The 55,432-nt window shown below is 69.8% G+C and carries 50 protein-coding genes (1 of these 50 only partly in view); 28 read left to right on the top strand and 22 right to left on the bottom strand.

All coding sequences use genetic code 11. The features are described from left to right. Together HNQ05_RS12395 and HNQ05_RS09075 are read right to left on the bottom strand one after the other, a co-directional pair. Positions 1 to 428: helix-turn-helix domain-containing protein (locus HNQ05_RS12395; protein ID WP_183677755.1), on the bottom strand; the 428-nt coding region annotated here is incomplete at its 3' end. A gap of 175 nt (positions 429 to 603) precedes the next feature. Then, positions 604 to 1,296: a metallophosphoesterase gene (locus HNQ05_RS09075; RefSeq protein WP_147145893.1), complete on the bottom strand. Its 693-nt coding sequence runs from the start codon at positions 1,294 to 1,296 to the stop codon at positions 604 to 606. Positions 1,297 to 1,328: 32 nt separating this feature from the next. Between HNQ05_RS09075 and HNQ05_RS09070 the strand changes: the two genes are divergently transcribed. The 4 genes from HNQ05_RS09070 to HNQ05_RS09055 all read left to right on the top strand — a co-directional run bounded on the left by HNQ05_RS09070 (position 1,329) and on the right by HNQ05_RS09055 (position 4,059). Then, positions 1,329 to 1,805, top strand: coding sequence for a regulatory protein RecX (locus HNQ05_RS09070; protein WP_246104087.1), 477 nt, complete (start codon positions 1,329 to 1,331; stop codon positions 1,803 to 1,805). A 9-nt stretch (positions 1,806 to 1,814) separates the two neighbouring features. Further along, positions 1,815 to 2,258, top strand: coding sequence for a type II toxin-antitoxin system RatA family toxin (locus HNQ05_RS09065; RefSeq protein ID WP_147145896.1), 444 nt, complete (start codon positions 1,815 to 1,817; stop codon positions 2,256 to 2,258). Between the two features lie 103 nt (positions 2,259 to 2,361). Further along, positions 2,362 to 3,810: a cysteine--tRNA ligase gene (gene cysS, locus HNQ05_RS09060; protein WP_147145898.1), complete on the top strand. Its 1,449-nt coding sequence runs from the start codon at positions 2,362 to 2,364 to the stop codon at positions 3,808 to 3,810. Between the two features lie 45 nt (positions 3,811 to 3,855). Further along, entirely contained in the window at positions 3,856 to 4,059 is a 204-nt protein-coding gene (locus HNQ05_RS09055) for a hypothetical protein (RefSeq protein WP_147145902.1), read from the top strand. Here the strand turns inward: HNQ05_RS09055 and HNQ05_RS09050 are convergent. From HNQ05_RS09050 to HNQ05_RS09040, 3 genes are all read right to left on the bottom strand, one after another. Then, complete coding sequence (locus HNQ05_RS09050; protein WP_147145905.1) at positions 4,056 to 5,288, bottom strand: RsmB/NOP family class I SAM-dependent RNA methyltransferase; 1,233 nt, start codon at positions 5,286 to 5,288, stop codon at positions 4,056 to 4,058. The two genes, HNQ05_RS09055 and HNQ05_RS09050, sit on opposite strands and share 4 nt — an antisense overlap. A 10-nt stretch (positions 5,289 to 5,298) precedes the next feature. Then, positions 5,299 to 5,985: a zinc metallopeptidase gene (locus HNQ05_RS09045; protein WP_147145908.1), complete on the bottom strand. Its 687-nt coding sequence runs from the start codon at positions 5,983 to 5,985 to the stop codon at positions 5,299 to 5,301. 65 nt (positions 5,986 to 6,050) lie between these two features. Continuing rightward, positions 6,051 to 6,323, bottom strand: a complete 273-nt coding sequence (locus HNQ05_RS09040; protein ID WP_013457796.1) for a stage V sporulation protein S — start codon at positions 6,321 to 6,323, stop codon at positions 6,051 to 6,053. 211 nt (positions 6,324 to 6,534) lie between these two features. Here HNQ05_RS09040 and gltB point away from each other — a divergent pair, with 211 nt between their 5' ends. Together gltB and HNQ05_RS09030 are read left to right on the top strand one after the other, a co-directional pair. After that, positions 6,535 to 11,118, top strand: coding sequence for a glutamate synthase large subunit (gene gltB, locus HNQ05_RS09035; protein ID WP_147145911.1), 4,584 nt, complete (start codon positions 6,535 to 6,537; stop codon positions 11,116 to 11,118). A 1-nt stretch (position 11,119) separates the two neighbouring features. Beyond that, the gene (locus HNQ05_RS09030) at positions 11,120 to 11,695 is read left to right on the top strand and encodes a protoglobin domain-containing protein (RefSeq protein WP_147145914.1); all 576 of its coding nucleotides are present in this window, start codon (positions 11,120 to 11,122) and stop codon (positions 11,693 to 11,695) included. Here HNQ05_RS09030 and HNQ05_RS09025 read toward each other — a convergent pair. From HNQ05_RS09025 to mdh, 3 genes are all read right to left on the bottom strand, one after another. Continuing rightward, complete coding sequence (locus HNQ05_RS09025; protein ID WP_147145917.1) at positions 11,669 to 12,139, bottom strand: hypothetical protein; 471 nt, start codon at positions 12,137 to 12,139, stop codon at positions 11,669 to 11,671. The two genes, HNQ05_RS09030 and HNQ05_RS09025, sit on opposite strands and share 27 nt — an antisense overlap. A gap of 41 nt (positions 12,140 to 12,180) precedes the next feature. Further along, on the bottom strand, positions 12,181 to 12,948 hold the full coding sequence (locus HNQ05_RS09020; protein WP_147145919.1) for an enoyl-CoA hydratase-related protein: 768 nt from the start codon (positions 12,946 to 12,948) through the stop codon (positions 12,181 to 12,183). A gap of 179 nt (positions 12,949 to 13,127) precedes the next feature. Next, complete coding sequence (gene mdh / locus HNQ05_RS09015; RefSeq protein WP_147145922.1) at positions 13,128 to 14,081, bottom strand: malate dehydrogenase; 954 nt, start codon at positions 14,079 to 14,081, stop codon at positions 13,128 to 13,130. A gap of 86 nt (positions 14,082 to 14,167) precedes the next feature. Between mdh and HNQ05_RS09010 the strand changes: the two genes are divergently transcribed. The 5 genes from HNQ05_RS09010 (at position 14,168) to HNQ05_RS08990 (ending at position 20,033) form a co-directional block, all read left to right on the top strand. Beyond that, positions 14,168 to 15,910 (top strand): NAD-dependent malic enzyme, encoded by a 1,743-nt coding sequence (locus HNQ05_RS09010; protein WP_147145925.1) that lies wholly within the window; start codon positions 14,168 to 14,170, stop codon positions 15,908 to 15,910. Positions 15,911 to 16,044: 134 nt separating this feature from the next. After that, entirely contained in the window at positions 16,045 to 16,773 is a 729-nt protein-coding gene (gene hspR / locus HNQ05_RS09005) for a heat shock protein transcriptional repressor HspR, fused homodimer type (protein WP_147145928.1), read from the top strand. A gap of 9 nt (positions 16,774 to 16,782) precedes the next feature. After that, positions 16,783 to 18,123 (top strand): dipeptidase, encoded by a 1,341-nt coding sequence (locus tag HNQ05_RS09000; protein WP_147145930.1) that lies wholly within the window; start codon positions 16,783 to 16,785, stop codon positions 18,121 to 18,123. Next, positions 18,120 to 18,431: a YbjQ family protein gene (locus HNQ05_RS08995; RefSeq protein WP_147145932.1), complete on the top strand. Its 312-nt coding sequence runs from the start codon at positions 18,120 to 18,122 to the stop codon at positions 18,429 to 18,431. Before HNQ05_RS09000 ends, HNQ05_RS08995 begins: the two co-directional genes overlap by 4 nt. A 9-nt stretch (positions 18,432 to 18,440) precedes the next feature. Beyond that, a complete protein-coding gene (locus HNQ05_RS08990) occupies positions 18,441 to 20,033 on the top strand; it encodes an aldehyde dehydrogenase family protein (protein ID WP_147145935.1) in 1,593 nt (530 codons plus the stop codon). Between the two features lie 50 nt (positions 20,034 to 20,083). Here the strand turns inward: HNQ05_RS08990 and HNQ05_RS08985 are convergent, their stop codons facing one another. Beyond that, the gene (locus HNQ05_RS08985; RefSeq protein WP_221266889.1) at positions 20,084 to 20,473 is read right to left on the bottom strand and encodes a hypothetical protein; all 390 of its coding nucleotides are present in this window, start codon (positions 20,471 to 20,473) and stop codon (positions 20,084 to 20,086) included. A gap of 23 nt (positions 20,474 to 20,496) precedes the next feature. On the opposite strand from HNQ05_RS08985, the gene HNQ05_RS08980 reads away from it, so the two are divergent. After that, entirely contained in the window at positions 20,497 to 21,639 is a 1,143-nt protein-coding gene (locus HNQ05_RS08980; protein WP_147145937.1) for an NAD(P)/FAD-dependent oxidoreductase, read from the top strand. A gap of 51 nt (positions 21,640 to 21,690) precedes the next feature. Here HNQ05_RS08980 and serS read toward each other — a convergent pair whose 3' ends face one another. The 3 genes from serS to HNQ05_RS08965 are packed head-to-tail and all read right to left on the bottom strand — an operon-like array spanning position 21,691 to position 23,988. Then, a complete protein-coding gene (gene serS / locus HNQ05_RS08975) occupies positions 21,691 to 22,944 on the bottom strand; it encodes a serine--tRNA ligase (RefSeq protein ID WP_147145939.1) in 1,254 nt (417 codons plus the stop codon). Then, positions 22,944 to 23,240 carry an Asp-tRNA(Asn)/Glu-tRNA(Gln) amidotransferase subunit GatC gene (gatC, locus tag HNQ05_RS08970; RefSeq protein WP_147145941.1) on the bottom strand — a complete coding sequence of 99 codons (297 nt, stop codon included), beginning with the start codon at positions 23,238 to 23,240 and terminating at the stop codon, positions 22,944 to 22,946. The genes serS and gatC overlap by 1 nt, the downstream gene beginning before the upstream one ends. Positions 23,241 to 23,244: 4 nt before the next feature. After that, the gene (locus tag HNQ05_RS08965) at positions 23,245 to 23,988 is read right to left on the bottom strand and encodes a DUF554 domain-containing protein (protein ID WP_147145943.1); all 744 of its coding nucleotides are present in this window, start codon (positions 23,986 to 23,988) and stop codon (positions 23,245 to 23,247) included. A gap of 34 nt (positions 23,989 to 24,022) precedes the next feature. On the opposite strand from HNQ05_RS08965, the gene mnmC2 reads away from it, so the two are divergent. Beyond that, a complete protein-coding gene (mnmC2, locus tag HNQ05_RS08960; protein WP_147145945.1) occupies positions 24,023 to 24,664 on the top strand; it encodes a tRNA (5-methylaminomethyl-2-thiouridine)(34)-methyltransferase MnmC2 in 642 nt (213 codons plus the stop codon). On the opposite strand, the gene HNQ05_RS08955 is transcribed toward mnmC2, so the two are convergent. Next, positions 24,641 to 25,813: an MFS transporter gene (locus HNQ05_RS08955; RefSeq protein WP_147145947.1), complete on the bottom strand. Its 1,173-nt coding sequence runs from the start codon at positions 25,811 to 25,813 to the stop codon at positions 24,641 to 24,643. The two genes, mnmC2 and HNQ05_RS08955, sit on opposite strands and share 24 nt — an antisense overlap. Positions 25,814 to 25,909: 96 nt before the next feature. Between HNQ05_RS08955 and mfd the strand changes: the two genes are divergently transcribed. From mfd to HNQ05_RS08935, 4 genes are read left to right on the top strand one after another with little or no spacing between them, the layout of a single operon-like run. Next, complete coding sequence (gene mfd, locus HNQ05_RS08950; RefSeq protein WP_147145949.1) at positions 25,910 to 28,870, top strand: transcription-repair coupling factor; 2,961 nt, start codon at positions 25,910 to 25,912, stop codon at positions 28,868 to 28,870. A gap of 24 nt (positions 28,871 to 28,894) precedes the next feature. Next, positions 28,895 to 31,357 (top strand): CBS domain-containing protein, encoded by a 2,463-nt coding sequence (locus HNQ05_RS08945; RefSeq protein WP_147145951.1) that lies wholly within the window; start codon positions 28,895 to 28,897, stop codon positions 31,355 to 31,357. Beyond that, positions 31,335 to 31,955 carry a site-2 protease family protein gene (locus HNQ05_RS08940; protein WP_147145953.1) on the top strand — a complete coding sequence of 207 codons (621 nt, stop codon included), beginning with the start codon at positions 31,335 to 31,337 and terminating at the stop codon, positions 31,953 to 31,955. The genes HNQ05_RS08945 and HNQ05_RS08940 overlap by 23 nt, the downstream gene beginning before the upstream one ends. 4 nt (positions 31,956 to 31,959) lie before the next feature. Further along, positions 31,960 to 32,628 (top strand): site-2 protease family protein, encoded by a 669-nt coding sequence (locus tag HNQ05_RS08935; protein WP_446430499.1) that lies wholly within the window; start codon positions 31,960 to 31,962, stop codon positions 32,626 to 32,628. Positions 32,629 to 32,674: 46 nt separating this feature from the next. Here the strand turns inward: HNQ05_RS08935 and ileS are convergent, their stop codons facing one another. After that, positions 32,675 to 35,815 (bottom strand): isoleucine--tRNA ligase, encoded by a 3,141-nt coding sequence (gene ileS, locus HNQ05_RS08930; RefSeq protein WP_147146223.1) that lies wholly within the window; start codon positions 35,813 to 35,815, stop codon positions 32,675 to 32,677. A 520-nt stretch (positions 35,816 to 36,335) separates the two neighbouring features. On the opposite strand from ileS, the gene fsa reads away from it, so the two are divergent. From fsa to pdxT, 5 genes are all read left to right on the top strand, one after another. Next, the gene (gene fsa / locus HNQ05_RS08925) at positions 36,336 to 37,028 is read left to right on the top strand and encodes a fructose-6-phosphate aldolase (protein WP_147145957.1); all 693 of its coding nucleotides are present in this window, start codon (positions 36,336 to 36,338) and stop codon (positions 37,026 to 37,028) included. Continuing rightward, entirely contained in the window at positions 37,025 to 38,305 is a 1,281-nt protein-coding gene (gene rho, locus HNQ05_RS08920; RefSeq protein ID WP_147145960.1) for a transcription termination factor Rho, read from the top strand. The genes fsa and rho overlap by 4 nt, the downstream gene beginning before the upstream one ends. A 32-nt stretch (positions 38,306 to 38,337) precedes the next feature. Further along, the gene (locus tag HNQ05_RS08915; protein ID WP_147145961.1) at positions 38,338 to 39,501 is read left to right on the top strand and encodes a M23 family metallopeptidase; all 1,164 of its coding nucleotides are present in this window, start codon (positions 38,338 to 38,340) and stop codon (positions 39,499 to 39,501) included. A gap of 13 nt (positions 39,502 to 39,514) precedes the next feature. Further along, positions 39,515 to 40,396, top strand: a complete 882-nt coding sequence (pdxS, locus tag HNQ05_RS08910) for a pyridoxal 5'-phosphate synthase lyase subunit PdxS (protein ID WP_147145964.1) — start codon at positions 39,515 to 39,517, stop codon at positions 40,394 to 40,396. Positions 40,397 to 40,469: 73 nt separating this feature from the next. Next, the gene (gene pdxT, locus HNQ05_RS08905) at positions 40,470 to 41,054 is read left to right on the top strand and encodes a pyridoxal 5'-phosphate synthase glutaminase subunit PdxT (protein WP_147145965.1); all 585 of its coding nucleotides are present in this window, start codon (positions 40,470 to 40,472) and stop codon (positions 41,052 to 41,054) included. Between the two features lie 51 nt (positions 41,055 to 41,105). Here the strand turns inward: pdxT and tpiA are convergent, their stop codons facing one another. From tpiA to HNQ05_RS08875, 6 genes are all read right to left on the bottom strand, one after another. Beyond that, on the bottom strand, positions 41,106 to 41,876 hold the full coding sequence (gene tpiA / locus HNQ05_RS08900; RefSeq protein WP_147145967.1) for a triose-phosphate isomerase: 771 nt from the start codon (positions 41,874 to 41,876) through the stop codon (positions 41,106 to 41,108). Then, complete coding sequence (locus HNQ05_RS08895; RefSeq protein ID WP_147145969.1) at positions 41,873 to 43,069, bottom strand: phosphoglycerate kinase; 1,197 nt, start codon at positions 43,067 to 43,069, stop codon at positions 41,873 to 41,875. Before HNQ05_RS08895 ends, tpiA begins: the two co-directional genes overlap by 4 nt. A gap of 18 nt (positions 43,070 to 43,087) precedes the next feature. Further along, positions 43,088 to 44,077 carry a type I glyceraldehyde-3-phosphate dehydrogenase gene (gene gap / locus HNQ05_RS08890; RefSeq protein ID WP_147145971.1) on the bottom strand — a complete coding sequence of 330 codons (990 nt, stop codon included), beginning with the start codon at positions 44,075 to 44,077 and terminating at the stop codon, positions 43,088 to 43,090. Positions 44,078 to 44,178: 101 nt separating this feature from the next. Then, positions 44,179 to 45,438 (bottom strand): ABC transporter substrate-binding protein, encoded by a 1,260-nt coding sequence (locus HNQ05_RS08885; RefSeq protein ID WP_147145973.1) that lies wholly within the window; start codon positions 45,436 to 45,438, stop codon positions 44,179 to 44,181. Between the two features lie 22 nt (positions 45,439 to 45,460). Further along, a complete protein-coding gene (locus HNQ05_RS08880; RefSeq protein ID WP_147145975.1) occupies positions 45,461 to 46,684 on the bottom strand; it encodes a carbohydrate ABC transporter permease in 1,224 nt (407 codons plus the stop codon). Continuing rightward, the gene (locus tag HNQ05_RS08875; RefSeq protein WP_246104089.1) at positions 46,674 to 47,912 is read right to left on the bottom strand and encodes a carbohydrate ABC transporter permease; all 1,239 of its coding nucleotides are present in this window, start codon (positions 47,910 to 47,912) and stop codon (positions 46,674 to 46,676) included. The genes HNQ05_RS08880 and HNQ05_RS08875 overlap by 11 nt, the downstream gene beginning before the upstream one ends. 88 nt (positions 47,913 to 48,000) lie before the next feature. Here HNQ05_RS08875 and smpB point away from each other — a divergent pair, with 88 nt between their 5' ends. From smpB to cax, 6 genes are read left to right on the top strand one after another with little or no spacing between them, the layout of a single operon-like run. Next, positions 48,001 to 48,429, top strand: a complete 429-nt coding sequence (gene smpB / locus HNQ05_RS08870; RefSeq protein WP_147145977.1) for an SsrA-binding protein SmpB — start codon at positions 48,001 to 48,003, stop codon at positions 48,427 to 48,429. Beyond that, positions 48,420 to 49,742: an N-acetylmuramoyl-L-alanine amidase family protein gene (locus HNQ05_RS08865; RefSeq protein ID WP_147145979.1), complete on the top strand. Its 1,323-nt coding sequence runs from the start codon at positions 48,420 to 48,422 to the stop codon at positions 49,740 to 49,742. The genes smpB and HNQ05_RS08865 overlap by 10 nt, the downstream gene beginning before the upstream one ends. Continuing rightward, positions 49,739 to 50,275: a GerMN domain-containing protein gene (locus tag HNQ05_RS08860; protein WP_147145982.1), complete on the top strand. Its 537-nt coding sequence runs from the start codon at positions 49,739 to 49,741 to the stop codon at positions 50,273 to 50,275. The genes HNQ05_RS08865 and HNQ05_RS08860 overlap by 4 nt, the downstream gene beginning before the upstream one ends. Further along, a complete protein-coding gene (locus HNQ05_RS08855) occupies positions 50,272 to 50,601 on the top strand; it encodes a MazG-like family protein (RefSeq protein ID WP_147145985.1) in 330 nt (109 codons plus the stop codon). Before HNQ05_RS08860 ends, HNQ05_RS08855 begins: the two co-directional genes overlap by 4 nt. Continuing rightward, the gene (locus HNQ05_RS08850) at positions 50,591 to 53,833 is read left to right on the top strand and encodes an SMC hinge domain-related protein (protein ID WP_147145987.1); all 3,243 of its coding nucleotides are present in this window, start codon (positions 50,591 to 50,593) and stop codon (positions 53,831 to 53,833) included. Before HNQ05_RS08855 ends, HNQ05_RS08850 begins: the two co-directional genes overlap by 11 nt. Beyond that, the gene (cax, locus tag HNQ05_RS08845; RefSeq protein ID WP_147145989.1) at positions 53,830 to 54,894 is read left to right on the top strand and encodes a calcium/proton exchanger; all 1,065 of its coding nucleotides are present in this window, start codon (positions 53,830 to 53,832) and stop codon (positions 54,892 to 54,894) included. Before HNQ05_RS08850 ends, cax begins: the two co-directional genes overlap by 4 nt. On the opposite strand, the gene HNQ05_RS08840 is transcribed toward cax, so the two are convergent. Together HNQ05_RS08840 and HNQ05_RS08835 are read right to left on the bottom strand one after the other, a co-directional pair. Further along, positions 54,859 to 55,242, bottom strand: coding sequence for an MmcQ/YjbR family DNA-binding protein (locus HNQ05_RS08840; protein WP_147145991.1), 384 nt, complete (start codon positions 55,240 to 55,242; stop codon positions 54,859 to 54,861). The genes cax and HNQ05_RS08840 overlap by 36 nt on opposite strands. Then, positions 55,239 to 55,432: the 3' portion of a tyrosine-type recombinase/integrase gene (locus tag HNQ05_RS08835; protein ID WP_147145993.1), read on the bottom strand. The gene runs 844 nt beyond the window's last position; only the last 194 of its 1,038 coding nucleotides appear in the window; its start codon lies beyond the right edge, outside the window; its stop codon occupies positions 55,239 to 55,241. Before HNQ05_RS08835 ends, HNQ05_RS08840 begins: the two co-directional genes overlap by 4 nt.

Genomic DNA, 55,432 nt, shown 5'->3' with positions numbered 1-55,432 from the left:
AGCTTCTTGGTGTCCAGGTGCAGGAGCACGCCGGGAGCCTTTACCTCGAAGCGCTTGGGCAGGGGCTTGGGTTCCAAAACAGAAAGGCGGTTCAGTCCCTCGTCCTTCAGGATCCTCCCCACCGTGCTCTTGGAGATTCCAAGCCACTCAGCGATGGCGTGGTAGGGCCAGCGTTGCCGACGAAGCCGAACAACCTGTTCCCGGACCTTCTCAGGGGTGCGCCTGGGGCTTCGCCGTGGCTTTGAACTGCGGTCGAAAAGGCCGGCTTCGCCCTCTTCCCGGTAGCGCCTGAGCCACTTGTAGGCGGTTCTGGGGCTGACGCCCTGGGCCTTGGCAACTTCCCTTACCGGCAAGCCTTCGTGGATAATGCGGGACACAAGGATGCGCCTTGCTTGGTAGGTGAGTCGCGCGTTCTTGTGATGAGTCACTGGAACCCCTCCTCCTCTCGTTCCAAAAGCCACTCTTGCACAGGCAGCAGGGTGAGGGGTTCCAGTGAACAACGTGTTGGGAGGTTACACCTAGCTCAATACCTGGTCGATATACTGACGTATCGCGAACCGGCGCGTGCGCGATGGCGCGAAGCGTGGAACAGCAGCGGTTTGGTTAGACTTGCAAAACGAGCTTGGGCTTGAAGTGCAGGTAGTCGGCCGCGACCAGGTGCAGGGGGATGCCCTTCCAGTTCGTGAGCAGCCAGGTGTTCTCGGCCCCGTGCAGGTGGCCGTAGACGACGGCGTCGGGTTCGTACTGCTCAATCAGGTCGGTAAAGCCGGTGGGGCTGCCGTCGGGGCCGGTGGGCGGGAAGTGGAGCGCTACGATCAGGTGGTCGAAGCTTTTCCCTTTCAGGCTCTCCAGACTGAGCCGCAGCCGTTCGACCTCGCGTTTGTAAATCTTCTCGTCCTGCTCCGTGTACTCCGGGCTGCCGGGCACCAGCCAGCCGCGGGTGCCGGCCACGGCCACCCCATCGATGACCAGGCTGTCGTTCTGAATCGCGTACATCCCGGCGGGCAGCGCGGCGCGCAGGCGGCTGATCGAGGGCCACCAGTAGTCGTGGTTGCCGCGAATCAACACCTTGCGCCCAGGCAACTCGGCGATGGCCCGGAGGTCGGGCAAGGCTTCGTCGAGCCGCATGGCCCAGGAGATGTCGCCGGCGACGATGACCAGGTCGTCCGGCCCTACCACCCGCCGCCAGCCCTCGAAGAAGGCTTCGGGGTGGCCTTCCCAGCCCGGACCGAAGACGTCCATGGGCTTGGGGTTTTGGCTGGAGAGGTGGGGATCGGCGATGGCGAAAACGCGCACGACACCCAGTATAGCCGTGTAGGCTGGAGGCGGTGAAGCCGAAGGAGCCGTACAGCGAGGAGCGGGCCATGCAGTACGCGCTGAGGTCCCTGGGGCGTCGCATGCAAAGCCGGGCCGAGCTCGAGCGCAAGCTGCTGGCGCGAACCACCCCCGAGGTGGCGCGGGCCGTGCTGGGTCGCCTGCTCGAGTGGGGCTACCTCGACGACCGGGCCTTTGCCGAGGCCTTCGTACGCTCGCGCCGGGAGCGCTGGGGTGAACTGCGCCTGCGCGCGGAGCTGGCCCGCCGAGGCGTAGACGAGCGGATCGTGCGCGAGGTGCTCGCGGCCAGCGGAGACGGTGAGGACGAGGTGGGGCGTGCACTCGCCCTTCTGGACAAGTCGGCCTGGCGTCACAAGGGTGAGCACGCGCGTATGGTCCGTTTCCTGCAGACGCGCGGCTTCGCGTTGAGCGCAGCCGTGGAGGCGGCGCAACGCTACGAAAAGTTGCGGGAAGATGGGGAAACGAAGTAAAACGGGCCTATGCCGACCGTAGAAGCCGAGATCGTGATTCCCAGGCCGGCGGCCGGGGTTTACGCCGCGGCCAAGGACCTGGAAGGGCTGGCCCCTTACCTGAAAGACGTCAAAGAACTCAAGGTGCTCGAGCAAACCCCCGAGCGCTCGGTGACCCACTACCTGGCCGTGGCCATGGGCAAGAAGGTGCAGTGGACCGAGGTGGAGGAGTGGGACGACGCCAACCTGAGGAACCGCTTCTACAGCGAAGAGGGTGACTTCGACAAGTACGAGGGCACCTGGGTCTTCACCCCCGAGGGCGAGGACGCGACCCGCGTCAAGCTGACCCTCGACTACGAGCTCAACCTGCCGATGTTCGGCGCGCTGCTGCAGAAGCTCGTCAAGAAGCTGATGCAAGAGAACATCGAGAGCTTCCTGCAGGGGCTAAAGGACCGTTGCCTGGCCGACGCGTGATAGAATCCGGGCATGATGAGGACCGGGCGCCGATGTCGGCGTTAGCCCCTCGTTTCTGGATTCCCCCACAGTCCAGCCCTCGAACCGTGCCTTAGGAGGTCCCATGCCGTTTTACCTGTACGACACCATGCAGCGCAAGAAAGTGGAGTTCGTGCCCGCGACGCCGGGCCACGTGGGGATCTACGTTTGCGGGCCCACGGTCTACTCCGACGCCCACCTGGGCCACGGGCGGGCCGCGGTCGTCTACGACGTGTTGCGCCGCTGGCTCATGCACGAGGGTTACCGGGTGCGCTTCGTCTCCAACGTTACCGACGTGGGGCACCTCACCGACGACGCCGACGAAGGCGAGGACAAGATCGCCAAGCGGGCCAAGCTGGAGAGGCTCGAGCCCATGGAGGTCGCCGACAAGTACTTCTGGCGCTACTTCGAAGACACCGACGCCCTCAACGTCGCCAAGCCCAGCATCACCCCCCGCGCCAGCGGCCACATCATCGAGCAGATCGAGCTCACCAAGGAACTCCTCGACCGCGGTTACGCCTACGAGGTGAACGGCTCGGTCTACTTCCGCGCCGCCAAGTGGCCCGACTACGGCAAGCTCTCGGGGCGGCGGCTCGAAGACCAGCAGGCTGGGGCCCGCGTCGAGGTGCGCGGCGAGAAGGAAGACCCGCGCGACTGGGCGCTTTGGAAGCGGGCCGAACCCGAGCACATCATGCGCTGGCCCAGCCCCTGGGGTGAGGGGTACCCGGGCTGGCACATCGAGTGCTCGGCCATGAGCCTCAAGTACCTGGGGGAGGGCTTCGACATCCACGCCGGAGGCATCGACCTGCAGTTCCCCCACCACGAGTGCGAGATCGCCCAGGCCGAAGCGGCGGGCCACGCCTTCGCCCGCTACTGGATGCACCACAACCACGTGCTGCTGAACGGTGAGAAGATGGCCAAGAGTACGGGCAACTTCATCACCCTGCGCGAACTGCTCGAGCGGCACGAGCCCATGGTGGTGCGCCTCTACCTGCTGCAAAGCCACTACCGCAGCGTCCTCGACCTTACCGAGGCCGGGCTCGAGGCGGCGGCCAGGGCCTACTTCCGCTTGCTCGAAGCCTACCGCAGCCTGCGCTCCGGTCTGGAGCGCGCCCGCGAGGGTACGCTAGCTGCCCTGGAGGAGGCGATCGACCGGCTCGAGGCCGCCTTCGCCGAGGCGATGAACGACGACCTGGGCACCCCCGAGGCGCTGGCGGCGCTCTTTTCGTTCCTCCCCGAACTCAACAAGGCGCTCGCCGCCGCGCAGGGGCGGGCGAGCCTGGAGCGCGCCCTGGAGACGCTGGAGCGGTTGGGCGAGGGGGTGCTCGGCCTTTTCCCCGCGCGGGTGCTGGAAGCGCGGCTCGAAGGGCCGTTGCTGGAAGGGCTGATCGAGCTGCTGCTCGAGCAGCGCGAGGCCGCCCGCAGCCGGCGCGACTTCCCCGCCGCCGACGCGATCCGCGCCCGCCTGGGCGAGCTGGGCGTCGTGGTGGAGGACACCCCCCACGGCGCCAAGTGGCGCCTCGCCCCCCGATGACCCTTGTCCCTACCGGCGCGGAGAAAAATCTTCTAGCATAGACGTATGGGTAAGTTCTTGACCTACTACCTGGTCTTCTTCGTCGCGCTCCTGATCGGCGTCGTGATCGTCAACAAGATTTTCCTGGGCAGCTGGATGCCGAGCCTCTACGGTTGGGTCCTGATCGTTCTCTTCCCGGCCTTCGGCGGCTACTGGATGGCCTTCGCCGACGGCCTCTTCTCCGAGGACGAAGCCAGCTCCCACGGCTAGCTCCGGCGCCGCAGCCGCGCGTAGTAGAACCCGTCCAGCCCGTTTTCGGGTCGGACGTAGACCCCGTGTCCCCGTGCCAGCAGGGGCACGGGGCTTTCGATTTCCACCGGCTCGAACTCCGGGTGGGCCTGTAGGAACCGGGCGACCTGCTCCTCGCCCTCGGCTTCGGTGAGCGAGCAAACGGCGTAGACGAGCAGACCGCCGGGTTCGGTGGCGCGGGCGGCGGTTTCGAGCAGCCGCGCCTGGAGCCGCACCGTGGGTTCGAGCGCTTCCGGCTCGAGCCGCATGCGCAGTTCGGGGTGGCCCCTTAGCGTGCCGGTGCCCAGGCAGGGCGCGTCGAGCAGCACCTTGGGCGCCGTAAGGTCGAGGGGGCGTGTGAGATCGCGGGTCAGGAACGCCACCTCCAGGCCCAGACGGGCCAGGTTGCGCCGGCCTGCCCGCTGGCGGCGTGCGTCCGCGTCCACGCTGGTCACCTGTGCTCCCCGGGCGGCCAGCCAGGCGGCCTTGAGGGCGGCGCCGCCGGCCAGGTCGAGGACGCGCTCGCCCGAACCGGCCTCGAGCAGCTGCGCCGCCAGCAGCGAAGCGGGGTTCTGGGGCTGCGCCAACCCCTTGCGGAAGGCCGCGATGCGGCGCACCGAGAAACCGTGGACGCGTACGTTGCCGGGCACGGGGCCGGCTTCGAACGGTACCCCCTGCGCCGCCAGCTCCGCTTCGCCCCCGGGGAAGAGCGTGAGCCAGAGCGGGGCCGGCTCGTTGAGGGCCTCCATCCAGCCGGGGTCGCCAAAGCGCGCGCGCCACTCCTCGTAGAGGAAGTCGGGGAGACCCAGCCGCACCGCCTCCGGGGCGGGCCGCGGCTCCAGCCGCCGCAGCACCGCGTTCACCAGGCCGCGCAGCCGGGGATGGCTCCGGGCCGCGACCTCCACCCAGGCGTTCACCGACGCGTACGGGGGGCGCGGCGTGAAGAGTTTTTCGTAGCCGCCCGCGCGCAGCGCCCAGCGCACCGCCTCGGGCAGCCGTTCGGGGCGCCGCAGCAACGGCTTCAGGCTCCAGTCGATCCAGCGCAGCCGGCGCAGTGTCCCGTAGACCAGGTCGGTGGCGAGCCCCGCCGCCTGGGGCTCCGGCCCGCTCCGCGAGAGCGCCAGGTCGAGGGTCGGGGCGGCGAACCTGCCCCGCCCGACCTTGACGAGAACCCCCAGGGCCAGCGCCCTGGGGTCTTCGCGTACGTTCATCGGGGTAGGGTCAGTCGTCGCGGCCCACGCCCAGGATGGCCGCGTACTGGATCAGGTAGGCCACGCTCATGGCCAGCGCCGCCACGTAGGTCATGGCCGCGGCCGTCAGCACCTTGCGCGCCGCCGGCAGCTCGTTGGGCGCGAGTAGCTCGAACTTTCGCAGGTTGGCCAGCGCGCGGCTGCTGGCGTTGAACTCCACCGGCAGCGTGACCAGCTGGAAGATCGCCGCCGCGGCGAAGAGGTAGAGGCCGAGCGTGGCCAGCGCCGTCATCTGCAGCATCAGCCCGATGATGAAGAGCCAGGGCCCCAGGTTACTGCCGATCTGCGCGGCCGGAACCAGCTGCGCGCGCACCCGCATGGGGACGTAGTCGTCGGCGTCCTGGAGCGCGTGGCCGACCTCGTGCGCCGCCACCGCCAGCGCCGCCAGCGAGGGCGAGGCGTAGTTGCCCTCGGAGAGGCGCACCGTCTTGGTGCGGGGGTCGTAGTGGTCGGTGAGCTGGCCGCGGACGGGCTCGACGCGGACCTGCGTCAGGCCGTAGCGGTCAAGGATGAGGCGCGCAGTCTCCGCGCCGGTCAGGCCCTTGGCGTTGGGAACACGGCTGAATCGCGCGTAGGTGCGCTGCAACCACCCCTGGATGACGAAGGTGGCGAGCAGCACCAGAAGGATCAACCAGGCAAAAGGTCCAAACAACATCATGCCATGAGTCTAGCAGAACCCATGTGAACTGGGTGATGGCCCATGGAGGCTCGGAAGGTTGTGCCTTAGGAGCTCAGCGGCTGCGATTTCACCGTGAAGCGCAAGGCCGTGCGCTCCTCGTTTTCCAGCTCCAGCTTGACGAAGGCGGGCTTGACGAACAAATCGAGGTTGTCGGGCGTGATGTACCCCCGCGCAATGGCGATGGCCTTCACCGCCTGGTTGACGGCGGCGGGCCCGATGGCCTGCACTTCCACCTCCCCCTGCGAGCGCAAGAGTGCAGCAATGGCCCCAGCTACGGAGTTAGGACGAGATTTACCAGACACGCGCAACGTTTCCACAGACGACCTCCGAATAGGGTTGTATCTAGTTTGTATCGTATCTATACGTATCCGCCGTGTCAAGTAAGTTCGACCCGGAAGGCGTCCGACATGTTGACGGAGACGCCCCCCGAAGATACAATGGGAGACCATATAGGCGCATGAATATGCGTCAGGCCCCAAAACAAGGAAACATTATAAACGAACACGCATCTGCGGGAAAAGGAGACGCATGAGCAGCGGTTACGACCCCACCCAGAATTCGGTCCACGACGCCTGCGGTATCGGCTTCATCGCCGACGCCCAGGGGCGGCGCAGCCACCGGGTGCTGCAGCTGGGCATCGAGGCCCTGGCGCGCATGGCGCACCGCGGGGCGGTGGCCGCCGACGGACTGACCAGCGACGGGGTCGGCCTGCTAACCCAGATCCCCTACCCGCTGTTCAAGCGCGTGCTGGTGCGGGAGGGCATTGCACCCGAGAACCCGCGCGACATCGCAGTGGGGATGTTCTTCATGCCCCGCGACCCCGGGACCCGTGAGCGGGCCATGAAGGTCGTTGCGGACGAGCTGGAGACGCTGGGTCTGGGGCACGAGGTCTGGCGCCGCGTGCCCACCAACCCCGAGGTGCTGGGCGAGGTGGCCCGCAGCGCCGAGCCCGAGGTCTGGCAGGCGGTTCTGATCAAGCCCCGTGCCTTCTCGGCCACCACCTACGAACGCGCCCTCTACCGGGCGCGGCGGCGGATCGAGCGGGCCTGGCGCGAAGCGGGGCTCGAGGCCTACGCGGTCTCGCTTTCCTCGCGCACCCTGGTCTACAAGGGGTTGATGCTGGCGCGCGACCTGGCCGCCTACTACCCCGACCTCGCCGACCCCTACTACCAGACGGCGCTGACCCTGTTCCACCAGCGTTATTCCACCAACACCTTTCCCGCCTGGCAGCTCGCCCAGCCGTTCCGCTACCTCGCCCAGAACGGCGAGATCAACACCCTGCAAGGCAACGTCAACTGGATGCTCGCCCGTGAGCCCGAGCTGATCAGCCAGCACTGGGGCGAGGCGCTCGAGGACCTGAAACCGGTCGTGGACACCGCGGGCAGCGACTCGGCGATCCTCGACAACGTCTTCGAACTGCTGGTCCAAAGCGGCCGCGATCCGCTGCACGCGATGATGATGCTCGTGCCCGAGGCCTACGAGAACGTGGCCGAGGTGGACCCCGAGGTGCGGGCCTTCTTCGAGTACCACGCCTCGCTTTCGGAGCCCTGGGACGGGCCGGCCGCACTCGTCTACTCCGACGGCCGCTACGCCGCCGCCTCGCTGGACCGCAACGGCCTGCGGCCGCTGCGCTACTGGCGCCTGGCCGACGGTCTGGTGGTGCTGGGGTCGGAGACGGGCATCGTCGACGCCGAGGCGGAGGCGATCGTCGAGAAGGGGCGGCTGGGCCCGGGCCAGATCTTCGCGGTGGACACCGAGAAGGGACGGGTGTACCACGACGCCGAGATCAAGAAGCGTTACGCCACCCGCCGGCCCTACGCCGTCTGGGTGCGGCGGCACCGCACCTATCCGCCGAAGACCAAGAACCTGCTCTTCGAGGGTCAGAACCTGCCGAAGGGCGAGGAGTTCGTGCGGCTGCAGAGGGCCTTCGGCTACAGCCGCGAAGACCTGACCCACCTGCTGGCGCCGATGAGCCGGCTGGCCAGCGAGCCGGTGGGCTCGATGGGCGACGATACCCCGCTGCCCTTCCTCTCGTCGCTGCCGCAGTGGCTCTACCGCTACTTCCGCCAGCGCTTCGCCCAGGTGACCAACCCGCCCATCGACCCCCTGCGCGAGGAGATGGTGATGTCGCTGCGCAGCCTGGTGGGGCCGCGGATGAGCTTCCTGGAGGCCCAGGAGGGGGCGGCGCACCAGATGGAGTTCGACTCGCCCATCATCCACGGGGACCAGCTCGAGTGGATCTACAACCACGACGACACCTGGTACCGCCCCTACCGCCTGCGCACCCGCTTCCCCTCCTACGGAGGCCCCGAAGCGATGAAACGCGCCCTCGACGCGCTCCTGCAGGAGGCCCAGGCGGCCGTGGAGCAGGGGTTCAACGTGCTGATCCTCAGCGACCGCGGGGTGGGGCCCGAGTGGGCGCCGATCCCCATGCCGCTCGTCGTGGGCGGCGTGCACCACCACCTGATCCGGCTCGGCCGGCGGATGCGCGTCTCGCTGGTCGTCGAGACGGGCGAGGCGCGGCAGGACCACCACTTCGCGGTCTTGCTGGGCTACGGCGCCGACCTCGTCTACCCCTACCTGGCGCTGGCCTCGGTGCGCGACCTGGTGGAGCGCGACCCCCGCGGCCGCGCGCCGATCTCGCTCGAGCAGGCGCTGGTGAACTACCAGAAGGCCGTCGAAAAGGGGCTGCGCAAAATCTTGGCGAAGATGGGCATCTCCACCCTGGCCAGCTACCGCGGAGCCCAGATCTTCGAGGTGCTGGGCCTCGAGCCCGCCGTGGTGGACACCTACTTCAAGGGGACGCCGGCCCGTTTCGGAGCGGTGGGGCTCGAGCGCATCGCCCGCGACGTGCTGGCCTTCCATGAGGAGGCCTACCAGGGGCCCGCCGAGCTCGCCGACCGCGGCGAGTTCCGCTTCCGCAAGCAAGGGGAGTACCACGCCTTCAACCCGCTGGTCTTCAAGTCGCTGCACAAGGCGGTGCGCGAGGAGCGGCGGGAAAGCTACGAGAACTACGCCCGTGCGGTGAACGAGCGCCCGCCCGCGGCGGTGCGCGACCTGCTCACCTGGAAGAAGGCCGAACGGCCGGTGCCGCTCGAGGAGGTCGAACCCATCGAGGCGATCCTCGAGCGGTTCCGCACCCAGGCCATGAGCTTTGGCGCCCTCTCGCGCGAGGCCCACGAGGTGCTCGCCGTGGCCATGAACCGCATCGGGGCGATGAGCAACTCCGGCGAGGGCGGGGAAGACCCGGTGCGCTACCACCCCTACAAAGAAGACCGCCCCGACCTGACCCAGTCGGACTGGCACCCCCGCGCCGGCGACTGGGGTAACAGCAAGGTGAAGCAGGTGGCCTCGGGCCGCTTCGGGGTGACCCCCGCCTACCTGGTGAGCGCCGAGGAGATCGAGATCAAGATGGCCCAGGGCTCCAAACCCGGCGAAGGGGGGCAGATCCCCGGCTTCAAGGTGAACCGCGAGATCGCCCGCGTGCGCGGGGCCACCCCCGGGGTGACGCTGATCTCGCCCCCGCCGCACCACGACATCTACTCCATCGAGGACCTCGCCCAGCTGATCTACGACCTCAAGCGCGTCAACAAGAAGGCGCGCGTGGGCGTCAAGCTCGTCAGCGAGGTGGGGGTGGGCACGATCGCCGCCGGGGTGGCCAAGGGCTACGCCGACCGGGTGCTCATCTCCGGCGCCGACGGCGGAACCGGCGCCTCGCCCCTGGGATCGATCAAGTACGCCGGCAGCCCCTGGGAGCTCGGCCTCGCCGAGGCCCACCGCGTCCTGCTCGAGAACGGGCTGCGCGACCGGGTACGACTGCAGGTGGACGGGGGGCTCAAGACCGGGCGCGACGTGGTGCTGGCGGCGCTCCTGGGGGCCGAGGAGTTCGGCTTCGGCACCGCCGCGCTGGTGGCCGTGGGCTGCGTGATGGCGCGCCAGTGCCACCTCAACACCTGCCCCGTCGGGGTGGCCACCCAGAACGAGGCCCTGCGCCGCCGCTTCCCCGGAACCCCGGAACACGCGGTCCGCTTCCTGATCTACGTGGCCCAGGAGGTGCGCGAGATCCTGGCGGAGATGGGGGTGCGCCGCCTCGACGAGATCGTGGGCCGTAACGACCTGCTCGAGCGCCGTGGGGTACCGCTGGAGCGCGCCTCCGACGTCGACCTCACGCCGCTCCTGGAGCCGTTTCCCGCCTGGCGGCCCAAACCCCTGGAGCGGCGCGCCGAGCGGCCGGAAGACGGCCCCTTGCTCGACGATCAGCTCTACGCCACCTTCGCCCCCGCCCTGCAGGACCGCAAGCCGCGCTTTGCCCGCTTCGCCGTGCGCAACCGCGAGCGCGCCGTGGGGGCGCGCCTGTCGGGCGAGATCGCCCGCTTCCACGGCGAGGAGGGGCTGCCCGCAGGCACCGTCCACGCCCGCATCGAGGGGGTGGCGGGGCAGAGCTTCGGTGCCTTCCTGGCCCCCGGGGTCTTCCTCGAGCTCGTCGGCGAGGCGCAGGACTACCTGGCGAAGGGCATGGCCGGGGGGCTGATCAGCGTGCGCCCGCCGCTCTTCCGTGAGGCGCCGGAGATCCTCGCGGGCAACACCGTACTCTACGGGGCGACCGGCGGCGCCCTCTACGTGGCCGGCCGCGTCGGTGAGCGCTTTGCGGTGCGCAACTCCGGGGCCCGGGCGGTGGTGGAGGGCGTGGGCGAGCACGCCTGCGAATACATGACCGGCGGCCTCGTCGTGGTCCTGGGTGAGACCGGGCAGAACTTCGCCGCGGGCATGACCGGGGGCGTCGCCTACGTCTACGACCCCGAGAGCCGTTTCCCCGAGCGCTACAACCCCACCCTGGTCGGCATCGCGCGCCTGGCCCCGGGCGTGGACGACGAGCTGCTGCGCGCGATGCTCGAGCGGCACCTGAAGCTCACGGGCAGCCCCCGCGCCCGAGCCATCCTGGGAGACTGGGAGGAGCGTCGCGGCGACTTCTGGAAGGTGGCCCCGCTGACCCTGCCCGAAGGAATGACGCCCGGAGATACCGAAGCCCTGCTGCTCGAGGCGGTCCGCGCCGAGTCGGTGCTGGAGCCCGCCCCCGAAGGGGTGGTTGCGGACGGTGGTTCCGGGGATTAGGATGGGCGCGGTGACGGGATCCGACGCGGTAGAACGGCGCTTGCGGCGCGTGGGTTTCGGCCCCGAGCACGCCGAACGCCTGCTCGAACTCAAGCCCATCATGCACCCGCTGGCGCACGAGATGGCGCTGGCCTTCTACGACCACCTGGGGCAGGACCCCGAGACCCGGCGGATCCTCTGGGGGGAGCCGGGGCGGGTCGAGCGGCTCTACGAAAGCTTCGAGGGCTGGTACCGCGAGCTCTTCGAGGGCGTCTACGACGCGGAGTACGCCGCGAAGCGGCTGCGGGTGGGGGTGGTGCACGCGCGCTACGGGGTCCCCCTCTCCTCGCTGATCCCGGCGATCGGTCAGGTGTACAGCCTGGCGCTGGAGCACCTGCTGGTGGCGCTGCGCCCCGTCGAGCTGCCCAGCGCCCTCGAAGCGCTGGGCAAGGTGCTGACCCTCGACACCACCCTGATGGCGGAAAGCTACGAGCGCGCCGTCGCCGCAGGGGTCGAAGACGGCGAAGGGGCCACGCAGCGCGGCGCGGCCCGGATCCTCACGCTGGCTCGCTCAGGAGCCGGTCTGGGCGGTCGTTAGGGGCACCTGCCCGACGAGCAGTTCGATGCGATCGTCCAGGAAGGTGAAGACGTAGACGAGCGCCGGCGCGTCCTTCTTCTCCCAGACCTGGACGAGGCGGCCGCCGGCGTCGCTCTGTTCGAAGGTGAGCGTGTAGCCCGCGCCCTGGCGGGTGTAGCCGGCGATGAAGTTCACCGTCGTCGCTTGTTTGTCGGCGCCACCGACCATCAGCCGGTAGCAGGCGTAGCGCTCGACCGTCTCGGGCACCCGTGGGTCCAGCTGCCGGGCCAGCTGGAAGCCGGTCTCCGAGGCGCGGTCGCAGTCGGGGCCGAAGATCTGCAGGGTGGGCGTGGGCCAGACGACGTTGAGGTCGAAGCCGAGCACGGTCACCGGGACCGCCCTGGTGGCTTCGGTCTGCGCGAACGCCAGCCCCGCGAAGAGCAAGATCCAAACGAACCGTTTCATGCCCCCAGCCTACCCCAGCCGTTTGAGCCGGCGCTGAGGAGCTAGCGCCCCTGGAAACGGGGGGGTCGCTTTTCCAGGAAGGCCCTGACGCCTTCCTCGTGGTCGGCCCCCTCGCCGGCCAGCTTTTGCAGCTGCGCCTCGAGCTCGAGCACCTCCTCCAGCCCGAGCCGGGCGCTCTCGTCGAGGGCGTGCTTGATGAGGCCGTAGACCCGCGTCGGCCCTGCGGCCAGCCGCGCCGCCAGCCCCCTCGCTTCTTCGAAGACCGCGTCCTCGGCGACGACGCGGTTGGCCAGGCCGAGCCGCAGCGCCGCCTCGGCGTCCAGGTCGGGCGACAGCGCCAGCAGCTCGAAGGCGCGCCCCCAGCCCACGGTGCGGGGGAGGGTGTAGGTCATTCCCGAGTCGGGCACCAGGGCGATGCGCGCAAACGCGGTGGTGAGCCGGGTCTCCCGTCCCAGCACCCGCAGGTCGGCGGCCAGCGCCAGCGCCATCCCCGCGCCCGCGGCCACCCCGTGCACGGCAGCGACCACCGGCTTGGCGAGCCGGCGGATCTGCAGCACGACCCGGTTGTAGCGCGTCAGGTGCGCCTGGTAGTCGAGCCCGCCCGCGGCGGCTTCGCGCAGGTCCTGCCCCGCGCAGAAGGCCCGGCCCTCGCCCCGCAGCAGCACGGCGCGCACGCCTTCGTCCTCGGCGAGTGCAAGCGCCCGGCTCAGGGCCTCGAGCGTCGACTCGTCGAGGGCGTTGAGCTGATCGGGGCGGTTCAGGGCGATTTCCAGCACGTGGCCGTCGGTACGGTGGATCACGGGGTCCATGCGGCTATCATAGCCAATAGCGAGCAGAGAACATCGTCACGAACGAGCTATATGTAAAAGAAATCACATATTTAACGACCACCCCGAGGGAGGCGTCAAATTATACGGATCGTTCCAGGGCCGACGCCCGAAGTAGGGAAGGGCGGCCGGAGCCGCCCTTCCGCCCCCCAGTCGAGGAACTAACCGAGGATGCCCAGCTCGTTGACCTTGTCCACCAGCGCCTTGACGTGGTCGGCGCTGTTCTTGAGGGCGGCCAGCTCTTCGTCGGAGAGCGGTAGCTGCCAGATCTTCTCGATGCCGTCCTTGCCCAGCACCGCGGGTACGCCCACGAAGAGGCCCGAGATGCCGTACTCGCCGTTCAGGTAGGCGGCCACCGGGAGGATGCGCTTTTCGTCCTTGATGATGGCCTTGGCCATCTCGAAGGCGCCCGCCGAGGGGGCGTAGTAGGCCGAACCGGTCTTGAGCAGACCCACGATCTCGGCGCCGCCCTTGCGGGTGCGCTCGACGATCGCTTCGATCTGGTCGGCGGGCATCACCTCGGGCAGCGGCGCGCCGCCCACCCAGGTGAAGCGGGGCAGCGGCACCATGGTGTCGCCGTGGCCGCCCAGCACGATGCCCTGCACGTCCTTCACGCTCACCCCCAGGGCCTCGGCGATGAAGTAGCGGTAGCGCGAAGAGTCGAGCACCCCGGCCATGCCCATGATCTTGTTCTTGGGCGTGCCGGTGATCTCGCTGATCACGTAGGTGATGGCGTCGAGCGGGTTGGCGACCTGGATGATGAAGGCGTCGGGGGCGTATTCCTTGATGTTCTCGGCCATGGTGACCGCGATCTTGCCGTTGATCTCGATCAGGTCGTCGCGGCTCATCCCCGGCTTGCGGGGGACGCCGGCGGTGGTGATCACCATGTCCGACCCGGCGATGTCGGCGTAGTCGTTGGTTCCGACGATACTAACGTCGTTGAGCACCACCGGTCTGGATTCGGAAAGGTCCAGCGCCTTGCCCTGGGGCATGCCCTCGACGATGTCGACGAGCACCACGTCCGCCAGGGCCGCCTCGGCGATGCGCATGGCGAGGGTGGAGCCGACATGTCCTGCACCGATAACGCTGACTTTGGGACGTCCAGTAATGGCCATTGGCTACCTCCAGACCCGATTTTACTCCCGGCGCGGGCGAAATGGAGCAGGACATCTGTGAGCAGGCAAAGTCCTATGATGGGGCCATGGCCAAGGTCAGCCGCTACTACGACGTAAAGAGGGACAAGAACGGCAACCGCTACCTCGAGGTCTACGTGACGGGCTTCCTGCTGCAGCGGATCCCGCTGCTCAACAAGAGCACCGCCTTCACCCGCGAGGAGCGGGAACTCCTGGAGCTCGAGGGGCTGCTGCCGGCGCACATCACCAGCATCGAAGAGCAGAAGGAACGGGTCTACCGAAGGTACCGGCTCCAGGACAACGATCTGGAAAAGCACATCTACCTGCGCAACCTGCAGGATCGCAACGAGGTCCTGTTTTACGCCCTGCTCGTCGAGCACCTGGAGGAGATGCTACCGATCATCTACACCCCCACGGTGGGCGACGCGGTGCGCGAGTTCTCCCACATCTACCGTCTGCCGCGGGGCCTGGCCCTCTCGACCGAGAACATCCACAAGGCCGATCAGTGCTTCGAAAACGTGCCCCTCGAAGACGTGCGGCTGGTCGTGGCCACCGACTCCTCGGCGATCCTCGGCATCGGCGACCAGGGCTTCGGCGGCATGGCCATCTCCATCGGCAAGCTTTCCCTCTACGCGGGCGCCGGCGGCGTGGCCCCCGACAAGACCCTGCCCATCGAGCTGGACGTGGGCACCGACCGCGAGGACCTGCTCCAGGACCCCCTCTACCTGGGCGTGCGGCACCACCGGCTCAAGGGCGAGGCCTACTACCAGTTCATGGACCGCTTCGTGAAGGCCTTCAAGAAGCGCTACCCCAAGGCGATCCTCCAGTGGGAGGACTTCTCCAAGGAGGCGGCCTTTACCCTGCTCGAGCGCTACCGCAAGGAGCTGCCCTCGTTCAACGACGACATCCAGGGCACCGGCGCCGTCACCTGGGCGGGCCTGCTGAACGCCATGAAGATCAAGAACGAGCCGGTGACCGACCAGGTCTTCGTCGTCTACGGCGCGGGAGCCGGCGGCGTCGGCGTCGCCTGGGCGATCGTCCAGGGTCTGATCCGCGAAGGTCTCAGCGAGGAGGAGGCCAGGAAGCGCGTCTACGTGCTCGACTCCAAGGGGCTGCTCCTCAGCGACCGGGCGATGGAGGCGTACAAGCGCCCCTACGCCCACGACCCCGCCGAGGTGGCCGACTGGAGCTACAGCGGCAAGGCCCCGCACCTGCTCGAGGTCATCCAGAACGCCCGCGCCACGGTGCTGCTGGGGCTCTCGGGGCGCCCCGGCGACTTCAACGAGCCGGTGGTCAAGGCGATGCTTGAGGCCACCGACCGCCCCGTGATCTTCCCCCTGTCCAACCCCACCAGCGCTTCCGAGGCGCTGCCCGAAGACATCCTCCACTGGACCGACGGCGCGGCCATCGTGGCGACCGGCAGCCCCTTCGACCCCGTGGAGTACAAGGGCAAGACCTACCCCATCGGCCAGGGCAACAACGCCTTCATCTTCCCGGGCCTGGGCTTCGGCGCGATCCTCGCGCACGCCCGCGAGATCACCGACGGTATGGTGCTCGCAGCCTCCTACGCGCTCGCCGACTTCGTCGACCGTTCCCACATCGAACAGGGGATGGTCTACCCCTTCGTCCGCGAGATGCGCGAGGCCAGCGTCCACGTGGCGGCCAAGGTGATCCTCCAGGCCGTCGCCGACGGCGTGGCCGCGACCAACCGTTTCGACGGACTGGCCGAGCACGACGTCCTCGACTACGTGCGGCGGCACTTCTGGCAGCCCCACTACCTCCCCTACGTCAAGGGCACCCCGGAAGGGTAGCGTCTTCCTCCCCGCGAATCGCCCGGCCCCAGCGCCGGGCGATTCTTCAACGACCGAGGCCTAGAAGGGTTTCGTCGCGGGCCGCAGGAAGTTTATAATGGAGATGTCAAGGTGATCTTCCTGGAGGCCGCACTGTGAGCAAGGATCGTCCGGTTTACATCATCTCCGTCGCCGCCGAGCTGGTGGACATGCACCCCCAGACCCTGCGCCTCTACGAGCGCAAGGGCCTGATCCGCCCCAAGCGCAGCTCGGGCAAGACCCGCCTCTACTCCGAACGCGACATCGAACACCTGCGCGAGATCCGCCGGCTCACCCAGGAACTGGGCGTCAACCTGGCCGGCGTCGAGGAGATCATGCGCCTGCGCCAGGAGCTCGAGGCGCTGCAGAAGCGTTTCGAGGCCGAGGCCGAGCGCCTGAAGCAGGCCCTCCAGGACGAGGCAGCCAAGATCGAGACCCCGCCCGCGCTGCCGGGCGAGGTCGAGGAAGCGTCCAAGGCCGCGCCCAGCGACCGACCCGTCTACGTCATCTCCGTCGCCGCCGAGCTGGTGGACATGCACCCCCAGACCCTGCGCCTCTACGAGCGCAAGGGCCTGATCCGCCCCAAGCGCAGCTCGGGCAAGACCCGCCTCTACTCCGAACGCGACATCGAACACCTGCGCGAGATCCGCCGGCTCACCCAGGAACTGGGCGTCAACCTGGCCGGCGTCGAGGAGATCATGCGCCTGCGCCAGGAGCTCGAGGCGCTGCAGGAGCGATTCGAGGCCGAAGTCGGCCGCTTGCGGCTCGAGCTATTGTCCAAGGTGGGCGAGGCGCAGGGCCCCGAGGGCAAGACGGCGGCCGAGGCGGAGGGCGAGGGCGCGTAAACTAGGGGTATGACCGATCCCCTGAACCAGCTCCTCGAATTCCTGGCCATCCCTTCGGTCTCGGCCGACCCCAGCCACAAGCAAGACGTCGAGCGCGCGGCGCGCTGGCTGGGCGACCGCCTGACGGGCGCCGGATTCGCGGTGGAGGTGGTGCCCACCGCGGGCCACCCCATCGTCTACGCCGAAAAGCTGGTGGACGCTGCGGCGCCCACGGTGCTCGTCTACGGCCACTACGACGTGCAGCCGCCCGATCCGCTCGAGCTCTGGACCACCCCGCCCTTCGAACCCACGATCAAGGACGGCAAGATCTACGCCCGCGGCGCCTCCGACGACAAGGGCCAGGTCTTCGCCCACGTGGCGGCGGCCCTGCAGCTCGCCGGCAACCTGCCCGTCAACCTCAAGTTCCTGATCGAGGGCGAGGAGGAGGTGGGCAGCCCCAACCTGGTCCCCTTCGTCAAGGAGAACCGCCGGCGCCTGGCTGCCGACGTGGTCCTGATCTCGGACTCACCGATGTTCGCGCCTGGTCTGCCCACGCTCACCTACGGCCTCCGGGGGCTCGCCTACCTGGAGGTGCGGCTGCGCGGCTTGGCCCGTGACGTTCACTCCGGGGCCTACGGCGGTGCGGTGCCCAACGCTGCCCACGCCGCCGCCTGGATGATCGCCCAGCTCAAGGATCCGATGGGGTGGATCCGTATCCCGGGCTTCTACGATGACGTCGTGCCCGTCGCCCCCGAGGAGCGGGCGATGTGGTCCCGCCTCCCCTTCGACGAAGAGGCCTTCAAGGCCGAAGTGGGTGCGCAGGCCACCCCCGGCGAGCCCGGTTACGGCATCCTCGAGCGGCGCTGGGCGCGCCCCACCCTCGACGTCAACGGCATGGGCTCCGGTTACCAGGGTGAGGGCTCCAAGACGGTCATTCCCGCGGAGGCCTTCTTCAAGTTCTCGATGCGTCTCGTTCCCGATCAAGACCCGGAAAAGATCGCCGACCTGGCCGAGGCCTACCTGCGCACGATCCTGCCCGAGGGCTACGCCATGGAGGTCATCCGTCACCACGGCGGCGACCCGGTGGTGGTACCGACGAGCTCACCGCCCATGCAGGCCGCGGCCCAGGCGCTGGAGGAGGCCTGGGGGCGCGAGACCGTCTTCACCCGCGAAGGCGGCTCGATTCCCATCGTGGCCGACTTCATGCGCGAGCTCGAGGCCCCGGTGGTGCTCATGGGGTTCGGGCTCGAGAGCGACAACCTGCACGCCCCCAACGAGAAGTTCGACGTCATCAACTTCGAAAAGGGCATCGAAGCCAGCAAGAACTTCCTGCGGCTGCTGCCCCTGTACCTGAAAGGAGGGCAGGCATGATCCTCACCACCACCAACGGCATCGAAGGCAAGCCCGCCCTGGAGTACAAGGGCATCGTCCACGGCGAGACCATCGTGGGCGCGAACATTCTGCGCGACCTGATGGCCTCGGTGCGCGACGTCTTCGGCGGCCGCTCCGGCGCTTACGAGGCCGAACTCAAGAGGGCCCGCGAGATCGCGCTCGCGGAGCTCGCCGAGGAGGCGAAGCGGCTGGGCGCCAACGCGGTGGTCGGGATCGACCTCGACTACGAGGTCATCGGTCAGAGCATGCTCATGGTCACGGCCACGGGTACGGCCGTGCGGGTTTAGGGGGTAGCTATGAAGATCGAAAAGGGCAAACTGGGCAACGTATTTTACGGCGGGCACCTGATCGGCGGCGAAGAGGTCGTGGAGGGCCCGCTCTTCGAAAGCCGCAACATGGCCGACCGCGACGATCTGGTGGGCGTCTTCCCGGAGGGCTCGCCCGAGCTGGTGCGGCGGGCGGCGGAGGCGGCCCGACAAGCCTACGCTGCGTGGTCGCGCACGCCCGCGCCCATCCGCGGTCAGGTGCTCTTCTCGCTCGCCAAGATTCTCGAGCGCGAAAAAGAGACCCTGAGCCGGCTGATGGTGCGCGAGGTGGGGAAGACGCTCAAGGAAGCGCGCGGCGACGTCCAGGAGGCCATCGACACCGCGGTCTTCTTTGCCAGCGAAGGCCGCCGCCTCTACGGGCAGACCGTGCCCAGCGAGCTGAAGAACAAGGACCTCTCCACCTACCGCCGCCCGCTGGGGGTGGTGGGGATGATCACCGCCGGCAACTTTCCCATCGCGGTGCCCAGCTGGAAGCTGATCCCCGCGGTGCTCACCGGCAACACCGTGGTCTGGAAGCCCTCGGACGACTCGCCGGTGCTTTCCTACGTCTTCGTCAAGCTCTTCGAGGAGGCGGGGCTGCCGCCGGGGGTGATCAACGTCGTCTTCGGCGGCGGCGCGGGCAGCACCGGCGAGCGGGTGGTGAACGGCATCGACGAGGGGCTCTTCGACAAGTTCGCCTTCACCGGCAGCACCAAGGTGGGGCGCATCATCGGCGAAAAGGCGGGCCGGGCGCTCATCAAGGCGACGCTCGAGCTCGGGGGCAAGAACCCGCTCGTGGTCATGCGCGACGCCGACCTGGACAACGCCGTTACCGGCGCCTGGTGGAGCGCCTTCGCCACCGGCGGCCAGCGCTGCACCAGCGCGGGCAACATCATCGTGGACGCGCCCATCTACGACGCGTTCAAAGAGCGGTTCCTGGCCAAGGTGGAGAGCACCGTCATAGGCGATCCCGTAGCCTACGAGGACGTTCACTACGGCCCCTTCTTCAACGACCGCCTCTTCCAGCGCTGGATGGAGCACTACGATTGGGGTGAGGCCGACGGCGCGAAGCTGCTGCTCGGCAAGGGCCGCATCACCCAGGACAACCCCTACCCCAACTTCAAGGGCGACCCCGACAAGGGCCTCTTCGGCCACCCCACGGTCTGGGAGGCCGAGCGCGGCATGAAGCAGACCCGCGAGGAGATCTTCGGCCCCACGATCAACCTCATCAAGGTGGACGGCATCGACGAGGCCATCGAAACGGCCAACGACCACCCCTACGGCCTCTCGAGCGCCATCTACACCAACCACCGCCTCTGGGCCTACCGCTTCAAAAACGAGATCCGCGCCGGCATGGTCAACATCAACAACACCACCGTAGGCGCCGAGGCGCACATGCCCTTCGGCGGCACCCGCGCCAGCGGCAACGGCGCGCGTGAAAGCGGCATCTGGGTCATCGAGGAGTACACCGAGTGGCAGGCGGTGAACGACGAGTTCTCGGGCAGGCTGCAGCTGGCCCAGATGGACACCGAGTACACCGCGCCCAAGAAGCCGGAGGACTGGGCAGGGTTGCTGGGGATCTGACGGGAAGTGCGCAAGGGGCGGCCGTTCGGCCGGCCCTTGCGTTTTCGTGTTCAGCGCTGTCTAGGGTCGCGCTTGCCGTCGTAGTAGAGGTAGTCGGCGTAAACGGGTACCTCGAAGTACACCTTGCCGGCCGCCGCCTCGTCCGTATCGAGCACGCCGTTGAGGTTGGCGTCGCGGTAGCCGTAGCCGAAGCGGTAGGGACGGGTCTGGTTCTCGTAGGTGCCGCTGGCGGTGGTGAGCTTCTCGACGTTGAAGAAGCGGGCCACCAGCCGCCCCATGCTGTAGTACTCGACGACGCCGTAGTCGAAGCCGAAGGTCGTGCCAACGGTGCGCCCGATCTGGTTGAGGCGCTCGGGGGAGAAGAAGTAGCGGAAGGCCAGGAACCCTCCGAGGATCAGGATCAGGATGAGGGCGAGAATCAACCCAAGGCGGCGCAGCATGGCCTTAGTATAGTGGTCCTGACATGGAACACAGCTACGACGCCCTGATCATCGGCGCCGGCATCGTTGGGGCCGCGGTAGCGTACCGCCTCGCGGAGCGGGGTCTGCGCGTGGCCGTGCTGGAGGCCGACTCCGTTCCGGCGGCGCAGGCGACGGCCAAGAGCGCCGCCGGGGTGCGGGTGCAGTTCAGCGAGGCGGTGAACGTGCGCCTCAGCTGGGCCAGCATCCAGGAATACCGAACCTTCGAGGAGGTCTTCGGGGTTTCCAGCGGCTACCGCCCCATCGGCTACCTCTTCCTGGTGCCCGAGGGCGCGGAGGCGGCTTACGAACGCGCGCTCGCGACCCAGAAGCGCCTGGGGGTCCCGGTCGAGCGCCTGGCGCCGGGCGAGGCGAAGAAGCTTGCGGACTTCGACCCCGACGGCGTCGCCTTCGCTACCTGGGGGCCGGCCGACGGCGTGATCGACCCGCACTTGGTCGCGCACGCCTACCTGAAGGCCGCGCGCGGCCGGGGGGCCGAACTCTTTACCGAAACGCCGCTGCTGCGGGCCGGCCGCCGCGGGCGGGCGTGGCGGGTGGAAACGCCCGCGGGCTCCTTCACGGCGCCGGTGGTCGTCAACGCGGCCGGGGCGTGGGCGGGCGAGGTGGCCCGGCGCGCGGGCTTCGAGCTGCCGGTGGAGCCGGTGCGGCGGATGGTCTTCATGACCGGACCGATGCCCGAAGCCCGGGGGTTGCCGCTCACCGTGGACGTGGCCACGGGCTTCTATCTGCGCGGCGAGGGGGAGCGGGTGCTCTTCGGCCGCTCGAACCCAGAAGAGCCGCCCGGCTTTCGCGAAGGGATGGACTGGGGCTGGCTCGAGCCCACCCTGGAAGCGGGCCTGGCCCGGTTTCCCTGGCTCGAGCGTGCTGGGCTGGACCAGCGCGCCAGCTGGTGGGGCTACTACGCCGTCACCCCCGACCACAACCCCATCCTCGGCTGGATGCCGGGGGTCGAGGGCTGGGTCAACGCCGCAGGCTTCAGCGGCCACGGGGTGCAGCAGGCGGCGGCCGTAGGGCGGGCGCTGGCCGAGGAGGTCGTGGACGGGCGCGCGCACAGCATAGAGATCGATCCACTGCGTTACGAGCGGTTCGAGCGGGGAAAAATAGTACAAGAGAAGAACATCGTGTAAAACATCACAAGAGCGGTCCAAAGGAAGCGTCACGGCCCCGCTTCGGACGCCTCACCCCAGGTAGGGCGCCAGGGCCTCGGGCAGGGTGAAGTCGCCCTCGGGGGTCTGGTAGTTTTCCATCAGCGCCGCGAGCACCCGCGGAAAGGCGAGGCCCGAGCCGTTGAGGGTATGGACCAGCCGGGGTTTGCCCCCGGGCTCGCGGAAACGGGTCTTCATGCGGCGGGCCTGGTAGTCCTCCATGTTGGAGATGCTGCTCACCTCGAGCCATTTCTGCTGACCCGCGCTCCAGACCTCCAGGTCGTACTTCTTGGCCTGGGTGAAGCCCATGTCGGCGGTGCACATCAGCAGGCGGCGGTAGGGGAGGCCCAGCGCCTCCAGCAGCTCCTCGGCCTGGCGGGTGAGCCGCTCCAGCCAGTCGTAGCTCTCGTCGGGGTGGCTGAAGACGACCATCTCGACCTTGTCGAACTGGTGCAGCCGGTTGAGGCCACGCACGTCCTTGCCGTAGCTGCCCGCCTCGACGCGGAAGTTGGGGGTGTAGGCGGTGTACTTGAGCGGCAGGACCGCGGCCTCCAGGATCTCGCCGGCATGCAGGTTGGTGACGGGCACCTCGGAGGTGGGAATCAGGTAGTAGCCGCCCGAGACCTGGTACATCATCCCTTCCTTGTCGGGGATCTGGCCGGTGCCGAAGGCGGCCTGCTCGCGCACCAAGAGCGGCGGGCGCACCTCCGTGAAGCCGCGGGCGGTGTGGAAGTCGAGGAAGAAGTTCTCCAGCGCCCGCACCAGCCGCGCTCCGCGGCCGAGGAAGAAGGGGAAGCCCGAACCCGAGATCTTGGCGCCGCGCTCGAAGTCGACGACGCCCAGGCGTTCGGCCAGCTCCCAGTGGGGCCGGGGCTCGAAGTCAAAGGCCGGCTTCTCGCCCCACTCCTTCACCACCACGTTGTCGGCCTCGCTCTCGCCTTCGGGAACCGAGGGGTGGGGGAGGTTGGGGATCTGGGGCAGGATCTCCTCGATGCGCGCGCTCAGCTGCTTTTCCTCGGCCTCGAGCCGCTTAAGGTACTCGGCCAGCTCGGACGACTTTTCGAGCAGCGCGCCGGCGTCCTCGCCGCCGGCCTTGGCGCGGCCAACGGCCTTGGCCAGCTTCTTCTGCTGGGCCCGTAAGGTCTCGATCTCGGCCAGCAGCTCGCGCCGCCGCCGGTCCAGCTCCAGCAGCTCGTCCACCAGCGGCAGCGCGTCGAGCTCGCGCTTCTTGCGGATGCCCTCCTTGACGCGTTCGGGGTGTTCGCGGATGAACCTCAGGTCGAGCATCAGCGGCCCTCCTCGACGACGCGGGGCAGCTTGAAGAAGCCGTCTTCGCGCTCGGGCGCGGTCGCCAGCGCCTCGTCCTGACCAAGGCCGGGCGCGGGCACGTCGGCGCGCAGCACGTTCTCGCTGTCGATGGGGCGCACCAGCTCCTCGAGGCCTTCGAGGTCCAGTTCGTCGAGGCTTTCGAAGTAGGCCAGGAGCGAGCGCAGCTCCGGGAGCATGCGCTCGACCTCCGCCTCGTCCAGCTCGAGCCGGCTCAGCTCGGCCAGGTGGCGCACCAGGTCGGGGGTCACGTCCATGACGCTAGCTTAGCACCTCGGCCAGCCACCAAAAGAGGGGGGCGAGCACCAGCGCGGGCAGGAACGAGGCCACGCGCACCCGGGTGAGCTCGAGGAGGTTGATGCCCAGACCGAGGATCATCAGCCCGCCCACCCCGGTGACCAGCAGCACCCGCGGGTCGCTCGCGGGGTCGGGCAGCGCCGCGGCCAGCCCCCCGGCGGCCAGGGCCAGCCCCCCCTGGTAGACGAGGACGACCAGCGCGCTCGCGGCCACCCCGGGGCCGAAGCTGGCGGCCAGGGCGATGCTCGAGAGGCCGTCGAGGGTCGACTTGATCAGCAGCAGGGTGGGGTCGCCCACCAGGCCGTTGTTGATCGAGCCGATCAGCGTCATCGGCCCCACGCAGAAGAGCAGGCTCGCGGCCACGAACCCCTCGGTGAAGCCGCCGCCGCCGCGGAAACGCGCCTTGAGCAGATCGCCGAGGCGCTCCAGGCGCTCCTCCAGCCCCAGCGCCTCGCCCAGCACCCCGCCCAGCACCAGCGCCAGCAAGCCCAGGATCACCCCGTCCACCGCGCCGCCCGCCGCCGAGCCCAGCGACCCCGCCATGGAGAAGCCGATGAAGAGGGTGACCAGGCCCACCCCCTGGACGATGACGCGCTGCATGCGCCCCGGCAGGCGGCCGCGGATCAGCACCCCCAGCCCCGAGCCCAGCAGCACGGTCAGCACGTTGACCAGGGTGCCGTTCGTCTTGGCCCAGAGGGTCAGTTCCATAGGCGCCATTCTACCGGGAAGCTAGAATCGGGTCGTGGAGGTCTGGCCCACCGGCGACGGCTCGCTCAGCCTGCGCCACCCCGTCCACGGCGAAGGCTACCATCCGGCCGCGGGCGCGGCCGCCCAGGCCGAACGGCTCTACCTGCGGGCGAGCGGGGTGCACGCCGACCCCCGTCCCCGCGTCTTCGAGCTCGGATTCGGTCTCGGCGTCAACTTCGCCGTGACCCTGCGCCACGCCCGCCGCCGGGGCGCCTTCCTCGATTACCGCGCCGTCGAGGCCGAGCCGGTGCCGCTGGAGGTGCTGGAGGCCGTGCTGCGGCCGCTCGACGGCGCGCTGTTCGAACGGCTCGCGCCGCGCTGGGGCGGGAGCTTCGAGCTCGCCGGCGCGTCGTTCCGCCTGCGGCTCGAGGTCGCGCGGATGCAGGACGCGGTCTTGGGGGCGGGGCCGGTGCGCGCGGTCTACTTCGACCCCTTCAGCCCGCGGGCGAACCCGGACGTCTGGACCCCGGCGGTCTACCGCAGGATGTTCGGGTTGCTCGAGCCCGGGGGCGCCCTCGTGACCTATTCCGTCGCCGGACGCGTGCGGCGCGGCCTTGCCGCCGCGGGGTTTGCGGTCGAGCGCATCCCCGGCTGGGGCGGCAAGCGCCACTGGCTACGCGCCCGCCGGCCGGCGTAGCCGCGCTGCGTAGAAGAGGGCGACGCCCAGGTAGGCGGCGGCCCCGATCCAGAAGGGGGCGCGCGGCCCCCAGAGCTCCCAGGCGAAGCCGCCGACGACCGGACCCAGGGCGAAGCCCAGCCCCTCCAGGCTCATCAGCGCCCCCCAGGCGCGGGCCTTGTGTTCGTCGGGCAGGGTGCGGGAGACCAGCCCGCCCCAAGAGGGGATCAGCAGCGCCTGGGCGAGGCCCGCCGCCAGCGCCGCGGCGATCAGGCCGCCCAAGCCGCGCACTTCCGAGAAGGCGATCAGGGCCAGTGCCGCCAGCAGCAGCGCAGGCACCAGGGTGCGCGCGGGGCCGAGCCGGTCGGCGAGCCGGCCCAGGGGGGAGAGGAGCAGGTACTCGAGCCCTCCGCCCAGGGCGAGGGCCAGCACCAGCTCGCGCGTGCCCAGCCCCAGGCGGTCGATGAAGGGAAAGAAGACCGGGGCCAGCAGGCCGAAGGCCAGCAGCTGCGAAAGCGCCCCCGGCGCCAGCGAGGCGAGCTTGCGCCAGGGGAAGGGGCTCGTCGGCCGGGGCTGGGGGGCGGTGCTGCGGAAGCGGAACAGGATCGCCGCTGCCAGCAGGAAGACGAGGAGCTGCACCGCCGCCAGCGCCGCGGCCGCGAGCCGCGGGTCGTGGTCGAAGAGGAAGCCGGTGAGCAGCACCCCCAGACCGATGAAGGGCGCGACCAGGGACTGGGTGAAGCCGACGGCGCGGCCGTCCTCGCCGTCGCGTGCGGCGCGGCTCGAGTAGGTCATCATCGCCGGCCAGAGCGGGGCGATGACGAGGCCGTTGGCCAGCGAAGCGGCGAGCAGCCAGCCGACGCCGGGGGCGTAGAGCACCCCCAGGGCGCTGACCGCCGAGAGCGCGGCGGCGGCGGGGAGGACCCGCCGCAGGCCGCGGCGCTCCCCCAGGTGGCCGCCCGCCGAGCGCCCCAGGGTGTCGGCCAGGTACTGCAGGCTGGCGGCCAACCCCACGACCCCCAGGCCCAGGACGGGCCCCAGGCTGCGGGGCAGGTAGACGGTGTAAAGGCCGGTTCGCGTCAGCTCCACCAGCCCGACGAGCGCGATCAGGGTCGCCAGCGGCGCGAGCCGGCCGGGAGGCCAGGGCGCGCGTTCCAGCCAGCGCCTCATTCGTGCGTCCTCGGTCGGGTAGCGTTGGCGACGTCGTCTGCGCGCACGAAGCCCATTCTAACGAAACGGGTGTAAAGTTTATGCTCGGATGTGGACGTGAAGGAGACCGCCCCCCCAGCGATCAGCGGACGGTACCTGCCGGGCCTGCCGCAGGTGGCGCGCGCCTACCTCTGGGCCCGCGCCGCCGAGCCGACGGTCCTCGTCGCCCCCGAAGACCGCGTGCGCCTCTACGCCGACCTCGAGGCCTTCGGGCGCGGGGTCTGGGTCAATCCTGGACTCGAGGCCTACGGCTTCGCCCGCCGCGTCCTCCTTGACCAGGCGGCCGCCCTGCGCCCGTTCCCCCGCGACCCCGAAGCCTGGCGGGTGGTCTTTCGCGAGGGCGAGCGCCTGCTGCGCGACCGCCTCCTCGACAAACTGGAAAAACTGGGCTACCGTCGCGACGAGCCGGGTGGCTACACCGTGCGCGGCGAGGTCCTGGAGGTGGCCGACCTGCGGCTCGAGTTCTTCGGCGATACGATCGAAGCGATCTTCGTCGGCGGTGAGCGGCGTTCCCGGGCGGTGCTGACGCCGGCTTCGGGGCGGGCTCCGGAGGCGACGGTGGCGGCACTGGCGGCCTACGAGGGGACGGTCTTCCTCGACCGCCCCGCGACCCTGTCCGAAGAGATCTGGGCTCTGCTTGCCCAGCGTGAGGTCGTGGCCTTCGGCCTCGGCGGACCCGAGCGGCCGGTGGAGCGCCCCCCCTTCGAGCCGCTGGCGCCGTACCGGGCGCGGCTCGACCGCTTCGCCGCCGACGTGCGCGGCTGGCTCGAGGCGGACTACCGGGTCGTCCTCTTCTACCGCCACGACAGGACGCGCGCCTACCTGAGCGAGCGCTACCTCGCGGACCTGCCGCAAGCCACTCTGCGTACGGTGGAGGAGCGTCCGGGAGTGCAGCTGGTACCCGCGCCCTTCGAGGGTGGCTTCGTCCACCGGGAGGAGCGCACGGTCTACCTGACCGAGCCGCTCCTCTTCGCTTTCGGCGGGGCGGCCCACGCGCGCAGCCGGCGCGTCCTGCAGGCGGCGCCGGAAGACCCGGGCGCCCTGACCGTAGGCGACTACCTGGTGCATCCCGAGCACGGCATCGGCCGCTTCGAAGGCCTCGAAAGCCGCGAGGTCCTGGGCGCGGTGCGCGACTACCTGGTCCTGCGCTACGCCGGCGAGGGGCAGCTCTACGTCCCCGTGGAGCAGCTGCCGCTGCTGCGCCGCCACCCCGGAACCTCGGACGAGCCGCCGCGGCTGTCCAGCCTAGGCAGGAAGGACTGGCAGCGGGCCAAGGCCCGCGCCGAGGCCGACGCCGAGGCGCTGGCCCAGCGCCTGCTCGTTCTCTACGCCAAGCGGCAGCAGGCGCCGGGTACGGCCTACCCCGCGCTGCCCGACTGGGATCCCCTCATCGAGGCGGGCTTCCCCCACGAACTCACCGAAGACCAGGCGCGTGCGCTCGAGGACGTGCTGCGCGACCTCGAAACCCCTCACCCCATGGACCGCCTCGTCAGCGGCGACGTGGGGTTCGGTAAGACCGAGATCGCCCTGCGCGCGGCCCACCGGGTGGTGGGGCACGGGCGTCAGGTCGCCTACCTGGCGCCCACCACCCTGCTCGCCGAGCAGCACTACCGCACCTTCGCAGAGCGCTACGCCGAGCTTCCCGTCAGCGTCGCCCTGCTCTCCCGCTTCACCCCCGAAGCCGAGGGCCGGCGCATCGAGGCCGGGCTGGCGGAGGGGCGGATCGACGTGGTGATCGGTACCCACCGCCTGCTCTCCGAACGCGTCCGCTTCAAGCAGCTGGGCCTGTTGATCGTGGACGAGGAGCACCGCTTCGGGGTCGCCCAGAAGGAGCGCATCAAGGAGATGGCCGAAGGTCTCGACGTCCTCAGCCTCTCGGCCACGCCCATCCCGCGCACCCTCTACCAGGCGCTGGTGGGGCTGAAGGACGTTTCCAGCATCCAGACGCCGCCCCCCGGGCGCAAGCCGATCCAGACCGTCGTCGCCCCCTTCGATCCGGCGCTGGTGCGGGAGGCCGTGCTCTTCGAGATGGAGCGCGGCGGCAAGGCCTTCTACGTGCACGACCGCATCGCCAGCATCGAGGCCCGCGCCCGCTACCTGGAGGCGCTGCTGCCGGAGGCCCGCATCGGGGTGGTGCACGGGCACATGGCGGACCGCGAGATCGAGGAGGTGATGCGCCACTTCGCCCGCGGCGCCTTCGACCTGCTCGTCGCCACCACGATCGTGGAGTCGGGCCTCGACATCCCCGAGGCCAACACCATCCTGATCGAGCGCGCCGACCGCCTCGGCCTCGCCAGCCTCTACCAGCTGCGCGGCCGCGTCGGCCGCCGCGAGCGGGAGGCCTACGCCTACCTCTTCCACCCGCCGCGGCTCACCGAGGCCGCCGAGCGGCGGCTCGCCGCCCTCGCCGACCTGACCGACCTGGGCAGCGGCCACCGTCTCGCGGAGAAGGACATGGAGATCCGCGGGGTGGGCAACCTGCTGGGGCCGGAGCAGCACGGCCACGTGCAGGCCGTCAGCTTCGAGGTGTACACCGAGCTGCTGGCGGAGGCGATCCGCAAGCTCAAGGGCGAGGAGGTCCAAAAGCCCGGGCACACCACCCTCGACCTCGCGGTCTCCGCGCGCATCCCCCCGGCGTACGTCCCCGACGCCGGCGAGCGCAGCCGCCTCTACGGCCGCCTCGCCGAGGCCCGCGGCCTCGCGGAGCTGGCCCGCATCGTGCGCGAGGTCAGGGCCCGCTACGGCGAACCACCGCAGGAAGCCGCGGCCTTCTTCGCGCTCGCCCGCCTGCGGATCCTGGCCGAGCAGAAGGGCGTGCGATCGATCACCGAAGACGGCGCCTATCTGCAGCTCGTCGTCGGCCGCTGGCCGCTCGACTACGACGCCCGGGCCCTGCGCGAGCTGCCCTTCGCCGTGGAGCCCACGCGTTACCCGCCGGGTTTCCGCGTGCGCAAACGCGGCCTCGCGCCCGCGGACTACCCCGAGGCGTTGCAGCGCGTGCTCTACGCCCTGGGCTAGCCCCTCGCGTAGACTGGGGTTGCCGTGGACGTCATCGTCGGGCACGAAAACCTCGACTTCGACGCGCTGGGTTCGATGGTGCTGGCGCGCTACCTGCACCCCGGCGCGCGGCTCGTGCGCCTGGGGGGGCTCGAGGGCAGGGTGCGCGAGGTCACCCGGCTCTTCGCCGACCACCTCGCCCTCCTCGACGAGGACGAGGTCGACCTGGACGAGGTGGGGCGGGTCATCGTCTGCGACACCGCCCGGCCCGAACGGATCGGCCCGTTCAAGGCCCTGGTGGGGAAGGTTCCCTTCGTCGTCTACGACCACCACCCGCGCGCCCCCGGCGACCTGCCGGCCAGCGGCGGCGCGGTGCGCCCCTTCGGGGCGACGGTCACCGTCATCGCCGAGATCATGCGGGCGCGGGGGATCGCCCCGCACCCCGGCGACGCCACCCTCGCCTACGCGGGGCTCTGGGAGGACACCGGCGGATTCACCTACCCCGGAACCACCGCGACCGATCTCGAGGTCGGCGCCTGGCTGCTCGAGCACGGCGCCGGCCTCACCGCGGTGCGCGACTGGGTGCGCAGCCACCCCGACCCCGTGGCGCGCGCGATGCTCGCGGCGCTGATGGAGCACCTGCGGGTCGTCGAGCGCGGCGGCCTGCGCATCGCCCTGACCTGGGCGGAGCACGAAGGCTACGTACCCGCGCTCGCCCCCCTGGCCCACACCCTGATCGACCTGTACGAGGTGGACGCCGTCTTCATGGCGCTGCGCCTCGACGGTCAGACCCTGGTGATCGCCCGCAGCAAGGGCCGCCTCGACGTAGGCCGGCTGCTTTCGGAACGCTTCGACGGGGGCGGGCACGCGCGCGCGGCCTTCGCGCGCGCGGAGGGCGCGCCCCGCGCGGTGCTGCAGCGGGTGGAGGAGGCGCTCGAGCCCTACCTCGCGCCCGAGCCGCGCCTGAGCGAGGTGATGACGCGGCTGGTGGAGACGGTGCCCGCCGAGCTCAGCGCCGAGGAGGCCCTGGTGCGGATGCGCCAGCGCGGCTTTGGGGGGCTGCCGGTGACCGACGAGGAGGGCCGCGTCGTCGGCGTCGTGCGCCGACGCGACCTCGAGCGGGCCGTGCGCTACGGCATGGGCTCGGGGGCGGTGCGCGGTTTCGCCACCGTCCCGCGCACGCTCCCCGAGGACGCGCCCCTTTCGGAGGCGCGGCGCGCCCTCAAGGAAGGGGCCGGCCGCGTGCTCGTCCTCGACGAAGAGGGCCGCGCGAAGGGCATCTTCACCCGCACCGACCTCTACCGCATGCCCCCCGCCGAGCAGGCGGCCTGGACCGAACGCGTGCGCGAAGGCCTTTCCGAAGGGGTGCGCGAGGTTCTCGACGCCCTGGCCGAGGCCTATCCCCGCGGCGCCCTCTACCTGGTGGGCGGCGCGGTGCGCGACGCTTTGCTAGGGGAGGCCAGCCCCGACGTCGACCTGGTCCTCGAGGGCCTGGACCCCGGAGAGGTGGCGCAGTTCCTGACCCGGCGCTTCGGCGGCAGCTACGGGGTCCACTTCGCCTTCGGCACCGCGCACGCGCGGCTGGGCACCGGGGTCGAGGTGGACCTGGCGACCGCGCGCGAGGAGGAGTACCCGAGCCCCGGCGCCCTGCCGCGGGTACGGCCCAGCACCCTCAACCGCGACCTGGCGCGCCGCGACTTTACGGTCAACGCGATGGCCTACCGGATCGCCCCGCGGCCCGAGGCGCTGATCGACCCCTTCGGGGGGCTGCACGACCTCGAAGCGCGCACGCTCCGCCCGCTGCACCCGCTCAGCTTCATCGAAGACCCCAGCCGCGTGCTGCGCGGCCTGCGGCTGGCGGCGCGGCTGGGCTTCCGCTTCCACCCCGAGGCCGAGCGTCAGATCGAGGAGCTGCGCAAGCGTCCGCCCGGCGCCGCGGCGACGAGCCGGCTGCGGCGCGAGCTGATGCTGGCCCTCGCCGAGCCGAGCCCGCTGCGGGTGCTGCGTCTGGCCGAGCGCTACGGCCTGCTCGAGGCGCTCTACGGATTCCGCCCCGACGCGGAGGTGTGGGCCGCCTTGGAGCGCCTCGAGGCCCAGAAGCCGGAGCGCTCGGTGCCTCCGGAAGCCTACCTCTACCTGCTGCTGCTCGCGAGCCCCGACCCCGAGGCGCTGGTCCGCCGCTTCGGCTGGCCGCAGCGGTTGCTGTCCCACCTTGGGCTGCTGCAGAAGCCGCCCGACCGGCCCGAGGCGCTGCGCGAGGGCGGCGAGGCCCTGGCCCTGGCCTTCGCTGCGCGCTTCCCCGACCGCGCCGAGTGGGTCTGGAAGCCCACGCGCCGGCTCCGCGGCCGCGACCTGATCGAGCTGGGCATGGAGCCGGGTCCGGCGGTCGGCCGCATCCTGCGTGAGGTCGAGGCCGCGCGCGCCCGCGGCGAGGTGAGCGGCTATGAGGAAGAGCTCACGTTGGCCCGTAAACTAATGGAAGACTATGGGACTTCTCGTTTACCTTAGCCAGCCGCTCGTCTTCCTCGTGGCCTTCGCCGCCGCCGCCTTCGGCCTGGTCGTGCACAACCTGGTGCAGGCCTGGCTGGCCGATCGCTACGGCGACGCGCTCCCGCGCCGCATGGGGTTCCTCACCCTCGACGCCAAGACCCACCTCGACCCCTTAGGCCTGCTCTTCCTGGCCCTCTTGGGTTTTGGCTGGCCGCGCAGCGTACCCTTCCGCCTGAACGGGTCCAAGGGGCTGATCGTGGCGCTCTCGGGGCCGGTGGGCTTCCTCCTCGCCGCCTTCGTCTACCTGCTGGTGGCGAGCCTGCTGCCCCGTTCCCTGGGCCTCGACCAGATCGCCTTCGGTCTGCAGGTCGCGGCGGGCGTGATGGTCATCGAGGCGGCCGTCTTCCTCTTCCCGGTGCCGCCGCTCGACGGGGCGCGCGCGATCTACGCGGCGGGAAGCTACGAGGCGCGGCGCTTCATGGACCAGCTGGCCTCCTACGGGCCGATCGGCTTCATCCTCATCTTCCTCGTCCTCAGCTACACCGGCGTGCTCGGCGCGGTTCAGGCGGGCCTGATGGGCCTGCTGCAGACCCTGCTGCGCCTGATCGGACTCTGAGATGCTGATCCAACTGCTCGCTCAAGACCCGCTGGCCTTCGTCGTCCTCGTCACCGTGCTCACCTTTTCGCTGGTGCTTCACGAGCTAGGCCACGGGGTGGCCGCCTACCTGTTCGGTGACGACACCGCGCGCCGGATGGGCCGCCTCACCCTCAACCCCCTCAAGCACCTCGACCCCATGGGGGTGTTGCTGCTCCTCTTCGTGGGCGTAGGCTGGGCCAAGCCGGTGCCCATCGACACCACGCGCCTGCGCCCCTACCGCGCGGGCCTCTTCGCGGTCTCCATCGCCGGAATCGTCATCAACCTCACCCTGGCGGCGTTGTTCGGCTTCCTGCTCTACGCCCTCAAGGAGGCCCAGCCCCAGGCCGTTTACCTCGCCCTGGTCGAGGGCCAGCCCGCAGGCTGGGCCGGGCTGCTCAGCCTGGTGGCCTTCTACGCGGGGCTCATCAACCTGATCCTGGCGCTGTTCAACCTGGTCCCGGTGCCGCCGCTCGACGGCTCGCGCATTCTCATGGCGCTGGTGCCGGTGCGTTACCACCCGCTCATCTGGCAGCTCGACCGCTACGCCCTCTACACCTTCGTGCTCATCATCGCCGACATGCAGCTCAACGGGCCCATCTCGCGCATGCTCGACTGGGCCCAGGGCCTGTACTTCCACGCCATCTTCGGATAGCCAAAGGCGCCCCGCAGGCCGGGGCGCCGTCGTTGGCCGTCCGCGTTCAGACCCGCTGGATCCAGAAGCGCACCTGGCCGTCCTCGGCGTCTTCGATGTGCGTTTCGAAGGCGCCGGGAAGCGCGCCCGCGGCGAGCTCGAGCGCCAGCGTCTCTTCGGCGATGCGGCTGCCGTAGGCCTCGAGCGCGCGGGCGAAGCGGCCCGAGGCCTCGAAACCCACCCGGATGCGGTCGGCGACGTGCAGGTCCATCTCCTTGCGCGCCTGCTGCAGCGCCCGCACCAGCTCGCGGGCCAGCCCCTCGAGGTAGAGTCCCTCGTCGTAGCGGGTGTCGAGCGCGGCCAGGTAGCCCCCCTTCTCGAGGGCGACGTAGCCTTCGGGGGCCGTCGCCTCGATGAGCACCTCGTCGGGCTCCAGCACGAAATCTTCGAGCTCGACGGCGCGGCCCTCGCGCACGGCGCGGGCCACCTGCGCGGGGTCGGCGGCCGCCAGGGCCTGCCGCAGCCGGGGCAGGTCGCGGCCGTACTTGGGACCCAGCTTGGGCAGGTTGGGTTTGACCCGGTAGCTGAGCAGGGTTTCGTCGGGCTCGGCCACGCGCACCCGCTTCACGTTCAGCTCGTCGGCCAGCTCGGCGGCGAAGTGCTCGAGCCCCTGGCGGGCCTCGGCCGAGGGGGCGGTCACGAGCAGCTCGGGCAGGGGAATGCGGGTCTTCACCCCCGACTTGGCGCGCGCGGAGCGGGCCAGGTCCACGACCTCGATGACCGCGTCCATCCAGCGCACCAGCTCGCGGTCCTCGAGCGCCGCCTCGGCACGGGGCCAGCGGGCCAGGTGCACGGATTCGGGGGCGTCTTCGCGCACCGAGCGCACCAGGTTCTGGTAGAGCGCCTCGGCCAAGTAGGGGGTGAAGGGGGCCGTCAGGTGCGTGACCGTGACCAGGGCCTCCCAGAGCGTGGCGTAGGCGGCCTCACGGTCGGCCGCGTCCTCGTTCTTCCAGAAGCGGCGCCGGTTCCGGCGCACGTACCACTGGGAGAGCTCCTCGACGACGAAGCGCCGGAGCGCCCGGGCGCTGCCCGTGGGATCGTAGGCCTCGAGGCGTTCGGTCACCTGACGCACCAGCTCCTGCAGCCGCGCCACCAGCCAGCGGTCCATCTCGGGCCGCTCGGCCACCGGGGGCGGGGAGGCGAGGTCGGGGCGGTCGAGGTTGGCGTAGGTGACGAAGAACTTGTAGGTATTCCACAGCGTCAGGAAATAGTCGCGCACCACGTCGCGCACCAGGTTGGGCCCGAAGCGGCGGTTGGCCTCGGGCGGCGCGGAGACGTAGACGTACCAACGCAGGGCGTCGGCGCCGAACTCGGAGATGATGGACCAGGGATCCACGACGTTGCCGCGCGACTTCGACATCTTCAGCCCCGCCTCGTCGAGCATCAGGCCGTGGCAGATCACGTTCTTGAAGGCCACCGAGTCGAAGAGCATCGTGCCCAGCTGGTGCAGGCTGTTGAACCAGCCACGGGTCTGGTCGATGCCCTCGGAGATGAAGTCGGCGGGGAAGCTGCGCGCAAAGACCTCCCGGTTCTCGAACGGGTGGTGGTGCTGGGCGAAGGGCATGGACCCTGAGTCGTACCAGACGTCGATCACGTAGGGAACCCGCTTCATGGTGCCGCCGCAGCCTTCGCAGGTCAGCTCGATGGCGTCCACGTGGGGCCGGTGGGGGTCGAAGTCCGCGGGCAGGGGACGGCCCCAGCGGCGCTCGAGTTCGGCGAAGCTGCCGATCAGCTCCTCCTTGCCGCAGTCCTCGCAGACCCAGATGGGCAGCGGGGTGCCCCAGTAACGGTTGCGCGAGAGCGCCCAGTCCACCAGGTTCTTGAGCCAGTCGCCGTAGCGACCGTGCTTGATGTGCTCGGGCACCCAGTTGATCTGTTCGTTGAGCTCGATCAGGCGGTCCTTGTAGGCGGTGTTCTTGATGAACCAGGTATCGGTGGCGTAGTACATCAGCGGCGTCTTGCAGCGCCAGCAGTGGGGGTAGTTGTGCAGGTAGTCCTCGCGCTTCAAGAGCAGGCCGCGGTCGCGCAGGTCGCGCACGATCTCCTTGTTGGCCTCGCGGAAGAACAGCCCCTTCCAGGGGCCGACGGTCAGCTTGCCCTCGTCGTCGACGGTGCGCAGGACCGGCAGGCCGTAACGGCGCGCCACCTCCATGTCCTCGGCCCCGAAGGCCGGGGCCTGGTGCACGATGCCGGTGCCGTCGTCCTTGGTGACGTAGTCGGCGAGGACGGTGTACCAGGCGCGCGTCTCGGCGTGGACAAAGTCGAAGGGAGGCGTGTAGTCGAGCCCTTCGAGTTCGCGGCCCTTCCAGCGCCGCACCACCTCGGTCTCCTCGCCCAGGATCCGCCGCCCCAGCCCTTCCTCGAGGACGAGCACCTCGTCGCCGACGCGGAAGGCGGCGTAGTCGAAGTCGGGGTTGAGCGCGGCGGCGGCGTTGCCGGGAAGCGTCCAGGGGGTGGTCGTCCAGACGAGCAGGCTTACCGTTTCGCCCCCCAGGCCCAAGGCCTCGGGCTGCTTGAGCGGGAAGCGGACGAAGACCGAGGGGTCGGTGATCTCGGCGTAGCCCTGGGCGACCTCGTGGCTCGAAAGCGGCGTGCCGCAGCGGGGGCAGTAGGGCACCACCTTGTAGTCGCGGTAGAGCAGGTCCTTCTTCCATAGCTCCCCCAAGCTCCACCAGACCGACTCGATGTAGCTGGGGTCGAGGGTGCGGTAGGCGTCGTCGAGGTCGACCCAAAAGGCGATGCGCTCGGTAAACTTGCGCCACTCACCCTCGTACTCGAAGACCGAGGCGCGGCAGGCTTCGTTGAAGCGGTCGATGCCGTAGGCTTCGATCTCGCGTTTGTGCCCCAGGCCCAGCTTCTTCTCGACCTCCAGTTCCACCGGCAGGCCGTGGGTGTCCCAGCCGGCCTTGCGGGGGACGTGGTAGCCCTGCATCAGTTTGAAGCGGGGGAAGAGGTCCTTGTAGCTGCGCGCCTGCGCGTGGTGCACCCCGGGGCGGCCGTTGGCCGTCGGCGGGCCCTCGTAGAAGGTGTACTGCTCGGCCCCTTCGTTGGCCGCAAAGCTCTTCTCGACGATGCGGTGCGTGCGCCAGAACTCGAGCACCGCCTCCTCGAGCTTGGGGAAGTGCACGTCTTCGACGGGTTGAAACAGTCGCTCTTCGGCCATACGTCCTCCTCAAAGAAAACCGCGCGCACCTCAAGGGATGCGCGCGGACGAAGCCTGGGCTCCGCGGTACCACCGCGCTTCGTGGGGCTGTGCCCGGATGTGGGATGTGGGTTGTGGGGCGTGGGTATCCCACTACCCGCTTCCTACTTCCCGCCTCCGGCGGCGAAGCCGCCACGCTCTCTTTGGCGCTGTAACGGGCGCACCCGGCGGGGTCTACTGAGCCTTGCGGCCGTTCTTCCCGCGGCTCGGGGGCGATGGCTCCCGGGACCTCCAGCCGGCTCGCACCCTCCCGGCTCGCTGAGTGGAGGCGGACCCCGTTCGCGTCCCCTTCGCAGCCTTTACACCGCGGCGGTCGGGGGGTATAATCCTCCCTCGGTAGGCCGCGGTCTGCCGCCATCCTACAAAAGACCGCACCCGAGCTGCAACTTGAAGTTCTCACGTGCGCTTAGTACAATAAGTTAAACCTCGAAAGCGGTTTTTCCAAGGAAAACGAAGAAGGAGCCCCATGAAGTTATACCTCGATACCGCCAACGTGCAGGAGATCCGTGAAGTCCACGCATTGGGCGTGCTCGCCGGCGTGACCACCAACCCCAGCCTGGTCGCGAAGGCGTTGGGGGAAGCCGGGGAGCGTTTCGACAGCGAGGAGGCGTTCTACGCGCGCTTTACGGAGATCGTGCGCGAGATCGCCGAGCTGGTGCAGGCCCCGGTCTCGGCCGAGGCCCTGGCCACCGACCCCGAAGGCATGGTGGAGGAGGGGCGCAGGCTCGCGGCGCTCAGCGAGCACGTCGTCGTCAAGCTGCCCATCTCCGAGGCGGGGCTCCGCGCCTGCCGGGTGTTGGCGGACGAGGGCGTCGCGGTCAACATGACCCTCGTCTTCTCGGCCAACCAGGCCCTGCTCGCCGCCCGCGCGGGCGCCCGCTACGTCAGCCCCTTCCTGGGCCGGGTCGACGACATCGGCTGGGACGGGGTCGAGCTGGTCCGTACCATCCGCGAGATCTTCGACGTCCACGACCTCGGCACCGAGATCATCGCCGCCTCGGTGCGGCATCCGCAGCACGTCACCGCCGCCGCGGTGGCCGGGGCCGACATCGCCACGGTTCCCTACAAGGTCCTGAAGGCCATGGTCCGGCACCCGCTGACCGAGATCGGCATCGACCGCTTCCTGGCCGACTGGGAGAAGGCGAAGCAAGAACTATGAGCAAGAAAAAGACCACCACCGAAACCCCCCAGACCTACAAGGAACTCAACGCCAAGATCCTGCCGGAGCTGCACCTGCTCGCGGCGCAGATGGGCATCAAGAACTACAAGAAGCTCGGCAAGGACGAGCTCATCATGGCCATCCTGGAGCACCAGGCCCAGGACGAGGGGCTCTCCCTCGCCAAGGGCTACCTGGAGACCAGCCCCGACGGCTACGGCTTCCTCCAGGACAACGTCTACAACCTCGACTCCCGCAGCGTCATCGTCAGCGCCGGCCTGATCAAGCAGTTCCAGCTGCGCACCGGCGACTACATCGTCGGCAAGGCGCGGCCGCCGCGCGAGAACGAGCGCTACGGCACCCTGATCCGGGTGGAGGCCATCAACGGGCTCGAGCCCGCCCAGGCCGTCAAGCGCCCCAAGTTCGACGAGCTGGTGCCCCAGTTCCCCGACCGCCAGCTCAAGCTGGAGACGACCCCCGAGGAGCTCTCCACCCGCGTCATCGACCTGCTGGTGCCGATCGGGCGCGGCCAGCGCGGCCTCATCGTGGCGCCGCCCAAGGCCGGTAAGACGACGCTGCTGAAGAAGGTCGCCAACGCCATCCTGGAAAACGAGCCCGACGTCAAGGTGATCGTGCTGCTCATCGACGAGCGGCCCGAGGAGGTCACGGACTTCCGCGAGTCGGTCGAGAAGGCCGAGGTCATCGCCAGCACCTTCGACGAACCGCCCCAGAACCACATCCGCGTGGCCGAGTTCGTCCACGAGCGCGCCCGCCGTATCGTCGAGGAGGGCGGCCACGTCGTCATCCTGCTCGACTCGATCACCCGACTGGCGCGCGCCAACAACCTGGTCACCCCGCCCACCGGGCGCACCCTCTCGGGCGGCCTCGACTCGGCGGCACTGCACTTCCCCAAGCGCTTTCTGGGCGCGGCGCGCAACATCCGCGGCGGCGGCTCGCTGACCATCCTGGCGACCGCGCTGGTGGAGACCGGCAGCCGCATGGACGACGTGATCTTCGAGGAGTTCAAGGGCACCGGCAACATGGAGCTGCACCTTTCCCGCCGGCTCGAGGAGCGGCGCATCTTCCCGGCCATCGACATCCTCAAGTCGGGCACCCGCCGCGAAGAGCTGCTGCTCGGCGAAGAGGTGCTGCACAAGATGTGCCTGCTGCGCAAGGTGCTCGCCGACATGGACCCGGCCGAGGCCATGGAGATGCTGCTGGGCCGCCTCAAGCGCACCAAGTCCAATCAGGAATTCCTGGCTACCCTAGCGGCAAAGTAGGCATCGGGGTATAATCCCCGTTGGAGGCGTGCGTGGCGAACCGTCGTGGATTAACACTCTCGTGGCTCTTTGCGGGTAGCCTGCTGGCCATACCGATCTCGCCCCTGGAGATCCTGCCCGAACTCGAAGCCACGCTCCGCCCCCCGCAGGAAGTCGTCGTGCTGGAACCCGCCCCGAGCTACGGGGTGGTTTTTCATACCGTCAAGCCCGGCGAGTCGCTGCTCCTCATCGCGGCGCGCTACCGCAGCGACCTCGGCGAGATCAAGAAGCTTTCGGGCCTCAAGCGCGACCTGCTCAAGCCGGGGCAGACGCTGAAGGTGCCCATCGAGGTCAAGCAGAAGGACGAGCCGCGGCTCCCCCCGGGGGTGCAGGTCTACACCGTGCGCCCGGGCGACTCGCTCGAGCGCATCGCAGGCCAGTTCGGCCTACGCATCATCGACCTGGTTTCCGCCAACCTCGACCTCGCCAGCCTGGACCGCCTCAGCGTCGGCACCAAGCTCTTCGTGCCCACCGGCGAGCGCGGACTCCTGATTACCGTGGGTGAGGGGGAGAACCTCGAGACCATCGCCCGTCGTTACCGCGTCGACATGGCCCGTCTGGCGCGCGCCAACGGCCTGGACAACCCCCTCGACCTCAAACCCGGCGACCGCGTCCTCATCCCCGGCATCGCCGCGCGCGAGGCCATGGCCCGGCTCGAGGAACGCCGCAAGGAGGAGCGCCGGCTGGCCGAAGAGCGCCGTCGCCGCCTGGCCGCCGAGCGCGCGGCGCGGCTGCGGCAGGTGGCCTACCGCGGCGGCACCTCGGCCAAGGGTTTTCAGTGGCCGCTCACCAAGTTCCGCATCACCGCGACCTACCACGACGCCCGCTACTACCGCAGGTTCCGCCGGGTGCACACCGGCCTGGACATGGCCGCCCCCCAGGGCACGCCGATCTACGCGGCCAAGGGCGGCATCGTGACCGCGGCGGGGTGGTCGCGCGTGGGCTACGGCTACTACGTCAAGATCGACCACGGGGGCGGCGTGGAGACCCTGTACGCGCACATGTCGCGCATCGCCGTGCGGCGCGGCCAGCAGGTGAAGCAGGGCGCCCTCGTCGGCTACGTGGGCCGCACCGGCTTCGCCACCGGTCCCCACCTGCACCTCGAGGTCCGCATCCGCGGCAAGACCCAAAACCCCCTGAGTTTCCTGCCCAAATAAGAAGGAGAGCTCCATGGAAAAAGGTACCCTGCGCGTAAAGACGGGTTTCGCAGAGATGTTCAAGGGCGGCGTGATCATGGACGTGACCACGCCCGAGCAGGCCAAGATCGCCGAAGAGGCTGGCGCGGTGGCGGTGATGGCGCTCGAGCGCGTCCCCGCCGACATCCGAGCCCAGGGTGGGGTGGCGCGCATGTCCGACCCCAAGGTCATCAAGGAGATCATGGCCGCGGTCAGCATCCCGGTGATGGCCAAGGTGCGCATCGGCCACCTCGCCGAGGCCATGATCCTCGAGGCCCTGGGGGTCGACTTCATCGACGAATCCGAGGTCCTCACCCCGGCCGACGAGGAGCACCACATCGACAAGTGGGCTTTCAAGGTCCCCTTCGTCAACGGCGCCCGCGACCTGGGCGAAGCCCTGCGCCGCATCGCCGAGGGCTCGGCCATGATCCGCACCAAAGGGGAGGCCGGCACCGGCAACGTGGTGGAGGCGGTGCGCCACGCCCGTAACGTCATGAAGGCCATCCGCCGCATCCAGGGGATGCGCGAAGACGAGCTCATGGCCGAGGCCAAGAACCTCCAGGCCCCTTACGAGCTGGTCCGCTACGTGCACGAGCACGGCCGCCTGCCGGTCGTCAACTTCGCCGCCGGCGGCGTGGCCACCCCCGCCGACGCGGCGCTGATGATGCACCTGGGCATGGACGGCGTCTTCGTGGGCTCGGGCATCTTCAAGTCGGGCGACCCCGCCCGCCGCGCCCGCGCCATCGTGCGCGCGGTCACCCACTACAACGACCCCGAGATCCTCGCCGAGGTGAGCGAGGACCTGGGCGAGCCGATGGTCGGCATCAACCTCGACGAGCTCAGCGAGGAAGAGCGCATGGCCCGGCGCGGCTGGTGAGCACGGCTTTTGCGAAGAACCCCCGCCGCGGCGGGGGTTCTCTTTTTCGCCCGGCGGCGCTAAGCTGGAGGGCGTGAGCGAGGCGAAGAACGTCGGTGTGCTGGCCCTTCAGGGCGATTTCCGTGAACACAAGCAGATGCTCGAGCGCCTGGGCGCGCGCGTACGCGAGGTGCGCCTGCCGGGGCACCTGGAGGGGCTGGGCGGCCTCGTCGTACCCGGGGGCGAGTCCACCACCATCGGCAAACTGGCCGCCGAGTACGGACTCGACGCCGCGGTGCGCGCGGCTTATCGGGCCGGAAACCTGGCCGTCTGGGGAACCTGCGCCGGGGCGATCTGGATGGCTCGGGAAATATTGGACTACCGGCAGCCCCACCTGGGGATCATGGACATCGCCGTGCGCCGCAACGCCTTCGGGCGCCAGGTGGACTCCTTCGAGGCGGACCTGGAGGTCGAGGGCCTCGACGCCCCCTTCCGCGCCGTCTTCATCCGCGCCCCCGAGATCGTACGGGTGGGGGAGGGGGTGCGGGTACGCGCTCGCTACCAGGGCCGCGTCGTCTTCGCGGAGCAGGACCGCCTCTGGGCCACCGCCTTTCACCCCGAGCTGACCGGCGACGACCGACTGCACCGCGAGTTCCTCGAGCGCCTCGTCGCCTCTTAGGACGCAAGAACGCCGGGGCCCGGGCCCCGGCGTCGTAACAGGCGCGGGAAGCTACCCCGCGGCTTCGACCATGGCGCTGAAGGAGGCCACCTCGAGGCTCGCGCCGCCGACGAGGCCGCCGTCCACGTCGGGGCCGGCCAGGATCTCGGCGGTGTTCGCGGGTTTCATCGAGCCGCCGTAGAGGATGCGGGTGCGCGCGGCCACGGCCTCGCCGAAGCGTTCGGCCAGAAAGCCGCGGATGGCGGCGGCCATGGCCTGGGCGTCGCCGGAGGAGGCCGTCTTGCCGGTGCCGATGGCCCAGACGGGCTCGTAGGCGATTACCAGCTCTTCGCCGGTCGCGAGCTCCACCCCTTCGAGGCTGCCTGCGAGCTGCTCGAGGGTGAAGGCCACCGCCCGCCCCGCCTCGCGCTCCTCGAGCCGCTCGCCGACGCAAAGGATGGGCACCAGGCCCGCTTCCATGGCGCGGCGCGCCTTGGCGGCCACGAGGGCGTCCGACTCGTTCCAGTAGGCGCGGCGCTCGCTGTGGCCCACGACGGCGTAGCGGCAGCCCAGGTCGGCCAGCTGCTCGGCGGCCACCTCGCCGGTGTAGGCGCCGAAGCTGTGCGCGGAAACGTCCTGCGCTCCCCAGGCGACGCCGCTGCCCGCAAGCTGCTCGGCGGCGACGGGTAGGAGGGGGAACGAGGGCAGCAGGGCCACCTCGACGGCCGCCCGGCCGCCGCCTTGCAGCGCGGGGTTGGCCTCCAGGAACTCCGCGAACCAGACGCGGGCTTCGCTGGGCGTCTTGTGCATCTTCCAGTTGCCGGCGAGCAGCGGGGTCCTCACGGGGCCACCTCCTCGGGGCTGAGGCCGCCCAGGGCCTCGATGCCGGGAAGGGTACCGCGCTCCAGGAACTCCAGGCTCGCCCCGCCGCCGGTGGAGACGTGGCTGAAGCGGTCGGCGTAGCCCAGGCGGCGCACCGCGGCCACCGAGTCGCCGCCGCCGACCACGGTGTAGGCCTCGAGCGCGGCGAGGGCTTCGGCCACGGCCAGGGTGCCGGCGTCGAACGGGGGCGTCTCGAAGACGCCCATCGGGCCGTTCCAGAAGACGGTGCGCGCCCCGGCGAGCGCGGAGGTGAAGGCCTCGCGGGTAGCGGGGCCGATGTCGAGCCCCATCCAGCCCTCGGGCACGGCGTCCGCGGGCACGACCCGGGTTTCGGCGTCCTCGCGGATCGCCCGCGCCGCCACCACGTCGGAGGGCAAGAGCAGCGGCTTGTTGAGCTCGCGGGAGCGTTCCAGAAGCCGCAGGGCGAGCTCGAGCTTGTCGTCCTCGACGAGGCTCGCGCCCACCCGGCCGCCCGCCGCCTTGAGGAAGGTGAAGGCCATCGCGCCGCCGATGGCCATGCCGTCCACCCGCGGCAGCAGGCTCTCGATCACCCCGATCTTGTCCGAGACCTTGGCGCCGCCCAGCACCACCCAGAAGGGCCGCTCGGGGTGGTGCAGCAGCCGCCCCAGCGCCTTGACCTCTTTTTCCATCAGCAACCCGGCGTAGCTGGGCAGCTCCCGGGCCACCCCCACCACCGAGGCGTGCTCGCGGTGGGCGCTGCCGAAGGCGTCGAGGACGAAGGCGTCGCCCAGCCGGGCGTAGGCGCGGGCGAGCACGGGGTCGTTCTTCTTCTCGCCCGGCTCGAAACGGACGTTCTCGAGGAGGGCCACCTCGCCGGCGGCCAGGCCGGCCACCGCCTCGCGGGTGGCCTCGGACGAGGGCAGCGAGGGCACGAAACGCACGGGTCTCCCGAGCAGTACCTCGAGCGTCCGCGCCACCGGGGCCAGGCTGAAGGCGGGGTCCACCCCCTTGGGGCGCCCCAGATGGCTCATCAGCACCAGCGAAGCGCCGCCCGCGAGCAGGCGCTCGAGCGTCGGCAGGCTGGCGCGGATGCGGGTGTCGTCCCGCACCCGCCCTTCCTGGAGCGGGACGTTGTAGTCGACGCGGACCAGCACCCGTTTGCTATGGGGATCCAACTCCTTGAGCGTGCGCAAGGCGCACCTCCCTTGGGCTCAGATCTGCTTTCCGACGAGCTCCACCAGGTCGGCGACGCGGGTCGAGTAGCCCCACTCGTTGTCGTACCAGGTGTAGACCTTGACCAGGTTGTCGATCGCCTTGGTGAAGGGGGCGTCCACGATCGTCGAGTAGGAGCTGCCGACGATGTCGTGCAGCACGATTTCTTCTTCGTTGTACCCGAGGATGCCCTTCAGTTCCCCCTCCGAGGCGGCCTTCAGCGCAGCGTTGACCTCTTCGGCGGTCACGCTCTTCGCCAGCACCGCGGTGATGTCGCTGATCGAGCCCGTAGGCGTGGGCACCCGCAAAGCGGCGCCGTCGAAGCGGCCCGCGAGCTGGGGCAGCACGATCCCGGTGGCCTTGGCCGCGCCGGTGGTCGTGGGGATGATGTTGATCGCAGCGGCGCGGGCGCGGCGCAGGTCCTTGTGGGGCAGGTCGAGGATGCGCTGGTCGTTGGTGTAGGAGTGCACCGTCGTCATCATCGAGCGTTTGACGCCGAAGGCCTCGTCGAGCACCTTCATGACCGGCGCCAGCGAGTTGGTGGTGCAGGAGGCGTTGGAGATGATCCGGTGCTCGGGTTTGAGGTCGCCCTCGTTGACGCCGATGACCACGGTGACGTCGGGGTCCTTGGCCGGCGCGGTGATAATCACCTTCTTGGCCCCCGCCTTCAGGTGCTTGCTCGCGCCCTCACGGTCGCGGAAGACGCCGGTGGACTCGATCACCACGTCCACGTCCATCTCGCCCCAGGGCAGCTCTTCGGGGTTGCGGGTGGCCGTCGCATGGATCTTCTTGCCGTCCACGATGATGAATTCGTCGTCGTAGCTCACCTCGCCCGGGAATCTGCCGTAGACCGAGTCGTACTTGAGCAGGTGGGCCAGGGTCTTGTTGTCGGTGAGGTCGTTGACGAGGACGACGTCGAGGCCGCGCTCGTGCATGATGCGGAAGACCTGCCTGCCGATCCTGCCGAATCCGTTGATGCCAATTTTCATGGTGTGCCTCCTTTGGGCGTTCCTTATCGGCAAAACGCCTGCCATCTCCACTATAGCGCCCCCGTGGCGGAGCCGCCACGGGGGCCGGTCTGGGGCGGAGTTTAGCGGATCTTGCCGGAAAGCAGGTCTTCGACCTGTTTCTGGGCCTTGTCCAGAGCTTCCTTCGGCGTGGCCTTACCCAGGACGGCCTCGGTGATGGCCTGACCCAGGATGTCGAAGCGGATCTGCTCCCACTCGGGAATGGCCGGTTCGAAGGCGGCGTAGTTGGCCTGGTCGATCACGACCTGGAAGTCGGGGTTTTCCATCAGGTGGTCCTGGAGCACCGGTTCGTCGACCGCCTTGAGGTTGATCGGCACGTAGCCGGTGGCGGCGGCGAAGAGGGCCTGGGCCTTGGGACCGCTGACGAAGTTGAGGAACTGGAACGCGACCGCCTGCTGTTTGGCGTCCACGTCCTTGAAGACGATCAGGTTGGTGCCCTGCACCAGACCGTAGCCGGGGTGCTCGGCCGTACCCGGCAGCGTGGCGATGCCCAGGTCGAACTTGGCGGCGCGCAGGTAGTAGGAGTAGCCCGCGGAGGAGTCGGTCGAGAAGCCGTAGACGCCCTTACCGAAGTTCTGGTTGATGTAGCCCGAGGTGATCGGCTTGGCCCAGCCGTCCTTGACGCCCTGGACCAGGGTTTCCAGCGCTTTGACGCCCTCGGGGCTGTTGACCACGACCTTGCCGTCGTGCAGGTAGCGGCCGCCCATGTTGAAGAACCAGTAGGCGTAGGTCGAGGTGTCGGGGCGGAACCAGTAGACGGGCTCGCCTTCGGCCTCCGAGATCTTCTTGGCGGCGGCGATGAAGCCGTCGAGCGTCCCCGGAACCTCAATTCCGTGCTTGCTGAGCAGGTCGCGGTTGAAGTAGAGGATCTGCACCGACTTGTTGAAGGGCAGCCCGTAGAGCTTGCCGTCGAACTTGACCGCGTTCACGAAGAAGGGGTTGAGGTCGGCCAGGTGTTCGAGCTTGCCGTCGAGCGGCAGCAGCGCGTCGGCCTCGAGGTAGAGGGCGATGTTGTTCTCGAACGCCTGGGCCATCGCCGGGAGGTTGCCCGCGGCGAAGGCGGCCTTGATCTTGGTGGACAAGTCGCGGTAACCGCCCTGGCTGATGGGGCGCACGCAGCCCTGGCCGGCGTTCATCTTGTTGAACTCGACGGCCAGGTTCTCGAGCGCGGCGCGCGGCGCGCCGCCGCGGAAGCCGTGCCACAACTCGGCCACCACGGGGGCCTTCTCGCACTGGGCCTTGATCACGTCCTCGGCCTTCTGCTGGGCGAGCGCCAGCCCGGCCACCGCCAGCAACGTCAGCAGCACAGTCGCTTTCTTCATACCCACCTCCTCGTCCTTTCCCTTACTTGATACCACTCCGCGCGATGCCTTGAATGAAATGGCGTTGCGCGAAGAAGTAACCGAGCACGATCGGCAGGATGGCCATGGTGGAGGCGGCCATCAGCTGACCGTAGTCGCTGCCGGCCTCGCCGATGAAGGCCTGCAGCCCCACCTGGATGGTGCGCATCTCCGGGCTCTGGGTGACGATCAGCGGCCAGAGCAGCGCGTTGTAAGCGCCGAGGAAGGCGAAGATGCCGTAGGTGACGAGGCCCGGAACCGCCAGCGGGAAGGCGATGCGCCAGAGCATCCCCCAGTAGCTGGCGCCGTCGATGCGGGCGGCGTCGAAGAGGTCCTGCGGCAGCGAGAGGAAGAACTGCCGCAGCAGGAAGATGCCGAAGACCGAGGCCAGCCAGGGCACGATCAGCGCGTAGAAGGTGTCGAGCCAGCCGAGTTTCGCCAGCAGGATGTAGTTGGGAATGAGCAGCACCTCGCCGGGAATCATCATCGTGGCCACGAAGAGCAGGAAGACGGCCTCCCGGCCGGGGAAACGGATGCGGGCGAAGGCGAAGGCGGCCATCGTGGCGATGATCAGCCCGCCCAGGACCTGGGTGCCGGCGGTGAAGAAGGAGACGAAGAAGTAGCGGGCGAAGGGGGCGGCGTGCCAGGCCTCGCGGTAGTTGTGGAAGAGGTAGCCGAAGAGGCCGGGGCTGACGTTGACCCATTCCAGCCGCCAGTAGCCCCGCTGCGAGCGTACGGCGTCCGGAGGCAGCTCGGCGCGGAACTTCCCGGCGTCCTTGGGGATCCAGACGACGAGCGGCAGGGTGGTGAACCGCTGGGTGCCCGCGTTCTCGAGCACGATCTTCCAGCCGCCTTCGGCGGGTTCGATGCGGATGCGCGTCGACTCGCTGCGCGGGTCGCTGAAGACGGCCGGCGGCTTGGGGACGCGCGCCCGGGGACGGCCGGCTCCCGGATCCTCGACGCGGAGGTGCAGGGTCACCGTCCGGCCCGGGGCGAACCCGCCCCACCAGGGACGGTCGCCCTCGGCGCCCAGGCGCCAGGCGGTGCGCCAGTTGGCGGGCTGGATGCGCTCGGGGAACCAGATCGGCGCAGCCTGCTGGGCCTCCTGGGGGCTTTTCACGCTGGTGGCGATCATCCAGTAGAAGGGGAAGGCCATGACGACCGCGCCGGCGGTGAGGACCGCGTAGATGAAGATCCGCCCCAGCAGGTGGCGCAGCCTAGTGTTCATAGGTCACCCTCCGCTCGAGCACCCGGCGCTGGATCAGGGTGAGCACCAGAATGATGACGAACATCGTGACCGCGAGCGCCGAGGCGTAGGAGAAGTCGGAGTCGCGGAAGCCCTTGTTGTAGAGGTACATGGCGACGGTGAGCGTGTCGTTGAGCACCCCGCCGGTGGGCGTCATCACGTAGACTTGGGTGAAGACCTGGAACGCCCCGATCAGGCCGATGATCGCCAGGAAGAAGGTGGTGGGGGAGAGCAGCGGCCAGGTGATGTGCCGCTGCATCTGCCACCAGCCCGCGCCGTCGAGCTCGGCCGCCTCGTAGTACTGCGCCGGGATGGACTGCAGCCCGGCGAGCAGGATCACGACGTTGTAGCCGAGGAAGTGCCAGACGGTCATGATCATGATCGCGGTGAAGGCCACGCTGGGCCCGGCCCAGAAGCCGCTCAGCTGGACGCCCAGGGGCGCGAGGGCCAGGGCGAAGATGCCGTCGGGGGTGTGCAGCCAGTCGAGGCCCGGGGTGCCCAGCAGCCAGTTGAGGAAGCCGAACTCGGGGTGGTAGATCCACTGCCAGACGGCGGCGGCGGCGGTCAGGGCGGTGATGTAGGGCAGGAAGTAGATCGTGCGGTAGAGCCCCAGGCCGCGGATGCGTTCGTTGAGCAGCACCGCGACCACGGTGCCGAGGAGGATCCCGGTGGGCACGGTGAGCACCACATACCAGAAGGTGTTGGAAAGCGCGCGCCAGAAGAGCGGGTCCCTCCAGAGGATCTCGTAGTTGAGCAGACCCACGAAGCGGCTCTCGCCGATGAAGTTGAAGCGGTCGAAGAGGCTGATCCAGAGCGCGAAGAAGCTGGGGAAGATGTTCCAGATCAGCATCAGGGCGAGGGCGGGCCAGACGAAGACCCAGCCCCAGAACGCCGCGGCGTCGCGTTCGGGCAGGCGGTCGCGGCTGCCGGCGTAGGCCAGGAAGACCCCCACGAGGGCGAGCGCGTCGAGGGCCGGCGGCAGCCATACCCCCGCGGCCATGGCCGCGGCGAAGAGCCCGAGGCCCGCCCAGGTCACGACGCCGCCGGGCAGCACCCTGGCCGCGGCGTACGCGGCCGCGGGCCCCGCCAGCGCGAAGGCCAGAAAAAGCGCGCCCATGGGGGCGCGGACGATCTGGTACTGGGTGCTGAGGTGCAGCAGCCCCGAAAAAACGGCCAAGGCTAGGAGTCCGGGGAAGGCGTAGGTTCGCACCAACTGCAGTATACCCAGTCCATGGAAGGGGCGTGGGGTCGCGCCACGGTTCAGCCGACCTTCATGCGCCCGCGGGTAAAATGGTGGGGTGCTCGAGAACCGCAAGGCGCGCCACGAATACGAGATCCTCGAAACCTACGAGGCGGGGATCGCCTTGAAGGGCACCGAGGTCAAGTCGGTCCGGGCCGGCAAGGTGGACTTCACGGGAGCGTTCGCGCGCTTCGACAACGGCGAGCTCTGGCTCGAAGACCTCTACATCGCGCCGTACGAGAAAGGGTCGTACAGCAACCACGAACCCCGACGCCGCCGCAAGCTGCTGCTGCACCGCCACGAGCTGAACAAGCTGCGCGGCCGGGTCGAGCAGAAGGGGCTGACGCTGGTCCCGCTCAAGATCTACTTCAACGAGCGGGGTTACGCCAAGGTGCTGCTGGCGCTGGCGCGCGGGAAGCGCGACTACCAGAAGAAACAAGACGACAAGAAACGCGCCGTGGAACGGGAGTTGGAAAAGTGGTACTGAAACGCCTTGCCCTGGCGCTCGCTCTGCTCCTGAACGCCGCCTTCGCCCAGTCCGAGAAGCCGCTGCTGGCCGGCGGCACCCTCCTCACCGCGGTGTATCCGGGCGACTTCGGGGTCTCCTACGTCGAGGCGCAGCCGTTCGCCCGCGCCTTGGGGTTGCTCTACTGGCAGGGCCAGGGGCAGCTGATCCTGGGGCTGGGTCCCCGCCGCCTTCGCTACGTGGCCACACCGGTGCCGGCTTCCAAGACGGCGCTCAAGAAGCTGGTGACCGCCGAGCAGCCGCCGGCGCTGCGCGACGGCGACCGGGTCCTGATTCCGCTGCGCGCGACCTCGCGGGCGCTGGGAGCGCTGTACAGCGGCAGCGAAACCTCGCTGAGGGTGTTGCTGCCCGAAGCCTCGTTGCGCGGCCTCAGCCACCGCGTCGAAAACGGCCGCGACGTCCTGGTGCTGAGGCTGGACCGCGACCTCAACGCCGCGCCGGCGGGCGCGGGGAGCTGGTGGCTGCTGGGACTGCGCGCCGAGGAGCAGGTACGGGAGGTGCAGGGGCTGTACCTCAGCCGCATCCGCTTCGAACCCGGCCCCTACGGCGCGCGCCTCGTGCTGGAAGGGTCCGAGGGCTGGCCGGTGGAGGTGGCCTACTTCCCGTCGGAGGTGCGGCTCTACGTGGGGCCGCCGGCTCAACCGGCCACCGACCGCCGCCCGCTGGTGGTGCTCGATCCCGGGCACGGCGGCGGCGACGACGGGGTGCGCTACGGCAACCTCGCCGAGAAGACGATCGTCCTGAAGGTGGCCCGAGAGGCGGCGCAGCGCCTGCGGCGGCTTGGTTACCGCGTCGTGCTGACCCGCGACGGCGACGAGAACCCCAGCGTCTACACCCGGGCGCAATGGGCGGCCAAGGCCGACGTCTTCATCAGCCTGCACGTCGCTGGCAGCCCGGCGGTGCCGCCCGGTCCCGTGCTCTACCGCTACGCGGGCAGCCGCCCCGACGTCCCCGTCTTCGTTGCGCGGGCGCGGACCCTGCTGGACCGGGGCGGCTTCCAACCGGTACTGCGCCGCTTCGCGCGCTCCTCCGGTGAAGTCGCGGCGCTCAGCGACGCCGTGGAAGAGGCGTTCGGGCGCATCGGTCTGAGCGCGCGGCGGGCCGAGACGCCGCTCTACCTCCTCGAGCACGCGCCCGGCGCGGCGCTGCTCGTAGAGCTGGGTTCGCTCACCGACGCCAACGACCGCGCCCGCCTCGGCAACGCGGCGCAGCAAAGCGCCTACGCGCAGGTCATCGTCCGCGCGGTGGCGCGCTTCCTGGGAGGCCAGCCTTGAAACGCTACCTGACGCTTTGGAACGTGCTCGGCTTGTTGCTGCTCCTCGTAGGGGTCGCCGTCTACCTGGCGAGCAGCCCCGCCCGGCAGAGCGGCGTCGTCAACCTGCCCACCGAGCAGGTGGAGCCGGAGGTCCCCCGCGAGGTTGAACTGCGCCTCTACTTCGCCAAGAACGACGCTACGGGCTTCCTGATCGAGAAACGCAAGGTCACCCTCGCGCCCGGAGAGTCCGCCTACCAGCGCGCCCTCGACGAGCTGGTGGCCGGTCCGACCCAGGGCGCCGCCCCCATCGTCCCCTCGGGTTTCCCCGCGCCCACCGTCTTCGTGCGCGGCACCACCGCCTACGTCGACCTGCCGGAGCGGTACGGCCGCCTGGGCTACGGCACCACCGGGGAGACGCTGCTCGTCTACGGCATGGCCTACACGGTGCTGGACCAGGGGCCGGTCGAGGAGGTGCGCTTCCTCTACCGCGGCCAGCCCGCGGCGACTCTGGGGCATTTGTCGTTGCTCGAGCCGATCCGGAGAGCGCGGTGAGCCGGCTTCAGGAGCGCGTCCACCGCTTCGATGCGGACCGCGGCTGGGAGCGCGTCCGCCCCGAGCACACCTACCTGCACCTGATGGAGGAGCTCGGCGAGGTGGCCCGCGAGCTGCTGCGGCGGGCGGCCTACAAGGAAGGAACGCCCAACCTGACCGAAGAGCTGGCCGACGCCGGGTTACTCTTGTACAAGCTGGCCGACCAGCTTGGCATCGATCTCGAAGCCGCGATGCTGCGCAAGCTGGAAGCGAACGAGGCGCGCTACCCGCTGGCTTCGTCGCGGGAGGCCCTGAAGCGCTACCTCGCCCACGACGATGAAGATTGAACGCCTGACCCTGCACGGATTCAAATCGTTCGCCGACCGCGTGGAACTCCACTTCGACCGCGGGATCTCGGGCGTCATCGGTCCCAACGGCTCGGGCAAGAGCAACGTCGTCGAGGCAATCCGCTTCGTCATGGGCTCGCGGGCGCGGGCGCTGCGGGCGCGCGAGGCGGAGGCGCTGATCTTCCACGGCGGCGACGGCCGCAAGCCCATGCCCTTCGCCGAGGTGGAGCTGGTGCTCCGCGACGGGCGCGAGCGCTACGTGGTCAGCCGCCGCATCGACCGCTCCGGCGACCAGGACGTACGGCTCAACGGCAAGCGGGCCACCTTTCGCCAGATCGAGCGCGTGCTCGCCGGGACGGGGCTGGGAAAAAACGCACATGCGCTGGTCGGGCAGGGGGAGGTCGCGGGCATCCTGGAGTCTTCGCCCGACGCCCTGCTCGAACGGCTCGAAGACGCCGCCGGCCTCAGGGTCGTGACCCTGGCGCTGCGGGAGACCCGGCAGCGGCTCGAGCGCGCGGCGCGGCACCTGGAGACGCTGCGCGAGCAGCACGCGGGCCGGCTGGCCGAGAAGGCGCGGCTCACCGCCGAAGCCGAGGAGGCGCGGCGCGCCGAGGCGCTGGCCCGGGAGCGGCTCGCGGTGCAGCGCGGGTTGTTTCGGGCGCGACGGCGCGCCCTCGAAGAGGAGATTGGGCGGCTGAAGCGGCGCCTCGAGGAGCTGGAGGAGGCGCGCGTGGAAGCCGAGAAGGAGCGCCTGGCCGCCCAGGGGCGCGGCGAGTCGCTCGAGCGCGAGCGCTCCGCCGTCGGCGAGGCCTTCGCCCGGGTGCAGGCGCGCCACGCCGCCCTGGAAAGCGAACGCGGCTTTCTCGAGCGCGAGCGCCTGCAGCTGCGCAGCACCCTCGAGCGGCTGGCGGCCGAGCGAAGCCGCCTCGACGAGGAGGCCGCGCGCCTGGCGCAGCTAAAGCCGCCCGAACCCCCGACGCCGCCCGGCCCCGAGGCGGAACGGGAGCGCCTGCTCGCCGAAGACGAGGAGCTGGCACGCGAGGTCCGCCGGGCCGAGGAGGCCGTGCGGGCTGCGGAGCAGGCTTACGCGCAGCAGCAGCGCGCTTTTCGGGAATACCGCGAGGTGCTGGCGCGCTACGAAGCCGCGCGGGACGCCCACGCGCTCGCGCGGAAGGAGCGGGAGCGCTGGGAGCGGGTGCTGGCGGAGGCCGAGCGCGACCTGAAGGAGGCGCGGACGGCGCGGGACGAGGCCGCCGCCCAGGACGCGGAGCTGCGGGCGGCGCTGGCCGAGCTGCAGGAACGGGCGGGCCGCCTGCGGGCCGAGCTCGAGGCCGCCCGGCGCGAGGCCGATCGGCTGGAAAAACTGGTGGCCGGGGGTTCCGATCTCGCCGAGGGGCCGCGCAGGCTCGCGCGCTGGCGCCCCGCAGGCATGCTCGGGGTGGTGGCCGACCTGCTCGAGGTCCCCCCGGGCCTGGAGGCCGCCGCCGAGGCCGCTCTGGGCGCCCGCATCCAGTGGGTGCTCATGGAGGACGAGCGCTCCCTGCGAGAGGCCGTGGCGCGCCTGAAGCGCGAGGGCGGGCGGGCCACCCTGCTGGCGCGGGACCTGGCCCGCCCCCGCACCGGCGACCTGGGCCCCTGGCTCGGGCGCGAAGGGGTGGTCGGGGCCGCCCGGGAACTCTTCGCGATCCGCGGTGAGCGCAAGCTGACCGACGCCCTTTTCGGGGACACCCTGGTCGTCGAAGACCTTGACGTGGCGCTGGCGCTGGCGCGGGAGAAGCGGCGCGTGCGCATGGTTACGCTGGCCGGCGAGGTGGTCGAACCCCTGGGCTCGGTCAGCGGGGGCCGGGCCGGGCGCGGCGGCGGCGCGCGCTTGGAGCTGCGCGGCCGCCTGCGCAGGATCAAGGGCGAGCGGGACGAAGCCGAGGCCGAACTGCGCCGCAGCGAGGCGCGCATCGCCGAGATCGAGGCCGCCCGGGCGGCCCTCGAACTCGGCCGGTTGGACGAGCGCCTGCGCCGCCTGCACGCCGAACGCGATGCGGCGGCACGCGCCCTCGAGCGTCTTCCAGAGCCGGCCGCGCCGCCCGAACCGCCCGAGCCCGTCGCCGAGCCCGACGCCGGGCCGCTGGAGGCCGCGCGGCGACGCCTGGAAGTCCTGGGCGTACGCCGGGCCGAGCTCGAGGAGCGGCTCGAGGCCTGGAAGGAGCACGACCGTGCCGTCGTCAACCACCGTCTGGCCCAGGAACGCTACGAGGAGCGGCAGGAGCGTCTGGCCGCCCTGCGCGGGCGCGCGGAGGGGCTGGACCGGGAGCGGGGCCGCTTGGAGGAGCGCCTGGGAGAGGTCGAGGTGCGCCTGGGCGAGCTGGCGCGCGAGCAGGAGGCGCTCGGCCTCGAAGACCTTCGGGGCCGCGTGAACGCGCTCGAGGCGGAGGCCCGGGAGGCCAAGGCCCGGCAGCAGGCGTGGCTCGAGCGGCTGGCCGCGGTCGCCGGCGAGACCGAAGAGGCGCGGCTGCTGCTCGCCCGCCGCGAAGCCACGCTGGAAGAGGTGCTGCGCGAGGGGTCCGAGCTGCCCCCGGGCGAACACGTCGAGGGCTCGGTACGCAAGCTGCAGCTGCGCTTGCGCGAGATCGAGCGGGAACTCGAAGGCCTGGGGCCCGTCAACCACCGGGCGGCCCAGGCCCTGGAGCAGCTGCAGGCGGAGCTGGGCGAGGTGGAGCGCGCACTCGCCGAGGCGGAGGAGGCGGCGCAGAGGCTCACCCTCGAAACCGAGGAGCTGCGCGAGGCCTACGACCGCCAGCTGCAGGAGGCCTTCGTCCGTTTTCGCGAGCGGTTCGCCTACTACGGCCGCGCCCTCTTGGGGGGGCTGGCCGATGTCAAACTGGACGAGGAGGGGCTGCACCTCGTGGTTCAGCCGCAGGGCAAGCGCACCCGTGACCTGCGGCTGCTCTCGACCGGCGAGAAGACGATGGGCGCCCTGGGCTTCCTCTTCGCGCTCGCCGAGGTAGGGGAGGGGAGCCTGCCCATCGCCGTTCTCGACGAGGTGGACGCTCCCTTGGACGAGTCCAACATCCTGCGCTTCGTCGGCTTCCTGCGCGACTTCGCCCGCCAGCGGCAGTTCATCCTGGTCACCCACCAGAAACGCACGATGGAGGCCTGCGACGTGCTGTGGGGCGTGACCAACCGCGGCGGGGCCAGCCTGGTCTACAGCCTGCGGCGCGAAGAGGCGGGGTCATGAGCTGGCGCGGCTACGCCCTGATCGCGGTCTCCCTCGCGCTGGCGGCGGAGTACCTGAACTGGGGCGGGGTCTGGGTCTTTCTGCTGTCCGCGTTCGCACTGCTGCCGCTCGCCGCCTGGATGGGTCGCGCCACCGAGGAGCTGGCCGCGCGCGCGGGCAGCACCGCCGGCGGCCTGCTCAACGCCACCTTCGGCAACGCCGCGGAGCTCATCATCGCGGTCATCGCCCTGAACGCGGGCAAGGTCGAGGTCGTCAAGGCCTCGATCTCGGGCTCCTTGCTCTCCAACCTGCTCCTGGTGCTGGGGCTTTCCATCCTGCTGGGAGGTCTGCGGCACCACCGGCAGCGCTTCAACGCCCAGGCGGCGGGCCTGCTCACCACGTTGCTCACCCTCGCCCTCGTCGCCTTCATGCTGCCCGCCTTCTTCGACCTGGCGGAGCGCACCTTCTTCGGGGTGCGCGACCCGGCGCTGCCCGACGCCGCCTACAGCCTGGCCGTGGCCGGGGTGTTGATCACCGTCTACCTGGCCAACCTCTGGTTCTCGCTGGTCACCCACCGCGACCTCGTCGGCGGGCTGGAGGAAAGGCACGCGCCCGAGTGGAGCCCCGGCCTCGCCGTGGCCGTGCTGCTCGCCTCGACGGTCGGCGTCGCCGTGGTCTCAGAGCTGCTCGTGGGCAACATCGAGGCGGCCACGGAGTCGCTCGGCCTCTCCGAGTTCTTCGTGGGGATCATCGTGATTCCGCTCGTGGGCAACGCCGCCGAGCACCTGGCGGCGGTCTCCTTCGCGGTGCGCAACAAGATGGACCTGGCCGTCCAGATCGCGGTGGGCTCAAGCCTGCAGATCGCGCTGCTGGTGGCGCCGATCCTGGTCATCTGGGGCTGGGCGGTGGGGCGGCCCTTCGACCTCGTCTTCCACAACCCGCTCGAGATCGCCGGGCTGGCCGCCTCCATCGTGATCACCAACGCGGTGGTGCGCGACGGCGAGACCCACTGGCTCGAAGGCGTGATGCTCCTCGGGGTCTACGCGCTACTCGGCTTCGCCTTCTTCTACACCCCGCGCTAGCGCCGCGCGGATGCGGCGGGGAAGACCCGCGAGCACGCGCGCGTAGCTGTGGTCGATCAGCTCCTCCACCAGCGGCCGGGGGAGGGTGCCGTCGAGCACCAGGGTGTTCCAGTGCCGCTTGTTCATGTGGTAGCCGGGGAGGACGTGCTCGGGGTAGCGCGCCCGCAGCTCGAGCGCCCGTTCGGGGTCGCACTTGAGGTTGAGGCGCACGGGGTCGGCGCGCAGGCTGGTGAGCAGGAAGATCTTCCCGGCCACCTTGAGGGTCAGGGTCTCGAAGTCGAAGGGGAAGTCCTCGCGCACCCCGGGAAGCCGGCGCGCATGGTCGAGAACGTCCTGAAGCAGGGTCACGCCTCGTCCTCCAGCCGGTCCACCGCGTCGCGCAACCCCTCCAGGTCCATCTTGGCGTAGATGGCGCTGGTGTTGACGTTGGCGTGCCCGAGCAGGCGCGCGGTGACGTGCAGGTCCCCGGTGGCGCGGTAGAAACGGGTGCCCGCGGTGTGGCGCAGCATGTGGGCGCCGCGGTAGCGGGGAGGGAAGC

This window comes from Oceanithermus desulfurans (genome assembly GCF_014201675.1).
Classification (GTDB): Bacteria; Deinococcota; Deinococci; order Deinococcales; family Marinithermaceae; genus Oceanithermus; species Oceanithermus desulfurans.
This window is presented reverse-complemented; position numbering and strand designations above follow the sequence as displayed.

What these genes read in the sequence shown, in the direction of transcription:
- pdxS (WP_147145964.1), top strand. Translation starts at nt 39,515, where the DNA reads ATGGAAAAAGGTACCCTGCGCGTAAAGACGGGTTTCGCAGAGATGTTC.
- HNQ05_RS09020 (WP_147145919.1), bottom strand. Translation starts at nt 12,948, where the DNA reads ATGGACCCCGTGATCCACCGTACCGACGGCCACGTGCTGGAAATCGCC.
- HNQ05_RS09000 (WP_147145930.1), top strand. Translation starts at nt 16,783, where the DNA reads ATGACCGATCCCCTGAACCAGCTCCTCGAATTCCTGGCCATCCCTTCG.
- HNQ05_RS08965 (WP_147145943.1), bottom strand. Translation starts at nt 23,988, where the DNA reads ATGGAACTGACCCTCTGGGCCAAGACGAACGGCACCCTGGTCAACGTG.
- HNQ05_RS08985 (WP_221266889.1), bottom strand. Translation starts at nt 20,473, where the DNA reads ATGCTGCGCCGCCTTGGGTTGATTCTCGCCCTCATCCTGATCCTGATC.
- HNQ05_RS09010 (WP_147145925.1), top strand. Translation starts at nt 14,168, where the DNA reads ATGGCCAAGGTCAGCCGCTACTACGACGTAAAGAGGGACAAGAACGGC.
- fsa (WP_147145957.1), top strand. Translation starts at nt 36,336, where the DNA reads ATGAAGTTATACCTCGATACCGCCAACGTGCAGGAGATCCGTGAAGTC.
- HNQ05_RS08850 (WP_147145987.1), top strand. Translation starts at nt 50,591, where the DNA reads ATGAAGATTGAACGCCTGACCCTGCACGGATTCAAATCGTTCGCCGAC.
- serS (WP_147145939.1), bottom strand. Translation starts at nt 22,944, where the DNA reads ATGCTCGACCTGAGGTTCATCCGCGAACACCCCGAACGCGTCAAGGAG.
- HNQ05_RS08940 (WP_147145953.1), top strand. Translation starts at nt 31,335, where the DNA reads ATGGGACTTCTCGTTTACCTTAGCCAGCCGCTCGTCTTCCTCGTGGCC.
- HNQ05_RS08990 (WP_147145935.1), top strand. Translation starts at nt 18,441, where the DNA reads ATGAAGATCGAAAAGGGCAAACTGGGCAACGTATTTTACGGCGGGCAC.
- HNQ05_RS09050 (WP_147145905.1), bottom strand. Translation starts at nt 5,288, where the DNA reads ATGAACGTACGCGAAGACCCCAGGGCGCTGGCCCTGGGGGTTCTCGTC.
- HNQ05_RS09045 (WP_147145908.1), bottom strand. Translation starts at nt 5,985, where the DNA reads ATGATGTTGTTTGGACCTTTTGCCTGGTTGATCCTTCTGGTGCTGCTC.
- gltB (WP_147145911.1), top strand. Translation starts at nt 6,535, where the DNA reads ATGAGCAGCGGTTACGACCCCACCCAGAATTCGGTCCACGACGCCTGC.
- rho (WP_147145960.1), top strand. Translation starts at nt 37,025, where the DNA reads ATGAGCAAGAAAAAGACCACCACCGAAACCCCCCAGACCTACAAGGAA.
- HNQ05_RS09025 (WP_147145917.1), bottom strand. Translation starts at nt 12,139, where the DNA reads ATGAAACGGTTCGTTTGGATCTTGCTCTTCGCGGGGCTGGCGTTCGCG.
- HNQ05_RS09055 (WP_147145902.1), top strand. Translation starts at nt 3,856, where the DNA reads ATGGGTAAGTTCTTGACCTACTACCTGGTCTTCTTCGTCGCGCTCCTG.
- HNQ05_RS09030 (WP_147145914.1), top strand. Translation starts at nt 11,120, where the DNA reads ATGGGCGCGGTGACGGGATCCGACGCGGTAGAACGGCGCTTGCGGCGC.
- gatC (WP_147145941.1), bottom strand. Translation starts at nt 23,240, where the DNA reads ATGGACGTGACCCCCGACCTGGTGCGCCACCTGGCCGAGCTGAGCCGG.
- HNQ05_RS08995 (WP_147145932.1), top strand. Translation starts at nt 18,120, where the DNA reads ATGATCCTCACCACCACCAACGGCATCGAAGGCAAGCCCGCCCTGGAG.
- HNQ05_RS08880 (WP_147145975.1), bottom strand. Translation starts at nt 46,684, where the DNA reads ATGAACACTAGGCTGCGCCACCTGCTGGGGCGGATCTTCATCTACGCG.
- gap (WP_147145971.1), bottom strand. Translation starts at nt 44,077, where the DNA reads ATGAAAATTGGCATCAACGGATTCGGCAGGATCGGCAGGCAGGTCTTC.
- HNQ05_RS08955 (WP_147145947.1), bottom strand. Translation starts at nt 25,813, where the DNA reads ATGAGGCGCTGGCTGGAACGCGCGCCCTGGCCTCCCGGCCGGCTCGCG.
- HNQ05_RS08980 (WP_147145937.1), top strand. Translation starts at nt 20,497, where the DNA reads ATGGAACACAGCTACGACGCCCTGATCATCGGCGCCGGCATCGTTGGG.
- cax (WP_147145989.1), top strand. Translation starts at nt 53,830, where the DNA reads ATGAGCTGGCGCGGCTACGCCCTGATCGCGGTCTCCCTCGCGCTGGCG.
- HNQ05_RS08885 (WP_147145973.1), bottom strand. Translation starts at nt 45,438, where the DNA reads ATGAAGAAAGCGACTGTGCTGCTGACGTTGCTGGCGGTGGCCGGGCTG.
- mdh (WP_147145922.1), bottom strand. Translation starts at nt 14,081, where the DNA reads ATGGCCATTACTGGACGTCCCAAAGTCAGCGTTATCGGTGCAGGACAT.
- cysS (WP_147145898.1), top strand. Translation starts at nt 2,362, where the DNA reads ATGCCGTTTTACCTGTACGACACCATGCAGCGCAAGAAAGTGGAGTTC.
- HNQ05_RS09065 (WP_147145896.1), top strand. Translation starts at nt 1,815, where the DNA reads ATGCCGACCGTAGAAGCCGAGATCGTGATTCCCAGGCCGGCGGCCGGG.